This is a genomic window from Tistrella mobilis (assembly GCF_039634785.1).
In the GTDB taxonomy this organism is placed as follows: Bacteria; Pseudomonadota; Alphaproteobacteria; order Tistrellales; family Tistrellaceae; genus Tistrella; species Tistrella mobilis.
Map to the genome: position 1 here is coordinate 1 of NZ_JBBIAB010000022.1, position 57,671 is coordinate 57,671.

Consider the following 57,671-nt stretch of genomic DNA (forward strand, 5'->3'; position numbering starts at 1 on the left):
ACCTGCTGCGACAAGCACCGGGAAAGGACTCCCTACGCCTCCGACGCAAGGTCGCCGCTTGGGACGACGACTTCCTCGCAAGCCTTATCGCTGCTTAAAAAACTTTCACCCGATTCCCCTGGGTTCGCCACAAGCAGGGCCGGTCGTCGGGAGAAGGCTGGCGGAAATGACACGACCGCCGCCGGAAGGCCCGGCGGCGGTCGTGTCGCATCGTCGATGCCGGCGTTCGATCCTAGTGATCGAGGAAGCTGCGCAGCTTGCGCGACCGGCTCGGATGCTTGAGCTTGCGCAGCGCCTTCGCCTCGATCTGGCGGATGCGTTCGCGGGTCACCGAGAACTGCTGACCCACCTCTTCCAGGGTGTGGTCGGTGTTCATGCCGATGCCGAAGCGCATGCGCAGCACCCGCTCCTCGCGCGCCGTCAGGCTGGCGAGCACCCGGGTGGTGGTCTCCTTGAGGTTCGAATGGATCGCCGCATCGACCGGCAGGATCGCATTCTTGTCCTCGATGAAGTCGCCCAGATGGCTGTCTTCCTCGTCGCCGATCGGGGTTTCGAGGCTGATCGGCTCCTTGGCGATCTTCAGGACCTTGCGGACCTTCTCCAGCGGCATCTGCAGCTTCTCGGCCAGCTCTTCCGGCGTCGGCTCGCGGCCGATTTCGTGGAGCATCTGGCGCGAGGTGCGGACCAGCTTGTTGATCGTCTCGATCATGTGCACCGGGATGCGGATCGTCCGGGCCTGGTCGGCGATCGAGCGCGTGATCGCCTGCCGGATCCACCAGGTGGCATAGGTCGAGAACTTGTAGCCGCGGCGGTATTCGAATTTATCGACCGCCTTCATCAGGCCGATATTGCCCTCCTGGATCAGGTCCAGGAACTGCAGGCCGCGGTTGGTGTACTTCTTCGCGATCGAGATCACCAGACGGAGGTTGGCCTCGACCATCTCCTTCTTGGCCTGGCTCGCCTCGCGCTCGCCGCGCTGAACGTTGCTGACGATGCGCTTGAACTCGTTGATCGGCAGGCCGACTTCGCGGGCCAGCCGCGAGATACCCTCGCGGATATCGGCCGCTTCCTCGCCATGACGCTCCAGGAAGGTCTTCCAGGCCTTGCCGTTCTGCGCGCCCACAACCTCGAACCAGTTCGGCGCCAGTTCCTGGCCGCTATAGAGCCGCAGGAAGTCCTCGCGCTTCACCCGGCAGCCGACCGCCAGGCGCATCAGCTGGCCTTCCAGCGACATCAGGCTGCGGTTGAGGAGGTAGAGTTCCTCGACCAGCAGGTCGATGCGCGGCTGGGCGAAGTTCAGGCCGCGGACCATCTCGATCACGTCGGACTTGGCCGCCTCGAAGCGGGAGCGGGCCTGGGTGGTCTGCTCCTCGCCCTTCAGCGCCGCCTCGAGCCGCTTGGCCTGGAGCTTTTCAAGCTTCGCCCAGGCCTCGACGATCTTGTCGAAGGATTCGAGGATCACCGGCGTCAACTCGGCTTCCATCACCGAGATCGACACGCTGGCGCCATCGCCCTCCTCGTCCTCCTCCTCTTCGGAGTCGGCCGCGCGGGCGGTTTCGTCTTCCTCGTCGTCCTCGCCGTCGGTTGCCTTGCGGGCCTCGCCATCGGGACGCGCCGCCACCGCCGCCGGAGCGGCAGTCGCACCATTGCCGTTGACCACGGGCTTGGCCGGCTCGACTGCCGGACGGTCACCCGCCAGCATCGCCGCTTCGGCCTCGGCTTCCTCGTCGGTCATCGGCGGCTGGTCGCCGCCATAGCTGGCCTCGAGGTCGATGATGTCGCGCAGCATCGCCTCGCCGGCCGCCAGGGCATCGCGCCAGCGCACGATCGCCCGGAAGGTCAGCGGGCTCTCGCAGATCGCGCCGATCATGGTGTTGCGACCGGCCTCGATCCGCTTGGCCAGCAGGATCTCGCCCTCGCGGGACAGCAGTTCGATCGACCCCATCTCGCGCAGATACATCCGCACGGGGTCGTCGGTCCGGCCCAGCTCCTCTTCCTCGACCGAAGTCGCGTGGGACCCGCCGAACTCTTCTTCTTCGTCGTCGCCGCTCTGGTTCTCGCCCAGTTCCTCGCCTTCCTCGTCGTTCTCGACGACGTTGATGCCCATCTCTGAGAGCATGGCCATCACGTCTTCGATCTGCTCCGACGAGAGCTGATCCTGGGGCAACGCCTTGTTCAGTTCGTCATAGGAGATGTAGCCGCGCTCCTTGGCGCGGGCCACCATCTTCTTGACGGTGATCTCGAGCGAATCGACCAGCGGTCCATCCGGCGTGTCTTCACGCCCTTCGCCGGCTTCGACAGCCGTGGTCGCTTTTTTCGCCATTATTCGTCGTTCCCCCGCTCAGAAACGCACGCTGCGCCTTGATTCCGATGCTTGCCCATGAGGTCGATGCCCCGTCCTTCAACGGCCGTGAGGCGCCGCTCCCGCGATGATGACAGCATCACCGCGGCAACGACGCCCCGCGTCATCGCCGAACCCGCCCCGACCCTCAAAGGTCGAAACCGTCGCTCTGATCGAAGGCCGCCAGTCCGCGCTCGTTGTCGTCAACGAGCTTCTTGAGCGCGACGAACCGCTGCAAAGCTTCTTCCGTCATGCTCTCGACAAGCTCCTGCTCTGCGGCCTTCAATTCGTCGACCAGCTGCGCATGCCGGTGTACAGCCAGCACATTGCGCCATCCGGCCAGAACCCTGTCGAATGCAGCTCCGGGCCCCGCGAACGGCACACGGCCGGCATTCTCCGCCGCCGTCAACCGGTCCACCAGGTCCGAGAACCCTCGCAGTCTCAAATGGTCCTGCAGCGTTTCACTGTCAAGACCAGACTCCGATGCGTGCGTATCTACGATCGCAGCCCGCAAGATGTCAAGCTCAGGGGTGGCGACCGGCAGGGCCGCCACCTCGTCCTCCGCCACCTCAAGCAGTTGAGGATGAAGAAGAACCGCCGCCAGAAGCGCCGCTTCGCGCCGTGCCGACTGGCCCTCGTTTCCCTGGCCGAGCGCCGGGGCGGCGATGGGCGTCGGGTCGTCGTTCAGCTGGCCGGGCCTGGGCTTGCCGCCGCGACGCTCTCCCTGCGGCCGCTGAAAGCCCGGCCGGCCGGGTGCCGCCGGCCCGCCGCCGCGCCTGGCGCGACGCAGCTGCCAGACCCGGTCGCGGAAGTCGCGGCGATACAGGTCGCGGATCAGCGGGTCGCGGATCGTATCGGCCTGGGCCATCAGATCGGCTTCGAGCGCGGCCAGCCGCTCGGGCGTGTCGGTGGCATGGCCTTCCAGCGCCGCCTGCCAGAGCAGGTCGATCATCGGCTGCGGGACGGCCACGGCCCGATCGAACGCCCCCACCCCTTCGGCCCGGATCAGGCTGTCGGGATCATGGCCGCCGGGCAGGCGCACGAAGCGCAGGCTGTGGCCGGGCTTCAGCAGCGGCAGGGCGCGCTCGGCCGCGCGGCGCGCGGCACGGATGCCGGCGGCGTCGCCGTCCAGGCACAGCACCGGCTCGGGCGCCATGCGCCACAGCTCTTCGATCTGATGTTCGGTCAGCGCGGTGCCGAGCGGCGCCACCGCATGGGGCCGGCCGGCCTGAACCAGGGCGGCCACGTCCAGATAGCCTTCGACCACCAGCACCGTGCCGGCCTTGCGCGCGGCCTCTCGGGCGACCGGCCAGCCATAGAGCACGCGGCCCTTCTCGAACAGCGGCGTGTCGGGGCTGTTCAGGTATTTGGGCTCGCCATCGCCCAGAACCCGGCCGCCGAAGGCGATGATCCGGCCACGCCGGTCGGCGATGGGGATGATCAGCCGGCCGCGGAAATAGTCGAAGGCGGAGCGGTCCTCGCGCCGGCGCGCCAGCCCCGATTCGACCAGCCGGTCCAGCGCGATGCCGCGCTGCTCGAAGGTGCGGATCAGCACGTCGCGCCGGTCGGGCGCATAGCCGAAGCGGAACCGGCCCCAGCTCTCGGGCCCGAAGCCGCGGCGGACCAGATAGTCGCGGGCCGGCGCCGCCTCGTCGGTGCCGAGCCGGCTTTCGAACCAGCGGCAGGCCTCTTCGACGACGTCGACCAGCCCCTCGCGGCGCTCGGCCTTGCGCTTCGCATCCGGATCCTCGGCGGGGACGGTCAGCCCCACCTCCCCCGCCAGCCGCTCCACGGTCTCGCGGAAGTCGAACCCGCCGAGCTTCATCTCGAAATCGATGGCGTCGCCCTTGGCGCCGCAGCCGAAGCAGTAATAGAAGCCCTTGTCGTCGCTGACCGTGAAACTCGGCGTCTTCTCGTTGTGGAACGGGCAAAGGCCGGTGTGCTCGCGGCCGCGGCGGATCAGCTTGACCCGGCGGCCGACCACGTCCGACAGGCGGATGCGGGCACGCAGTTCCTCGATGAAGCCGGGGGGCAGCGCCATGGGGTGCGGGTCAGCCGGGCTGGCAGTTGCGCAGCAGGCGCTTGGCCGCAGAGCTGGCGCAGCCCAGGTCCATTTCGGGCCCGTAGGCGGATTTCAGGGCATCGACCGTGCGCCCCAGATCCTTCAGCCCCTTGGCGCAGCAGGCGGCGATCGTGGCGCGCACCGCCGCCTCGATCTCGTCCTCCGACATCTGCGGCGGCAGGAAGCGGCGGATCACCCGCTGCTCCAGCTGCTCCTGCTCGACCAGTTCGATGCGGCCCGACTGCTCATACGCGCCGATGCTCTCGTCGCGCTGACGCAGCATGGTGCGGAGCATGTCGTGGATCTCGGCATCGTCGATCGCATCCCGCCCCCTCACATGGGCGGCCGCGTCACGGTCCTTGATCGCCGTCCGGATCAGGCGAAGCACGGCCAGCTCTTCGCTGTCGCCCTGCTGTTCGGCCTGGGCAAGCGCGTCCTTGAGGCGCTCACGAAGCATGGAAGTCGATCCCTCGAAAAGACGGAAACCGGCGACCCCGTCGCGCCGCGGCCGCCGGGAACCCGGCCCCGGATGCCGCAGATCATGACAGAGACGGCGGCATCGTGGCGGTGCGGGGCAGTTAACGGGGGCACGGACGATGTGACAAGCTTTCATATTGCGTGTCAGCCCCCCGGGTTTCAATGGCCGGCACGCGGACGCCCCCCTTGCGAAATCAGCGGAGCCCGCGGCTTGACCGGGGGGAGGGGTTTGCGTATGGTCCGTCCGGTCGATCCGGCGCCCACCCGCCGGGCGTCTACGCACGCGCCCTCTTCGCTGCCGCAACCGCCTTGCCTGCCTGCCAGGTCGTTTACAGGTTGCGCCCGTGACCCCCTCCGACGCCCCGCCTTGTGCCGCAGTCCCGCGGCCGGGACGCCGGCCGGCCGGGTCCGCGAGCCGGGCCAGCGTCCCCGGATGGACCACGCATTCGCTATCATCGGCCGCCTTGGGGCTTCCCGGGCGGCCGCGTCGCATCATCCTGGGGGCTCGCTATCATGCAAGAGGCGTCGAACTCGCCCGCCCTGGCGGCTACGGCCGCCCTCGTTCTGGCCGACGGCACGGTCTTCTGGGGCCTGGGCGTCGGCGCACGAGGCATCGCCGAGGGCGAGCTGTGCTTCAACACCTCGATCACCGGCTATCAGGAGATCCTGACCGATCCCTCTTATGCCGGTCAGATCATCACCTTCACCTTCCCGCATATCGGCAATGTCGGCACCAATGACGAGGACCTGGAAACCACGACGCCGGCGGCGCGCGGTTTCGTCCTGAAGGCGCTGCCGACCGAGCCGTCGAATTTCCGCTCCACCCGCCGCCTGCAGGACTGGACGGCGGCCCACGGGCTGATCGGCATCGCCGGCGTCGACACCCGCCGCGTCACCCGCCTGCTGCGCGACAAGGGTCCGCAGAATGCGGTGATCTGGCATGGCGAGGCCGGCTCGGCGGATCTGGACGCGCTGAAGGCGCAGGCGAAGGCCGCCCCCAGCCTGGAAGGTCTCGATCTCGCGATCACGGTGACCTGCGCCCAGACCTATGCCTGGGACGAGACCCCGTGGGAATTGGGCCAGGGCTTCGGCCGGCAGGAAAGCCCGCGCTTCAAGGTGGTCGCGGTCGATTACGGCGCCAAGCGCAACATCCTGCGCTGCCTGGCCGGTACCGGTGCCGAGGTGGTGGTGGTGCCCGCGACCGCAACCGCGGACGAGATCCTGGCGCACGAGCCCGACGGCATCTTCCTGTCCAACGGCCCCGGCGATCCGGCGGCGACCGGCGAATATGCCGTGCCCCAGATCCGCCGGCTGATCGAGACCGGCAAGCCGACCTTCGGCATCTGCCTGGGCCATCAGCTGCTGGCGCTGGCGGTCGGCGCCTCGACCGAAAAGATGGACCGCGGCCATCGCGGCGCCAACCAGCCGGTCAAGGACCTGACCACGGGCAAGGTTGAAATCACCTCGCAGAACCATGGCTTCCGCGTCGTCGCCTCGTCGCTGCCGGCCAATGCCGAAGTGACCCATGTCTCGCTGTTCGACGACACGCTGGAGGGCTTCCGCCTGACCGATCGCCCGGTCTTTGCGGTGCAGTACCACCCCGAAGCCTCGCCGGGACCGAAGGACAGCCACTACCTCTTCGACCGTTTCGCGCGCCTCATCGAGAAGACCAAGACCGATGCCTAAGCGTACCGATATCAAGTCGATCCTGGTGATCGGCGCAGGCCCCATCGTCATCGGTCAGGCCTGCGAATTCGACTATTCGGGCACCCAGGCCTGCAAGGCGCTGCGCGAAGAGGGCTATCGGATCATCCTGGTCAACTCCAACCCGGCCACGATCATGACCGATCCGGGCCTGGCGGATGCGACCTATGTCGAGCCGATCACGCCCGAACTGGTCGCCAAGGTGATCGAGGCCGAGCGCCCCGACGCCCTGCTGCCGACCATGGGTGGCCAGACCGCGCTCAACACTGCGCTCGCGCTGTCGCGCGACGGCACGCTGAAGAAGTTCGGCGTCGAGCTGATCGGCGCCAACGAGGCGGCGATCGAGAAGGCCGAAGACCGCCAGCTGTTCCGCGAGGCGATGGACCGCATCGGTCTGTCCAGCCCGCGCAGCCGCGTGGTCCGCAACATGGAATCCGCCCGCGAGGCGATGGAATTCGTCGGCCTGCCGACGATCATCCGCCCCTCCTATACGCTGGGCGGCACCGGCGGCGGCATCGCCTATAACCGGCAGGAATTCGAAGAGATCGTGGCCAGCGGCCTCGATGCCTCGCCGGTGAACGAGGTGCTGGTCGAGGAATCGGTGCTCGGCTGGAAGGAATACGAGATGGAGGTGGTCCGCGACCGCGCGGACAACTGCATCATCGTCTGCTCGATCGAGAACATCGATCCGATGGGCGTGCACACCGGCGACAGCATCACCGTCGCCCCGGCACTCACGCTCACCGACAAGGAATACCAGATCATGCGTGACGCCTCGCTCGCGGTTCTCCGCGAGATCGGCGTCGACACCGGCGGGTCGAACGTGCAGTTCGCGATCGACCCCGAGACCGGCCGCATGGTCGTGATCGAGATGAACCCGCGCGTGTCGCGCTCGTCGGCGCTCGCCTCGAAGGCGACCGGCTTCCCGATCGCCAAGGTCGCGGCCAAGCTCGCCGTCGGCTACACGCTCGACGAGGTTCAGAACGACATCACCGGCGTCACGCCGGCCTCGTTCGAGCCGACCATCGACTATGTCGTGACCAAGATCCCGCGCTTCGCCTTCGAGAAGTTCCCGGGCACCGCGCGCACGCTGTCCACCTCGATGAAGGCGGTGGGCGAGGTCATGGCCATGGGCCGCTGCTTCGAGGAATCGCTGCAGAAGGCGCTCCGCTCGATGGAGACGGGCCTGACCGGCCTCGACGAGATCGAGGTCGCAGGCGGCGCCGGCACCAGCGAGGTCGATGCGCTCCGCTCGGCGCTGGCCCTGCCGACCCCGGATCGTCTGCTGGTCATCGCCCAGGCGCTCCGCGCCGGGCTGACCCCGGAAGAGATCCACGAGGCCTCGGATTACGATCCCTGGTTCATCGAGCGTCTGGCCGGGCTGGTCGCGGCCGAGAAGCAGGTGATCGAGGACGGGCTGCCGGCGGATGCGGCCGGCTGGCGGCGGCTGAAGTCGCTGGGCTTCTCGGATGCGCGGCTGGCGAAGCTCGCCGGTCTCGACGAAGAGATCGTCCGGGCCCGGCGCTGGAAGGCCGGCGTGCACCCGGTGTTCAAGCGGGTCGACACCTGCGCCGCCGAATTCGAGGCGCGCACCCCCTACATGTATTCGACCTACGAGCTGCCCGGCTTCGACGGCATCGTCGAATGCGAGGCGCAGCCCTCGGATCGCACCAAGATCATCGTGCTCGGCGGCGGTCCGAACCGGATCGGCCAGGGCATCGAGTTCGACTATTGCTGTGTCCATGCGGCCTATGCCCTCTCGGAAGCGGGCTACGAGACCATCATGGTCAACTGCAACCCCGAGACGGTCTCCACCGACTACGACACCTCTGACCGGCTTTATTTCGAGCCGCTGACGGTCGAGGACGTGCTGGAGCTGGTGCGGGTGGAAACCTCGCGCGGCACGCTCAAGGGCGTGATCGTCCAGTATGGCGGCCAGACCCCGCTGAAGCTGGCCGAGCCGCTGGAGAAGGCCCAGGTGCCGATCCTCGGCACCTCGCCGGATGCGATCGACCTGGCCGAGGACCGTCGCCGCTTCCAGAAGCTGCTGAACGACCTGGATCTGAAGCAGCCGGCCAACGACACCTGCCACAGCGAGGAAGAGGCGCTGGCCATCGCCCAGCGCATCGGCTTCCCGCTGGTCGCGCGCCCGTCCTATGTGCTGGGCGGCCGGGCGATGGAGATCGTCCACGATCTGGGCGGGCTGTCCTCGTATATGCGCCGGGCGGTGCGCGAGTTCGGCAACAAGCCGGTGCTGCTCGACCGCTTCCTGACCGATGCCATCGAGGTGGATGTCGACGCGCTCTGCGACGGCGAGACCGTGGTGGTCGCGGGCATCATGGAGCATATCGAAGAGGCCGGCGTCCATTCGGGCGACAGCGCCTGCACCCTGCCGCCCTATTCTCTCGATGACGAAATCATCGCCGAGATCCGCCGGCAGACCGAGGCGCTGGCCCTGAAGCTCGGCGTGGTCGGGCTCATGAACGTGCAGTTCGCGGTCAAGGACCGGGAGATCTACATCCTGGAGGTCAACCCGCGCGCCAGCCGCACCGTGCCCTTCGTCGCCAAGGCGGTCGGCCGGCCGATCGCCAAGATCGCCGCCCGGATCATGGCGGGCGAGAAGCTGGGGGCCTTCGATCTGGCCGAGCGCAAGGTCGACCATATCGCGGTCAAGGAAGCGGTCTTCCCGTTCGCCCGCTTCCCCGGCGTCGACATCCTGCTCGGGCCCGAGATGAAGTCGACCGGCGAGGTCATGGGCCTGGACACCGATTTCGGCCGCAGCTTCGCCAAGGCGCAGCTGGCGGCGGGCGTGCGCCTGCCGACCTCGGGCCGGGTCTTCGTCTCGGTGCGCGACGACGACAAGGACGCGATGGTAGAGATCGCCCGCGGCCTGAAGGCCCAGGGCTTCGAGATCGTCGCCACCCGCGGCACCGCCAGGGTGCTGGCCGATGCGGGCATCCAGGTCGAACTGGTCAAGAAGGCCCATGAGGGCCGGCCGAACATCATCGACCAGATCAAGGACCGCCGGATCGACATGGTGTTCAACACCACCGCCGGGTCTCAGGCGATTTCGGACAGCTACTCGCTGCGCCGCGAAACCCTGATGAACAAGGTGCCCTATTTCACCACCGTCGCCGGCTGCCGGGCGACCGTTCAGGCGATCGCGGCCATCCGGGCCGGCACGCTTGAAGTCCGGTCCCTGCAATCCTATTCTGCCTGAGAAGGCCGCAGAAAACGGCTGATCGACATGCGGGGCCGATGAAAATCGGCCCCGCATGTGTTCCTGTTGTCGTGCTGCAGGTGCACAGCGATCTCGTGCACAACCGACGTTCGGCTGCCGGAAAGCCCGGCCGCCGCGCGCTGAACTGCTGCGGCATGAATTCCTGTCAACCGCGGAACGGCATTCCCTCCGACGATCGCCTGACCGTTCGACGACCAACGTGGAAAGCGTCATACCCATGGAAAAAGTTCCCATGACGTTGGAAGGCTTCGACCGACTGACCGCCGAACTCAAGCATCTGAAGACGGTGGCCCGTCCCGAGGTGATCAACGCGATCGCCGAAGCCCGGGCGCATGGCGATCTGTCGGAGAACGCCGAGTACCACGCGGCGCGAGAGCGCCAGAGCTTCATCGAGGGCCGCATCGCCGAGCTGGAGGACAAGCTGTCCCGCTCGGAGGTGATCGACCCCACCAAGCTGTCGGGCGACCGGGTCAAGTTCGGCGCGACGGTCACCGTCGTCGACGAAGAGACCGAGGAAGAGACGAGCTACAAGATCGTCGGCGTGGACGAGGCCGACCTCAAGATCGGCCGCATCTCCGTCACCTCGCCGATGGCGCGGGCGCTGATCAACAAGGCGGTGGGCGAAACCGTCGAGGTCGCGACCCCCAAGGGCCGCCGCTCCTACGAGATTCTGGCGGTGAGCTTCAGCTGAAGCCGGCAACCCCGCCGCAGACATGAAGGGCCGGCCCTCCCGAGCGGAAGGGCCGGCCCCTTTCCTTTCAGCGGCTCGCCTCGCCCGTCACTCCCGCACCTGCCGCGCCACGAAGCGGGCGAGCGGGGGGCCGAGCAGGACGACCAGGAAGAAGCGCATGGTCTGCAGGGCCATGACGAAGCCGATATCGACGCCGCGGCTGGAGGCGGCGATGATCGCGACCGTATCCAGCCCGCCGGGGCTGGTGGCCAGATAGGCCGACAGAAGGTCGATGCCGGTCAGCTGCGTCAGCACCCAGGCAAGGCCCGCGCAGAAGCCGATCAGCACCGCGATCGAGACCAGGATGGTGGGCAGCGCCTTCAGCGCATGCATCAGCACCGCCCGGGTGAAGCCCAGGCCCACGCTCCAGGCCAGCACGGCGTAGCTGGCCGCCAGCAGCCATTGCGGCAGCTGAATGGTCATGAGGCCGGTGGCGCTGAGCACGGCGCCGCCGATCATCGGCAGCATCAGGCCTGCCGCCGGCACCGGGATCAGCCGGCCGGCCGCCACGCCGGCCGCGGCGAGTGCCAGCGTCTCGGCGAAGGCGAGCGGCTGGATCGGCGGGAACCAGACGATCGGGGCCGCCGCCCCCGCCTCCCCCGCCAGCAGGAAATGCGCAAGCAGGGCGGCGGCAAAGGCCACGAACAGCACGCGGGTATACTGCATGAAGGCGACGAGCCGGGCATCGGCGCCGAAGGCTTCGGCCATCACCACCATCGCCGAAGCGGCACCGGCCGAGGTGCCCCAGACGCCGGTCGTGCCCGGCAGGATATGGTTGCGCGCGATCACCCAGCCGAGCGCGCCGCTGAGCAGGATGGTGGAGAGCACGATCCCAAGGAAGATCGGCCAGTCTTCGGCCACCGTCACCAGAATCTCGGGCCGCACCGAGCCTGCGATCATGCAGCCCAGCACCGACTGGGCCATCAGGAAGGTGATCCGCGGCATCTTCAGCCCGACCCCGCCCAGCGCCAGCAGAATGCCTGAGACCATCGGTCCCAGCAGCAGCGCCGCCGGCAGCTGGATCCAGATCAACCCCGCCGTCAGCGGCACCGAAACGATCGGCAGCAGCAGCCAGCGCAGCCAGAGGGGAAGGGTCGGCAACGACATCGGATCGGGGTTCTTCCGCAAACGAAAACGGCCGCTTTCACCCGAAAGCGGCCGTTCGGATCGTTTTGCACCGAACCATGATCGGCCCCGCGGCACAACCACCACCCCCGCCCCCAGGGGTCTGCGGTTTCCGCACGGCTCGGGATCAGTCGTCCTCGCCGGTGGGCTCTTCGGCCTCCAGCAGCTCGATCGGCACCCCCGGCTCATACTTCGAGGTCCGGATGGTGAGCGAGGTGCGGACGTGGCGCACCGGCGGCGCCGCGGTCAGCCGGGTGGTCAGAAACCGCTGATAGGCGTCCCAGTCCTTGGCGACGATCTTCAGCAGGAAATCGGTCTCACCCGCCAGCATGTAGCACTCGCGGACCTCGGGCCAGCTCTGGACCAGCGCCTCGAACTTCTTGAGGTCGAGATCGGCCTGGCTCTCCAGCCCGACCCGGGCGAAGACGGTGACCGAGAAGCCGAGATGTTCAGGATCGAGTTCCGCGCGATACCCGCGCACGAAGCCCGCCTCTTCGAGGGCCCGGACGCGCCGCAGGCAGGGCGGTGCCGAGATGCCCGCCCGACGGGCGAGTTCCACATTGGTGATGCGGCCGTCGGACTGGAGATCGGCAAGGATCTTCCGGTCGATGGTGTCGAGTTTTACCCGCGCCATAGTGTCGCTGACTCCCTTCCCCCGTCACGGGCCCGTGCGTGCGGGCGAACGTGATCGCTGGGCAGTCTATAGCAATATTACCCGGGCCCATAGCGGCAGTTTGCGGTTCTGTCGCGACCCATGGGCCATTCGATGGTCTTCATCTGGTGCCGGTTTCAGGCGAACCGCGGCCGGGGGTTGCCCCTCAGCACCCGAGGCGAAGCGGTTCCGTTCCGGCGCCGCGGACTTTATAGTCCGCCGGAAGGGCTCTCAAGCACGAAACGATCTTTCAGGACCGACCTTCCGTAATGTCATACCGCAGGCAGCCATGACCGATCCGCGCAACACGGGACAGCCGCAGCCGCAGCCACACGTCTGCGTGCTGACCGACGACCGCGCCGGTAACAATGCGCAAGCCCTCGGCGTCGCCGAGGCGCTGGGCTGGCCGATCACCGAGATCCGGCTGTCCTATACCCGGCTGGTCCGCCTGCCCAATCTGATCCGCGGCACCACGACGCTCGGTCTTTCCACATCCGCCGCTGCGGCCCTCGACGCCGTGGCGGCGCCCGACATCGCCATCGCGGCCGGGCGCCGGGCGACGCCGGCGCTCCGCCGGCTGAAGCGGCGCTTCCCGCAGATGATCGCCGTCCAGATCATGTGGCCGGGCGAGCCCAGCCGCGGGCTGGACCTGATCGCCGTGCCGGCCCATGACCGCATCGCCCGCGAAAGCGACCGCCACCCGCGGCTGCTGGTGACCCTGGGCGCGCCCAACCGCGTCACCCCTGCCCGCCTTGCCGAGGCGGCCGGCAGCTGGGAGCCCCGCTTCGCCGCCGCCGGCATGGGGGCGGGCACAGCGCCGCGGATCGGCCTGCTGGTCGGCGGCACCACCAAGCGCATGCCCTTCGGCCCCGAAGATGCCCGCCATCTGGCCCGGCTGGTCGCCGATCTGGCCGCCCGCCACGATGCCCGGATCCTGGCGACCAACAGCCGCCGCAGTGGCGCCGAGGTGACAGCGGCGCTGAGCGACGTGTTCCAGGCCACACGGCCGGGCGCTTTCTGGCTCCATGATGTGGCAATGGGCGGCGACAATCCCTATTTCGGCATACTGGGTGTGGCGGATCTGATCGTGGTCACCGGCGACAGCATGTCGATGGCCTCGGAAGCCGCCAGCACCGGCCGGCCGGTCGCGATCCTGCCCATAACGGGGGAGGCATCGAAAGAGGCACGGCTGCACCGGGCGCTCTACGCCCTGGGTGCGGCCCGCCCGCTCGATGCCGACTTCGTCGCCCGGGGTGAGATTGCCTGGCGCTACCCGCCGCTGGACGATGCCCAGGCGGTGGCGGCGCAGATCCGGCGGTTGGTGCTGGCAAATCCGGCCGTTTCCCGCTAGCTTCCCCGCCCCTCCCTGCTGCCGCCGGGTAGCGGGGGTCAGGGTTCAGGCCGTCCGCCGCCCGTCACATGTCCTGCTCTGGAAAGGCCGCCACGTCATGAGTGCCACCCATCGCACCAAGGTCCTCATTCTGGGATCCGGTCCCGCCGGCCTGACCGCCGCGATCTATGCCTCGCGCGCCATGCTGGAGCCGATCCTGGTCCATGGGCTTCAGCCGGGCGGCCAGATGACGATCACCACCGATGTCGAGAATTTCCCGGGCTTCCCCGACGTGATCCAGGGTCCCTGGCTGATGGAGCAGATGCAGAAGCAGGCCGAACATGTCGGCACCCGCTTCCATCACGACATCATCACCGATATCGACCTGAAGACCCGCCCCTTCGTCGCCACCGGCGACAGCGGCGACCGCTATGTCGCCGATGCGGTGATCATCTCCACCGGCGCCCAGGCGAAATGGCTGGGCCTGCCCGACGAGGAACTCCTGAAGGGCTTCGGGCTGTCGGCCTGTGCGACCTGCGACGGGTTCTTCTACCGCAACCGCACGGTCGCCGTGGTCGGCGGCGGCAACACCGCGGTCGAAGAGGCGCTCTACCTCACCAATCATGCCGACAAGGTCTATCTGATCCACCGGCGCGATGCGCTCCGGGCCGAGAAGATGCTGCAGGAGCGGCTGTTCGCCAACCCGAAGATCGAGATGATCTGGAATGCCGTGGTCGACGGCTATCTGGCCGGCGGCGAGCCCCGCGGGGTGACCGGCGTGCGGCTGAAGGACACCGCCGACGGCAGCCTGCGGGACCTCACTGTCGACGGCGTGTTCATCGCGATCGGCCATGCCCCCGCCACCGCCCTGTTCCAGGGCCAGCTGGAGCTGGACGAGGAAGGCTATCTGATCACCCGTCCCGACAGCACCCGCACCAGCATTCCGGGCGTGTTCGCGGCCGGCGACGTGCAGGACAAGGTGTTCCGGCAGGCCGTCACCGCCGCCGGAACCGGCTGCATGGCGGCGCTGGAAGCCGAGCGTTTCCTGGCCGGAACCACCCATGCACCGGCCGATGCCGTCGCGGAATGAGCACATGCGGCCGCACCGAAAACGGCGCGGCCGCGCTCAGGACCTTTGAAGACCGGCGCATCGCGCCGTAAGATCGTCGAAACACCAGCAGCGGACCGGGTGACGGCAGGGAGCCAGACGTCGCCACCCGGCAGCATCAGCGGAGCCGCGCGAGCCTGACATGGACTGGGACCGGGTCAAGATCTTCCACACCGTCGCCGAGGCCGGCAGCTTCACGCATGCAAGCGAGTTGCTGAACCTCAGCCAGTCGGCGATCAGCCGACAGATCAGTGCGCTGGAGGAGAGCCTGGGCGTTCCCCTGTTCCACCGCCACGCCCGCGGCCTGATCCTCACCGAACAGGGTGAGCTGCTGCGCAACACCGCCCGCGACGTCTTCGCGAAACTGTCCATGGCCGAGGCCATGCTGACCGAAAGCCGCGAACGGCCGAAGGGACCGCTGAAGGTGACGACCACGGTCGCCTTCGGCTCGGTCTGGCTGACGCCCAGGATCCACGGCTTCCTCAGCCTGCATCCGGACGTCACCATCACCCTGCTGCTGGACGACAGCGAGCTGGATCTGGGCATGCGCGAGGCCGACATCGCCATCCGCATGTCGCCGCCCCGCCAGCCGGATCTGGTCAAACGCAAGCTGATGACCATCCGGCACGGCATCTATGCCTCGCCCGATTACGTCAACCGCCAGGGCATGCCCAAGACCCCGGCGGAGCTGGACGACCACAAGCTGATCGTCTTCGGCGAGGACACGGCCGCCCCCATCTCCAACGCCAACTGGATCCTGGATGCGGGCGCCACCCCCGGCAAGGCCCGGCGGCCGATCCTGAAGGTGAACAACATCTACGGCATCATGCGCGCGGTGGAGAGCGGCCTCGGCGTCGCCTCGATCCCCGATTACATGGTGCGCGAGAACGGCAATGTGGTGCAGGTCCTGCCCGAGCTGGAAGGTCCGCAATCCGAGGTCTACTTCGTCTATCACGAAGAGCTGCGCCATTCGAAGCGCATCGCCGTCTTCCGCGACTTCCTGATCCGCGAGATCGAACAGAGCCTGCGCTGACGGGCCACGACGTCGACGAGCTTCCCGCCGACGGGTGACGACCGGGCCGCAAGGCAGACCGAGGGGCGGCAGGGGGTCAGAGGTCCTCTGCCGCCTCTTCCGTTGAATCGTCATTGGTTGCGACGCGGTTGCGGCCCGAGCGCTTGGCGGCGTAAAGCGCCTTGTCGGCCCTGGAAAGCACCCGGTCGATGTCGTCGCCGGGGGCCGAGAAGCGGGCCAGGCCGAAGCTGGCGGTCAGCCGGATCTCGTCGCCCTTCCAGGGCATGCGGATGGCGGCGGTCGTGGCCCGCAGGCGCTCCGCCACCTCGTCAAGCTCTGCCGCGCCGATCCCCGGCAGCAGCACGGCGAATTCTTCGCCGCCCAGCCGGCCGACCAGATCATCCTCGCGCAGCGTTTCGGACATCCGGCCCACGAACAGGCGCAGGGCCTCGTCGCCGGCCGCATGGCCGAAGCGGTCGTTGATCGTCTTGAAACGGTCCAGATCGGCCATGATCACGCCCGAGGAGCGCCCCTCATGGCGCCACTGGTCGGCAAGATGGGCCGCCACATCCATGAAATGGCGGCGGGTGGCGGCGCCGGTCAACTCGTCGACCGCAGCCAGCGCTTCCAGCCGGTGGGCCAGGGCCTCACGCGTGCGGACCTCGGCTTCCAGCCGCTGGTTCAGCCGGCGCAGTTCTTCCTGCATGCGATCCGAAAGACGGACCAGGCGGCGCTGTTCCCGATAGCCCTGGCGATAGGCGCGCATCAGCGTCCGCACGCCATCGGAGACTTCCTCCAGCTTGCGGAGCATCTCCTCGCTCTGGGCGATCATCGCCTCTTCCTGGTCGAAGAGCGAGAAATCCCCCGTCGTCGCCGGCTCGGGCAGGGTCTTCACCCTGGTCACCTTGGGCCTGGTCATCTCACGTCATCCCGATCAGTCGCCACCATCTCCGTCCGCGCACATGACGAAGTCGATGTGCTCCAGGTCGGATGCGAAATCCTCCCCGAATTCCTCCATCGTCTCATCATCCGGAGCAAAGTGCCAGTTCACAGTGACCGTGCGTCCATCTGCCGCCGATTCTTCCAACATCTGGAAAATGTTCATCAAAGCTTTCGCACTCGATGAGTTGAAGTAGATCAGCGAGATGTCCACCGTGACGCTGGGTCCGTCTTCGGCCAGGAAACTGCGCAGCGCATACAGGATCGGCCCGTAGAAGGCGGCGGCGTCCTCAGGGTAGGACTCGCCCGCCATCGAGAACCGGCCGGCGACCGGATCGAAACGCACCGCCGGCGACCGGTCGGTGGCAGCGATCTCGATGGCGAGGGGGGAGTCGGAAGCGGTCATATGAACACCTTGAGGCCATAGAAGGTGGTCTGAGCGTCGATTTCGAAGAAATCATACTCGATGGGGGCACTGGCACGACGGGCGATCTCGATCAGCCCGAGCGTCGCGCCCTTGCTGTCGACATCGGGGTCTTCTTTCAGCTTCTGGCGGTAGAGCGCCTTCAGTTCATCGGGCGACAGGGCCGCGATCTCGGCCAGCCGCTGGCGCAGGCGCGGTGCCCGCGCCGCGTCGATCACATTGGCGCAGATCACGAAGAACCGGCCGTCTTCCTTGCCCACCGTCACGATGCCCGAGCGTGCGGCATCGTCGTCGGGGCCATGGGCATCATCGGAATAGCGGATGATGTTCTGGACCTGCTCGACGAAAACCGAGAACACCCGGCGGGTCAGATTGCGGTCGGTGGCGTCCTGCTCCAGCTTGCGGCGCAGCGCTTCCCCCAATGAGAACAGAATGCCTTCGGACATGATGCCGCTATAGATCAGCATCAGCTTGTTGGCCTGTATCTGGGTGCGGAAATCGTAAAGGTCTCGGGCCAGCACCTCTCGGCTCCTCGGACATATGCCGCATCGCATGCGACGTCGGCGCGTTACGGTTCGTCGGGGGTTGGGGTCGGGGTTGGAGTTGGGGTCGGGTGGCCTGCGGTCGTGCTGCCATCGGCCAGAGGCCCGGGCAGGCGCGGCCGGAAGGCCACCAGGGTCATGTCGTCGCGCCGGGCCTCGGCCCCGCGCCAGTCGTCGAGCGCCGCCGTCAGCGCCCGCAGCCGGTCCGCCAGCGGCAGATCGGCATGGCTCGCCAGCAGGGCCGCCATCCGGCGCCGGCCGAACAGCCGCCGCGACGGCCCGCCGACATGGTCGGTCACGCCGTCGGTCCACAGATGGAAGCTCTCCCCCGGCCGGACCTGATGAAGATGGACCGGAATGCGCCCAGGCGGCGGCAGGGTCCGGTAGCCCAGGCTGCGACGCACCCCGGTGATCGACGAGACGCCGTCGGGGCCGACCACGGTCAGCGACAGCCCGGCGCCGGCGAAGGCAACCGTCCCGGCCGCCTCGTCATAGAGGCAGACCGCGGCATCGACCCCGTCATCCGAGGCATCATGCCCGCCCGGATCCGGCCGGTCCTGGCGCAGCCGCGCCCGCAGCCGCCAGTCCAGCTCCGCCAGGATCAGATCGGGTGCCGGCATGCTTGCCACGTCCAGGATCGCCTTCAGCTCCGAGGCGACCACCAGGGTCATGAAGGCGCCCGGCACGCCGTGACCGGTGCAATCCGCCAGCAGGATCAGGCATTTGCCGTCGCGGCGTTCCATCCAGCAATAATCGCCGCCCACCACATCCAGCGGCTCCCAGAGCAGGGCGATATCGGCCATTGCCGGCGCCAGCACCGCAGGGTCGGGCAGGATGCCCTCCTGGATCCGGCGGGCATAGCGGATGCTCTCCATCACCTGGCGGTTTGCGGTTTCCAGCTCGACATTCTTCTCGACCAGCGCCGCCTGGGCATCCTGCAGCGCCTCCAGCAGGCGGCGGGCATCGTCGCCGGCGCGCAGCCCCGCCACCATCCGGTTGAAGGCGGCGGCCGCCTGGCCCAGCTCGTCGTCGGTCGGCTCGTCCAGCGTGGTCCAGCTCTTGTGTTCCACCTGGCGCATCGCCCGCAGCATCCGCCCCAGCGGCTGCACGACCAGCCGGCGCATGGCGAACTGCACCGTGATCGACAGGGCGCCGGTCAGCAGCAGCACGGCGAAGGCCGCCGTCGCCACCTGCAGGATCGCAATCCGGTTCAGCTCCCCGGTGGCGAAGGCCACCTCCAGCGTGCCGACCTTGATATGCCCCTGCGGCTCTATGATCGTGCGCGAAACGGTGATCGCGCCGCTGCCGGGCTCGGGCGGGGTGCCGGTCTCGAACAGCATCTCGTCATTGTCGTCCAGCACCCGGGCGTAGCGGAAACCCCGGTCGCTGACCAGCGCTTCGACCTGCGGCTCGAACACCGTGCGGTCCAGATACCAGAGCGGAGTGGCGATGGCGGCGGCGGTCAGATCGGTCAGCACCCCGGCGCGACGCTCCAGCGCCCGGCGCTGATCGGTCCAGGTGATCCAGGCGATGCTGCCCTGGATCAGCAGCACGATCAGCATCACCACCGGCAGGGTACGGCGGAACAGCTTGGCGGCCAGCGAGCGCTTCGGCGCGCCGGCGGCCTGTGGCCGGCCCACCGCCGCCCGCCCCATTGCCGCCCGGGACAACGTTTCGCGTTTTTCCGTCATGCCCGCCTCCGGCGCATTGCCCGCCGTTCCCCCATCAGTCTTCCCTGAACGTCGCCGGGTCCAGCCCATAGGCGTGCCAGAGCGGCGCCAGCCGGCCGGCACGGTCCAGCCGGGCCAGAAGCCCCCGGATCGCGGCGGCATCCGGATCCAGCCCCGGCCGGGTCAGCACCCGCAGATCGTAAAGCTGATCGACCTGATCCGACACCAGCAACCGCGCCAGATCATTGGGCCGATCGGCAAGATAGCGGCTGAGGAAGGATTGCGTCACCACCCCCGCCTCCACCCGTCCCAGCAGCACCAGTTCGATGACCGCGGCATTGTCGTTCACCAGCACCAGGTCGAAGCGGCGGCGCATCTCGTCGGGGTCGCCGGCGAAATCCGCGAAGGCGTAGTGATAGCCCAGGATGGCGGCGATTTTCGTCGCCTTGACGCCGGCGAACCAGGATTTGTCGCGCCCGGCGTAAAGCTGGGCGATGAACACCTCGCGATCGGTCGCGATCGTGTCGGAGACGTCGAGCGGAATGTCCCGCCGGCTCCAGCCCCAGCCGGCCATTTCGAAGAACATCACGTCGAAACGGCCGCGGGCGAAATCGTCATAGCGCCTGAGCGGCGTGGTCGGCACCAGCTCGAAGCGCCACGTGTCCTGGATCTGGTTCAGCAGGGCGATCAGCTCCACCGTCAGCCCCTGCGGCCCCGTTCCGCCCTCGCCGAACGAGACATAGGGCGCGAACTGATAGCCGCCGACCCTGACGATCTTCGGCTCCGCCCCCGCTGCCATTGCCGCCTGAGCCAGGACGCCGGCCACGGTGATCACGGCTGCCGCCAGCATCATCATCAGCCGATGCAACGCAGTTGACCCCCCGCAATCCCGTTCCTAAAGGCAATCGGTGACATGACGGGATACGGCAAGAGTGGCCCGTTCACGACGGTGGAGATTATCAACAATGCACGCCAATGCCTACAGCATGCGGCGGTGCCGCCTGCCGTTTCACGGCCGGATTGCATCATGTTTCCGCAGCACGGCGCGAGACGTTGGTTCGTGATGCGTAAAGCAGTGGTGACCTGCTGCTTTTCATCCGTCTGTCACAATGCTTACGCGCAAAAAGAAAGCCATGCACAACGTGCATGGCTGAACTGACGTCGTGCCTCTGGCACTTCGACCTCAGGCGTCCTATATGCACTGCAACATCGTCGAGGTTAGCCTCCGATGCCACGGAAGCCGGCGGCTCCCCCGCTTGTTTCCGCGTCCGGGTCTCCCCCCGGATGTCAGGTCTCCCTGACCTTTTTTGCGTCTCCCAGACGTGAAGCCTCCCTGTCAGACTTCAGCCGGGCCTTCGGGCCCGGCTTTTTTTTGCCGCCGGGCCTCTTTTTGCGCTCGGGCCTGCAAATACGAAAGCCCGGGCGGGGATGTCTGGCCGGCCCCGCCCGGGCTTTTCGCTTCAATCCGTCAGTCTTTGCTGACGGTCGGTCTTTGCTGAGCTTGTCCGTTGTTATGCATCGCGCGTCTCGTCGCGAGGCCCGGTTCGTGCCGGGCCGGCAGCTCTTGCGGCTGCTGCTGTGGTTGTCCGGCGCCATCTTCGGGCGTCCGGATAAAGATGGGCGTTTCCTCCTGCGCCACATCGGACCGGCGCGGCATCTGCCGCAGCGGAAGCGCGAAGGACGGAAGCGGCCGACGGGCCTGCGCAACGGTTCCGCAAGGGGCCTCCCCTCCCCTCGGGACTGCAGCACCCCAAGGATGCTGCAGCGATGCGGGCGCTCACCATGCCCGGAGGGTCGCTCCGGGGCCGGGCCTGGATCCGGGGCGTGTCTCGGCGCCCCGGCGTGTCGTGTGCGCTGCCAGGCCTGGCAGGATGATCGCAGATCCGCAGTCGCTTCGCTGCGCGGCCGACATCGGCCGTTCCGTCCATCAGACCGTCGGCGAACCTCCCCAGCTCCGCCTTCAGCCTGTCGCGACCGTCTTGTCGTCCGGTCCGACGATGTGCGCCAATATGACGCAGCCCGCCGTTCTGCGCAAGTCCGTTCTGCGTTTGCTGCATAGCGGAATGGCACGAAGCCCGGCGGACTGTCTTCTGTCGTTGAAACTTTGGCGCTGCGGGATGGCCCTGCCCGGCTTCAGCGGAACAGGCGGTCGCCGTCGCGGATATCGGTATAGAGCCCGGCGATCTGGTCGCCATAGCCGTTCCACTTCAGCGTCGGGATCTCTTCGCCGGTGTCGATCACCTGTTCGCGCGCCTGGCTCCAGCGCGGATGCGACACCTCGGGGTTCACATTGGCCCAGAAGCCGTATTCCTGGTCCTGCAACTGCTCCCAGAAGCTGACCGGGCGCTCGTCGGTGAAGGTGAAGCGCACGATCGACTTGATCGACTTGAAGCCGTATTTCCAGGGCACCACCAGCCTGAGCGGCGCGCCGTGCTGGCGGGGCAGCGGCTTGCCGTAGATGCCGGTGGCGATGAAGGCCAGTTCGTTTGTCGCCTCGGCCATGGTCAGCCCCTCAACATAGGGCCAGGGCAGCCAGATCGAGCGCTGGCCATGGGCCATCTCGCGATCCTCGAAGGTCTCCATGCGCAGATATTTCGCCCCGGCCTGGGGCTGCGCCAGCCTGACCAGATCGGCGAGCGGAAAGCCGCTCCAGGGTACGACCATCGACCAGGCCTCGACGCAGCGGAAGCGGTAGATCCGCTCTTCCAGCGCCATGCGGCGGATCAGCGCGTCGGCATCCAGCGTCTGCGGCGCATCGACCATACCGTCGATCGTCACCGTCCAGGGCTGGACCTTCAGCTTCTGGGCATCGGGCCAGATCCGCTTATGGGTGCCGAATTCGTAGAAATTATTGTAGGACGAGGCGGTCTTTTCCACCGTCACGGGCCGGCCCGGATCGGCATAGGCCGGGTTGGTCTTCACGGGGTAAAGATCGCTCCAGGGCGTATCGGGGGTGGGGTCTCCCGGCTGATAGGCGAAGGCGCGGCCGGGCATCAGCAGGCCGCCCCCCAGACCGCCCGCAACCGCCCCCGCCATGCCCAGCCCCAGCCCTTTGAGCACCGCGCGGCGGTCGCGCCAGACGGCTTCGGGGGTGACGGCACGCTCGGGCAGCTCCCAGCTGCGGCGGCGGATGATGCGCATGGGTCCGGCTCCTGACCTGCGGAAAACACGGGCGACGTTGAGGGAGATACGCGCCTTTCCGGATAATGGATGCCGCGGCCGCTTGCGCAAAGACCTCACGGTCCCGCTCACGCAGGCGTGATCACCCCGATAAAAACGAACCCCCCGGCCGCAGCACGCGACCGGGGGGCGTCGTCAGAACCGGATCCCTGCGGAAGCTGCGGGATCAGGCCAGTTCGTTGCAGGCGCGCGCGATGCGGCCGCAGGCCTCTTCCAGCACCTCGTCGGCGGTGGCGTAAGAGATGCGGAAATAGGGGTCCAGGCCGAAGGCCGCGCCGTGCACGACGGCGATGCCGACATGTTCCAGCAGATAGGTCGCGAAATCTTCCGACGAGCCGATCACCTGGCCCGACGGGGTCTTCTTGCCCAGCACGCCCTCGCAGGACGGATAGACGTAGAAGGCGCCTTCCGGCACCGGGCAGACCAGGCCCGGCGCCTGGTTCAGCAGGCGGACGACCAGGTCGCGGCGGACCTGGAAGCGGGCCGCACGCTCGGCGATGAAGTCCTGCGGGCCGTTCAGCGCCTCGACGGCGGCCGCCTGGCTGACGGAGGACGGGTTCGAGGTCGACTGCGACTGGATCGCCGTCATCGCCTTGATGATGTTGGCCGGGCCGCCGGCATAGCCGATGCGCCAGCCGGTCATCGAATAGGCCTTGGACACGCCGTTGACCGTCAGCGTGCGGTCATACAGCTCGGGCGCCACCTGGGCGATGGTCGCGAACTCGAAACCGTCATACAGGATGTGCTCGTACATGTCGTCGGTCAGCACCAGCACATGCGGATGACGGACTAGCACATCGGCCAGGGCCCGCAGCTCGGCAGCGCTGTAGGCGGCGCCGCTCGGGTTGCTGGGCGAGTTCAGGATCAGCCACTTGGTGCGGGGGGTGATCGCCGCTTCCAGCTGTGCGGGCTGGATCTTGAACCCGGTCTCGCGGCCGGCCTCGACGAAGACCGGCACGCCCTCGGCCAGCAGCGCCATATCGGGATACGAAACCCAGTACGGCGCCGGGATGATCACCTCGTCGCCCGGGTTCAGCGTCGCCATGAAGGCGTTGTACAGCACCTGCTTGCCGCCGGTGCCGACCACGATCTGGTTCGCCGCGTAATCCAGCCCGTTCTCGCGCTTGAACTTGTTGCGCACCGCCTCGACCAGCGCACGGGTGCCCTGCACCGGCGTGTACTTGGTCTGCCCGTCGCGGATCGCCTTGATCGCGGCGTCCTTGATGTTGTCGGGCGTGTCGAAATCGGGTTCGCCCGCGCCCAGGCCGATGATGTCGCGCCCGGCTTCCTTGAGCTGGGCGGCCTTGGCGGTGACGGCAAGCGTCGGCGACGGCTTGATTCGGGACAGGCGGTCGGCGATCACGGACATTGGATCGGCTCTTCGGCTGGGGACTGGAGGGATGAGCGACATGCCGACCGGTCGCGAGACGACGCTCGGGCGCGCGGCAGAGGTCGTGCGGCAACGTACTCCCGCCCCCCGGGGCTTTCAACGGAAAAGCCCTCATGCAAAAGGGGCTCCGGCCTGCTGACATCTCCTGTCAGGAGGCGGTGCGATCCGCTGCACTCGATCGCTGAAAATCCTGCCGAAGATCCTATATATGGCAGTGGTCCCGCCGCCCGTGCGACGACCCCGCGTCCTGACCGTCTGGAGACCCGATCGCCCATGCCCGTCCTGATGCCCGGCCGCACCTTCGACGACCGCGAGGTCCCGGATCCGATGCCGACCCGTCCGACGGGGCGGGCAGATTTCAACCTGGTCAGCGCTTTCGAGCCGGCCGGCGACCAGCCGACCGCGATCGCCGAACTGCTCGACGGCATCCGCGGCCAAGAACGCGATCAGGTGCTGCTGGGCGTCACCGGCTCGGGCAAGACCTTCACCATGGCCCAGGTGATCGCCGCCGAAGGCCGCCCGGCCCTGATCCTGGCGCCCAACAAGACGCTGGCCGCCCAGCTCTATGGCGAGATGAAGCAGTTCTTCCCCGAGAACGCGGTGGAGTATTTCGTCTCGTATTACGACTATTATCAGCCCGAAGCCTATGTGCCGCGCTCCGACACCTATATCGAGAAGGAAGCCTCGATCAACGAGCAGATCGACCGGATGCGCCATTCGGCCACCCGCGCCCTGCTGGAGCGGCGCGATGTGGTGATCGTGGCCTCGGTGTCGTGCATCTACGGTATCGGCGCGGTCGAAACCTATGCCCGGATGACGCTGGACATCAGGAAGGGCGAGACCATCGACCGGACGGTTCTGCTGAAGAAGCTGGTCGAGCTGCAATATCGCCGCAACGATGCCGGCTTTCAGCGCGGCGCCTTCCGGGTGCGCGGCGATGTGGTCGAAATCTTCCCCGCCCATCTGGAAGACCGCGCCTGGCGGCTGAGCCTGTTCGGCGACGAGGTCGAGGCGATCGTCGAATTCGACCCGCTGACCGGCGAGAAGACCGGCAGCTTCCCCAAGGTGCGCATCTACCCCAACAGCCATTACGTGACGCCCAAGCCGACGCTGGCCCAGGCGGTCAAGCACATCAAGGAAGAGCTGAAGGCGAGGCTTGCCCAGTTCGAGGCCGAGGGCAAGCTGCTGGAGGCCCAGCGCCTGGAACAGCGCACCACCTTCGACATGGAAATGATCGAGGCGACCGGTTCCTGCGCCGGCATCGAGAACTATTCCCGCTATCTGTCGGGCCGGGCCCCCGGCGAGCCGCCGCCGACCCTGTTCGAATACCTGCCGGAGGATGCCATCCTCTTCGTCGACGAGAGCCATGTGACCGTGCCGCAGGTGGGCGGCATGTTCCGTGGCGACTTTCAGCGCAAATCGGTGCTGTCGGATTACGGCTTCCGCCTGCCGTCCTGCGCCGACAACCGGCCGCTGAAATTCGAGGAATGGGACGCGATGCGGCCGCAATCGGTCTTCGTATCGGCGACCCCCGGCCCCTGGGAGCTGGAGCGCACCGGCGGCACCTTCGTGGAACAGGTCATCCGTCCCACCGGGCTGATCGATCCGCCGGTGATCGTGCGGCCCTGCACCCGCCAGGTGGACGATCTTCTGGCCGAGGCGCGCGATACCATCGCGAAGGGCTACCGGGTGCTGGTCACCACGCTGACCAAGCGCATGGCCGAGGATCTGACCGAATACATGCACGAAGCCGGGCTGAAGGTCCGCTATCTGCATTCCGACGTCGAGACGCTGGAGCGGATCGAGATCATCCGCGACCTGCGCAAGGGCGTGTTCGACATCCTGATCGGCATCAACCTGCTGCGCGAGGGGCTGGACATCCCGGAATGCGCGCTGGTCGCCATTCTGGATGCCGACAAGGAAGGCTTCCTGCGCTCCAAGACCTCTCTGGTCCAGACCATCGGTCGCGCGGCACGCAATGTCGACGGCCGGGTGCTCTGCTATGCCGACCACATGACCGACAGCCTGTCCTACGCCATCGCCGAGACCGACCGCCGCCGCGCCAAGCAGATGGCCTATAACCAGGAACACGGCATCACGCCCGAAAGCGTGCGCAAGACCATCGGCGATGCGCTGGGCAGCGTCTACGAGGCCGACTATCTGGAGGTGGAGGTCGAAGAGGCCGATCAGGGCCATCTGGTCGGCCATAATCTCCGCGCCTATAAGGAAGATCTGGAGAAGCGGATGCGCGCCGCCGCCGCCGATCTGGAATTCGAGGAGGCGGCCCGGCTGCGCGACGAGCTGAAGCGCCTGGATGCCGCCGAACTGGGCCTGGCCGAGGGGGCCGGCCCGGCGCTCGCCCCGCCGAAGGGGCGCGGCGGCCGTCTGGACTCGCGGGCGGCCCGGGTCGCGGGCGGCGCCAAGACCGGCGGCCGGCGCGGCGCGCTCAAATCCGGCAAACCCACCGGGCGCAAGCGCGGCTGACGGCGGACGGGCCGCCATGGCGTGGGTTTTGCCACAGCCGGTGCCCCGAAAATCGATCCGCCCCCTGGAACCGCGCGTAGGAGAAGCGGCAGCCCCGTCGTATCATCGCCGTTGCGCAGCACCGGGCATCCGGCCCGGGCGGCGCGACGGGACCGTATTCGGGGCATGACGGCGCCGGACGGACACGCCGAAGGGCGGCCACGGATGCCGAGTGGGGGAACCAGGACGTGCGGATCATCGGGCAGATCATCCTGATCGCGGGCCTTGCCGCGGCCGGCGCCGGCGCGTGGTACGGCTGGGACCGCCTGGCCGGAGGCGAGGCCGGCAAGGCCTCGGCGACGGTGACGCCGGCGACCGTGCGGCCGGTGACGGTCGAACTCGCCGCCGTGACGCCCCGTCAGCTCGCCCGCGTGGTCGAAGCGGTCGGCACCGCCCGCGCCATGGATGCGGTGACGGTCGCCACCAAGATTTCCGGCCGGATCGCGGAACTGAACTTCACCCCCGGCACCACGGTTGAAGCCGGCCGCGTGCTGGCCGCGCTCGACGATGCCGCGGCGCGTGCCAATGTCGCCCAGCTGGAAGCGGCAGTCCACGAGGCCCAGACCCAGCTGGAGCGCACCCGTCAGCTGCGCCAGCGCAATGCCGTCTCCGCCGCGGAATTCGACACCCGCACCACCTCGCTGGCGGGCGCCCGCGCCCAGCTCGCGGCCGCAAGGGCAGAGCTTGCCGATCACAAGGTGGTGGCCCCCTTCTCGGGCCGGGTGGGTCTGCGTCAGGTCAGCATCGGTGCGGTGGTCGGCCCCGATACCGCGATCACCACGCTCGACGACATCGACCCGATCAAGCTGTCCTTCGCGGTGCCCGAAACCGCCCTCGCCCAGCTCAGCGCCGGCCAGACCGTGGCCGCCCGCAGCGCCGCCTATCCCGACGACGCCTTCACCGGCCGGGTGCAGTTCATCGATACGCGCATCGATGTGGCGACCCGTGCCGTCACGGTGGAAGCCGCGGTCGACAACCCCGACGGGCGGCTGAAGCCGGGCATGTTCATGGCCGTGACCCTCACCCTCGACCCCGGCCCCGACGTGCCGACCATCCCCGAGGCCGCGATGATCCGCGAAGGCAGGCTCGCCTATGTCTATGTCGCCGGCACCGACGGCGTCGCCCGGCGGCGGATCATCGAACCCGGCCGCCGTCAGGACGGGCTGATCGAGGTGCTGAAGGGGCTGGAGCCGGGCGAACCGGTGGTGGTGGCCGGCCATCAGCGCCTGCGCGACGGCGCACCGATCACCGTTGCAACCGGAACCGGCACCCCGCCGGCCACCGCCGGCTGATGCCCTCCCCGCTGTCGATCCGGGTGCCGTCATGATCCTGTCGGACGTCTCCATCAAGCGCCCGGTCTTCGCGACCGTCCTGTCGCTGCTGCTCGTGGTTCTGGGCCTGTCCGCCGCCATCCGCCTGGCGGTGCGCGAATACCCGGATGTCGACACGCCGGAAGTGTCGATCTCCACCGCCTATCGCGGCGCGCCGGCCTCTCTGGTCGAAACCCAGATCACCGAAATCGTCGAGGGCGCGGTCAGCGGCATCGAGGGCATCCGCAGCATGCGCTCGGTCAGCCGCGACGGCCGGTCCTATGTCTCGATCGAATTCAATGTCGACCGCGACCTGGAAGCCGCGACGAACGACGTGCGCGACAAGGTCGCCCAGGTGATGGACGACCTGCCCGAGACCGCCGATCAGCCGATCATCTCCAAGGCCGATGCCGATGCCCGGGCGATGCTGTGGGTGACGCTGACCTCGGATGCGCGGGATTCGCTGGCCCTCACCGACTATGCCGACCGCTATATCGTCGACCGGCTGTCGGTGGTGCCGGGCGTCGCCTCGGTCTATATCGGCGGCGAGCGGCGCTATGCGATGCGGATCTGGATCGACCGGCAGGCGCTGGCGGCGCGCGGGCTGACCGTCACCGACATCACCGCCGCGCTCAACCGCGAGAATCTGGAACTCCCGGCCGGCAGCATCGAGACCACCAATCGCGAGGTCACGATCCGCACCGACACCCGCTTCGCCGGCGAGGATGATTTCCGCCGCCTGATCCTGGCCGGCGGCACCGATGGCAGCCCGATCCGGCTGGGCGATGTCGCCCGGGTGGAGGTCGGCGCCGAAGACTACAAGAACGAGATCCGCTCCAACGGCATGTCGGGCATCGGCATCGGCGTGATCCGCCAGTCGAAGGCCAATACGCTCGACGTCGCCAATGGCGTGCGGGCCGAGATCGAGCAGATCCGCACCAGCCTGCCCCCGGACATCCGGGTCGCCTATTCCTATGACGAGAGCCTGTTCATCTCGGAAGCGATCTACGAGGTGATGCATGCGCTGGTGATCGCGCTGCTGCTGGTGGTCGGCATCATCTTCATCTTCCTGCGCTCGATCGCGGCAACGCTGGTGCCGGCTGTGGCGATCCCGGTCTCGGTGATCGCCTCGCTCACCGTGCTGGGCGCGCTCGGCTTTTCGATCAACGTGCTGACCCTGCTGGCGCTGGTGCTGGCGATCGGGCTGGTGGTCGACGACGCGATCGTGGTGCTGGAGAACATCCATCGCCGCATCGAGGAAGGCGAACCGCCGCTGCTCGCCTCGCTGCGCGGCTCGCGCCAGATCGCCTTCGCGGTGATCGCGACCACGCTGGTTCTGATCGCGGTCTTCGTGCCGATCTCGTTCATGGAGGGGCGCACCGGCCGGCTGTTCGGCGAATTCGGCATCGCCATGGCGGCCTCGGTCGCCTTCTCGATGCTGGTCGCGCTGACCCTGACGCCCATGATGTGCAGCAAGCTGCTGCGCGCACCGGGCAAGGCCAATGCCGCCGAGCGGCTGAGCCAGCGCTTCTTCGACGGCATGAACCGGGTCTATGACCGCATCCTGGGCTGGGCGATGGCGGCGAAGCTGGTGGTGATCGCGATCGCGATCGGCATTTCGGTGGTCGCCGGCATCCTCTACGACGTCATCCCCCGCGAATTCGCGCCCACCGAAGACCGTGGCAGCTTCATCGTGGTCGTCCAGGCCCCCAAGGGGGCGAGCTACGACTACACCAGCCGCAATGTCGAAAAGGTGGAAGAGATCCTGCGGCCGCTGGTCGATCGCGGTGTCGCCTCGATCGTCTTCACCATCGTCTCCCCCGGCTCCAACCGCCCCTCGCCGGTGGATCGCGCCTTCGTGATCGTGCGCCTGGCGCCCTGGTCGGAGCGCGATGTCCGCCAGGCCGATCTGGTGCGCGAGGTGTTGCCCAAACTCTCGGCGGTGCCGGGCGTGCGGGCGGTGCCGGTCAACCCGCCGGGGCTGGGCCAGCGCGGGTTTTCGGATCCGCTGGAAGTGGTGGTCGCCGGGCTCGACCGCGAGGACGTGAAGGCCTGGAGCGACATCATGCTCCGCCGGCTGCAGGACAATCCGCAGCTGACCAACGTCAACAGCGACTATGAAGAGACCAAGCCCCAGCTCGACGTCTCGGTCGACCGCGAGCGGGCGGCCGCCCTCGGCATCACGGCCCAAGAGATCGGCGGGACGCTGGAGGTGATGTTCGGCAGCCGGACCGTCACCCGCTTCGAGGATCGCGGCGAACAGTACGACGTGGTCCTCCAGGCCGCCGATGCCGATCGTGCCGCGGCGCGCGACCTCTCCAACGTCTTCGTGCGCGCCGGCACCGACGGCTCGCTGGTGCCGCTGTCCAATCTGGTGCGCATGGAAGAGGTGGCGGTGCCGCCCGAACTGCGCCGCGTCGACCGCCTGCCCGCCATCACCATCGAAGCCGGCCTCGCCGAAGGCTATGGTCTCGGCAATGCGATCGAAGAGGTCCGCCGGATCGCCGCCGAGGAACTGCCGACGGCTGCCCGCGTCACTTTCGATGGCCAGTCGCGCGAATATGTCGATGCCGGCGCCGGCGTAATGATCGTCTTCGCGCTCGCCATTCTGATCGTGTTCCTGGTGCTGGCGGCCCAGTTCGAAAGCTGGATCCACCCGGTGATCATCCTGCTGGCGGTGCCGGTGGGGCTGACGGGGGGCCTGGCCGGCGTCTGGCTGTCGGGCGGCAGCTTCAACATCTACAGCCAGATCGGCATGGTGATGCTGGTCGGGCTGATGGCCAAGAACGGCATCCTGATCGTCGAATTCGCCAACCAGCTCCGCGACGAAGAGGGCCTGTCGCCGGCCGCCGCCGCCCGGAAATCGGCCGTGCTGCGCCTGCGCCCGATCCTGATGACGACGATCGCGACCGTGCTGGGCGCGGTGCCGCTGGCCATGGGCCATGGCGCCGGTGTGGAAAGCCGCAGCGCACTGGCGGTGGTGGTGATCGGCGGCATGTCGCTCGCCACCATGATGACCCTGTTCCTGGTGCCGGTGCTCTATGCGATGCTGGCGGGCTTCACCCGCCCGGCGGGCTCGATCGCAAAGCGCCTGACCGAGCTTGACCGCAACCACCCTTCGGCCCATGTCGGTGCCGAGGGCCATGGCGGTGAAGATGGCACCGCCGCCCGCGAAACCGGGCCAGGCCGCCCGTTGCCCGGCCCCGGGGAATGATCCCGGGGGCGGCATCATCGGGGGCCGGGCGTCGTTTCGGTCCCCGACACCAACCACGGACCCCGACATGACCACCAGCCCGACATCACGTCCCGCAGACGGGGCCCGCCCCCTGCCCGCCCTGCCGCGCGCCGCCCTCGTCACCGGCGGGGCCAGGCGGATCGGCCGGCGCATCGCGCTGGACCTCGCCGCCGACGGCTATGCGGTCGCGGTGCATTACAACGGCTCGGCCGGGGCGGCCGAGGCGGTGTCGGCCGAGATCCGGAACGGCGGCGGCCGGGCGGTGGCGCTGAAGGCCGATCTGGCGGTGGAGGACGAGGTCGCCACGCTGATGCCGCGCGCCGTCGATGCGCTGGGGCCGATCGGGGTGCTGGTCAACAATGCCTCGACCTTCGAATACGACGCCGTCACCACGGCCACTCGCGAAAGCTGGGATTTTCATATGGAGGTCAACCTGCGGGCGCCGTTCGTGCTGTCGCAGGGCTTCGTGCAGCAGCTGCCGGCCGCGGCCGGTGGCGCGATCATCAACCTGATCGACCAGCGGGTCTGGAATCTGACGCCCCATTTCATGACCTACACGGTCAGCAAGGCCGGGCTGTGGACGCTGACCCGCACCCTGGCGATGGCGCTGGCCCCGCGGATCCGGGTGAACGCGATCGGCCCCGGCCCGACGCTCGCCAGCATTCACCAGGATGATGCCGGCTTCCGCGAGCAGTGCGAGAAGATGCCGCTCCGGCGCGGCACCTCGCCCGAGGAGATTTCCGAGGCGGTGCGCTTCCTGATCGGTGCCCAGGCGATGACCGGGCAGATGCTGGCACTGGATGGCGGCCAGCATCTGGGCTGGGCCCAACCGCCCCATGCACATGATGCGGCACTGGACTGAAGCTCGACGCGACGCGCCGGGCGGTGTAGGACTCCTGCCGCCCGGGCCGGTCTTCCGGTACCGCCTGCGATCTGATGCCGCCCCCATCCGGGAGAGCCCCTTGACCGATCCGATCCAATTGCGTGCCGTCCCCCAGCCGGACCACCGGCCGTCGCGACGCCGCCTGTTCATCCGCGATCTGGTGATCGCCTGCGATATCGGCGTCCATGCGCATGAACATGGGCAGCCGCAGCGGGTGGCGTTCAACATCGACCTCACGCTGCGCGACGACGGCCCGCCGCCGGCGGATGATCTGTCCTGCGTGCTGTCCTATGAGGATCTGGTGGTCGGCATCCGGGCGCTTGCCGGCAGCGGACACGTCAATCTGGTCGAGACCCTCGCCGAACGCGTGGCTGCCCTGTGTTTTTCGGACGATCGCGTGCTGGTGGCGCGAATCCGGATCGAGAAGCTCGACGTGTTCCACGATGCCGCCGGCGTCGGTGTGGAAATCGAGCGTATGCGCGCCTGAGCGCTGCAGAAACGAGCTTGCGCAAGCGGATGTTTCCTCATGCCGAATCGTTCGGCGTGACTGCGATCGTATGCCAATCCACCCCCTGAACGAGCCGGGAACGCCATGCAGCCGGCGCAACACCAGCTTTTTTTTGCACAGGGGCCCCACAATAAAGCGCTTGACAGCGAATCGGCGGGCTAAGCCCTTGATGGTACGTGGCCAGCAGCCCATTTTGACAAAAAGAACGGAAAATCAAAGGCTTAACATTTGCCTGTTTTTTGGGCAAAGCGATGGAAAACCAAGCGGACGGCCCCGTCGCACCGGCCCTCAACACGATATACACATGGTTATCCACAGTTTCCGTGGATATGTTGACGATCAGATGACGCTTGTGAGACGGACATGACCGAGCGGCCCGAAGATATCCACCGCCCCGCTGCCGCAGAGACGGCCCAATCCGCCCCTGCCGCGACCCCGTCGGCGGAGAGCGGGGCCGAGGACATCGTCTGGGAAGGCGATGCGGCCGCACTCGACACGCCGGCCCTCACCCGCCTTCTGACCCGCCGCACTGCAGCACCCGAAGATGCGGCGATGCCCGCCGCCGACGGCGACGCCGAAGACGATGCGGAGGATGGCGACGAGACCGGGGATGCGGAGGACGACGACGCTGCCGGGACCGCGTCGGGGGATGCCCCGACGGCGGATGCGCCATGGGAGGACGCGCCATCGGAGGATGCGTCACCGGGCCGGCCCCAGCGCAGCCGCCGGCCGCGCCACGAACAGGGTGATCCGGGCTGGGTGCGTCTGGAACCGGGCGAGGCGGAGGATGACGGCGCCGACGGCGACGACGCTGCCGAAGACGACCCGGACGACGGACCGGCCGCGCCGGCAGACGCCCCGGCGCCGACGGCCGCGGCCCCTGAGGCCACGGACGGGCCGGCGCCGACCGCCCGCCCCCTCTCCCGCCACCCGCAGCTGCGGACGGGCCGTGGGGCCATCCTGGCGGCGCTGAAGACCATGCCCGACAGCCCCGGGGTCTATCGGATGCTCGACGGCCATGGCGACGTGCTCTATGTCGGCAAGGCCAAGCATCTGAAGCGGCGGGTGGCGAGCTATACCCGGATCAACCAGCTGCAGCCGCGCCTGATGCGGATGGTGGCCGAGACCCGGACCATGGAGATCGTCACCACCGCCTCGGAGGCCGAGGCGCTGCTGCTGGAAGCCAATCTGATCAAGCGCCTGCGCCCGCGCTTCAACGTGCTGCTGCGCGACGACAAGAGCTTCCCCTACATCCTGATCACCGGCGATCACGACTTCCCGCAGATCCTGAAGCATCGGGGCGCCCGCAACCGCAAGGGCGAGTATTTCGGCCCCTTCGCCAGCGCCGGCGCGGTCAACGAAACCCTGGCGGTGCTGGAAAAGGCTTTCCTGCTGCGCAACTGCTCGGATTCGGTGTTCGAAAGCCGCAGCCGGCCCTGCCTGCAATACCAGATCAAGCGCTGCAGCGCGCCGTGCTGCGCCTATGTCGACCGCGAGAGCTATGGCCGGCTGGTGGCCGAGGCCCGTGACTTCCTGCGCGGGCGTTCGGCCGGCGTCCGCCAGGCGATGCAGGACCGCATGGCCGAGGCGGCGAACGATCTGGATTTCGAAACCGCCGCAGTCTATCGCGACCGGATCAAGGCGCTTGCCCGCGTCACCGCCACCCAGGGAATCAATTTCCAGGGGCTGGAGGATGTCGACGTGGTGGCGATCGCCGAAGAGGGCGGCCAGAGCTGCATTCAGGTGTTCTTCTTCCGCGGCGGCCAGAACTATGGCAACCGGGCCTATTTCCCGGCCAACGAGGCCGGCAGCACGGCGGCCGAGGTGCTCTCGGCCTTCCTCGGCCAGTTCTATGCCGACAAGCTGCCGCCGCGAGAGGTGGTGCTGGACCGCGAGCCCGACGAGGCCGATCTGGTCGCCCAGGCGCTGTCGGTGCGGGCCGGCCACAAGGTGCGGCTGACCGTGCCCCGGCGCGGCGACAAGCTCCAGGCGGTCACCCATGCCGCCACCAATGCCCGCGAGGCGCTGGGCCGCAAGCTGGCCGAGACCTCCAGCCAGAAGCGGCTGCTGGAAGGCACGCGCACCGTCTTCGGCCTGGAGCGGGCGCCGCAGCGGATCGAGGTTTACGACAACGCCCATATCTCGGGCACGCATGCCGTCTGCGGCATGATCGTGGCGGGCCCCGAGGGCTTCGACCGCCGGTCCTATCGCAGCTTCACCATCCGCGACATCGACCCGGCCAAGGCCGGCGGCGACGATTATGCGATGATGCGCGAGGTGATGCGCCGCCGCTTCGGCCGGCTTGCCCGCGAGCTGGACGAGGCCGGCGGCGAGACCGACCGCGTCGCCGGCTGGCCCGATCTGGTGCTGCTCGACGGTGGCGAGGGCCAGTTGCAGACCGGCACCGAAGAACTGGAGGCGGCGGGGCTGACCGGCCGGATCATGGTCGCCGCCATCGCCAAGGGCCCCGACCGCGATGCCGGGCGCGAACGCTTTTTCCTGCCCGGCCGCGCGCCCTTCCGCCTGCCCGAACGCGACCCGGTGCTGTATTTCCTGCAACGTCTGCGCGACGAGGCGCACCGTTTCGCCGGCGGTCAGCATCGCGCGAAGCGCAGCCGCGCCATCGGCACCTCGGCGCTGGACGAGATCCCGGGGATCGGGCCGAAGCGCAAGAAGGCGCTGCTGCACCATTTCGGCTCGGCCAAGGCGGTGGAGGCGGCGAGCCTGACCGACATCGCCCGGGTCGAGGGCATCTCCACCGCCGTCGCCCGCCAGATCTACGGCTTCTTCCATCCCGAAGGCTGATCGCGCCCGCCGGAGGCTGACGGCGACGCCCGCCTTCCTGTAGACTGACCCGCGGCCCCAATCGCAACGGATCCCATGCGCCAGAGCCTGCCCAACATTCTCACCCTGTCGCGGATTGTGGTGATCCCGTTCTTCATCGCCGGCTTCGCGCTCGATGCGCCGGCGGGTGCCTGGGTCACCTTCGGCCTGTTCGCCGCCGCTTCCGTCACCGACTGGTTCGACGGCTGGCTGGCGCGGCGCTGGGGTGTGGTCTCGGCGGTGGGCCGGTTTCTGGATCCCATCGCCGACAAGCTGCTGGTCACCGCCGCCCTGCTGATGCTGGTTGCCGACGGCCGCGCCCATCCCCTGCCCGCGCTGATCATCCTCTGCCGCGAGATCCTGATTTCCGGGCTGCGGGAGCATCTGGCCGGCGATCGGATCGCGGTGCCGGTTTCGAAACTCGCCAAGTGGAAGACCACGGTGCAGATGATCGCCATCGCCATCCTGCTGCTGCTGCCGGCGCTGGGTGGCTGGGCCTGGTGGGCGGGCGAGACCCTGCTCTGGCTTGCGGCCGTGCTGACGGTGGTGACCGGCTGGAGCTACATGCAGGGCGGCATGCGCCATCTTCTCGCCGCCGACCGACGCTGACGGAGACACCCCCCATGCCCCTGCAGATCCTCTATTTCGCCTGGATGCGCGCCCGGATCGGCCGCGGTGAGGACGAGATCGCCTGGACGCCGGCGCTGTCGACCGTGGGCGCCCTGCTGGACTACCTGGCGGGGGTAAGCCCCGCCCATGCCCAGGCGCTCGCCGACCGGTCGGCGGTGCGGGTGGCGGTGAACCAGGATTATGCCGGCCCCGATGCCGCGGTCCGGGACGGTGACGAGATCGCGATCTTCCCGCCGGTGACCGGCGGATCGGGGGCGGAGGCCAGCGCCTGCGCAATCGACATCCGGGTCCAGACGGCGGATTTCGATGTCGGTGCCGAATATGCCGCCGCGGCGACCGGTACGGCGACCGGCGGGGTCGCCCTGTTCGTGGGCCAGGTGCGCGGCCGCGATGGCGCCGACGAGGTGGCGGCCATGACCCTGGAGCACTATCCCGGGATGACCGAGCGCGAGATCGACCGCATCGCGCGGGAGGCCGCGGAACGCTGGCCGCTTCAGGCAATCCGCATCATCCACCGCGTCGGCCGGCTGATGCCGGGGGATCGGATCGTGCTGGTGATCGCGGCTTCCGCCCATCGGGCGGCGGCCTTCGATGCCTGCGCCTTCCTGATCGACTGGTTGAAGACCCGGGCGCCGTTCTGGAAACTGGAAGAAACACCCGACGGGGAACGATGGGTGGCTGCGAAGTCGAGCGACGACGACGCCGCCCTCAGATGGCAGACGCCTTCGGACGGAAAACGGGGAGCTGCGTAGGGAACCGGCGGGGGCCGCGTGAAAGCTACAGGAACGGGGCAGGACGACGCCCGGTTCTTCCAACGGTTCGAACCGCCGCTCTCTCACGCTCCCCCCACCATCCATGGTGGCTCCCAAGGAGACCCGATCCCATGACCCGCAACAGCTTCCGCAGGACTGCCTTCGCCGCCGGCTTCGCCACCCTTCTGGCACTGCCTGGCCTTGCCATTGCGGCCCCGGGCGACGGCCCCGACGGTCAGGGCATGACGCTGGAACAGATGCAGGCGCGCACCGCCGAACGCTTCCAGAAGCTCGACACCAACCAGGACGGCCGCGTCAGCCGCGACGAGATGAAGGCCGGGCGCGCGATGATGCACGACGGCAAGGCCGGCGACGGCATGCCCGGCTGGGGCCACAAGGGGCCGCGCGGCGACCATATGGCGCGCATGGCCGACACCAATGGCGACGGCATCATCTCGCGCGATGAATTCATGGCCGGCGCCGACAAGATGTTCTCGCGGCTGGACGCCGATGGCGACGGCCAGATCACCAAGGCTGAACGCGACAGTGCCCGCGAACGGATGCGCGACTATATGCGCAACAACGGCCCGGCCGCCGACAAGCCGGCCGATGCCCCGAAGACCGGCGGGTGATCATGGTCGCATCCTCGTCGGATACCGGGGCCGCCGGGCGGCCGCATGACGAGGACGACCTCCTGCTGGCCCGCGTGGCCGCAGGCGATGCCGCCGCTTTCGGGCGGCTGGTGGACCGCCATGGCGAGCGTGCGCTCGCCGTGGCGACCCGCATGCTCGGCAGCCGTGCCGACGCCGAAGACGCCGTTCAGGATGTCTTCACCCGCCTCTGGGCGGGGGCGGCGGCGCGGTGGCGGCCGGGTGGTGCGCGCTTCGGCACCTGGCTCTGGCGGGCGGTGGCCAATCGCTGCCTGGACCAGCTGCGCCGGCCGCGCATGGGCGAACTCACCGACGCAATCGACCCGCCCGACCCGTCCCCCGGCGCGCTGGAGCGCCTGGAACGGGACCGGGTGCTCCGCCAGGTGACCGATGCGATCGAGACCCTGCCCGAACGGCAACGCATGGCGATCGCCCTGGTCTACGATGCCGGGTTGAGCGGCGCCGAGGCGGCCGAGGCGATGGGGGTCAGCGCCGGGGCGATGGAACAGCTTCTGGTCAGGGCCCGGCGCAGCCTGCGCACCGGGCTCCGGCCACTGATGGACGAAGAAGACGAGGGAGGCGCGTGATGGATATCGACAGCTTCCGGGCGTTGCTGGACGCCCATGGCGGCGATCCGGCGCGCTGGCCCGAAACCGCCCGCGACGATGCCCTGGTGCTGCTGGCGACCGAGCCGGCCGCCCGCGCGGTGCTGGACGAGGCCCGCCGGCTGGACAGCCTGATCCGCGCCGCCGCACCGGGCAGCGCGGGGGGCGGTGCCGGGCGGGATGCGGCGGCCCGCGATACCGCCTTTCTCGACCGGCTGAAGGCGATTCCGGCCGCCCGGCCGCAGATCACCGTGATCGAAGGCGGCCGGGGCATGCCCAGCCCCCAGATGCCCGCCGCCCAGCCGCTGCCATCGAGGATTGCGAGGCCTCTTGAAACCACGCGGCCGGCCAGGACGCGCGCGCGCCAGGGCAGCGGGCACAGCCCCGCCTTCGTCGCCCGGCTGGGTGGTGCCGTCGCCGCGGCCGCCCTGGTGATGGGGCTGCTGATCGGCGGCAATGGCTGGGTCGCGCCCCCGGCGCTGGCGCTGGACGGCGCCGAGGTCGATCTTGCCGCCGTGCTCTATGGCGAACAGGGCAGCCTGGAGGAAGCCCCATGACGCTGACCGGACGCCGGGCCCGCTGGGTGGTGGGCGGGCTGATCGCCAGCCTGGCGCTGAACCTGTTCGTGGCCGGCATCTTCCTGTCGGGCGTGCTGATGCGGCCCGGCGGGCACGACCGCGGCATCCACCGCCTGCTCCACGACCTGCCCGAGCCGCAGCGCGATGCGGTGAAGACGGCCTTCGAGGCCCGCCGGCCCGAGCTTCGGCAGCGGCTGATGGCGCTCAAGGATGCCCGCGGCGAGCTGAAGGCCGTGATCCGCGCCACCCCGATGGCGAGCCCCGAGGCCCTGGAAGAGGCCCTTGCCCGCGTCGCCGCCCGCGACCGCGAGATGCAGGATCTCACCTCCGATCTGATGGTCGAGGGCTGGCGCCGCGCCGCAGCCGCGCCGCGCTGATCCCCATCCGGCCCCCCTACAACGCAACGCGCCCGCTCCGGTTCCCCGGGGCGGGCGCGTTTCGTCGTTTCAGGCGCGGTTCTGGCGGGCGGCACCATCAGGCAGGGCCAGACAGGACGGCGCGGGATGGGACCGGCGACCGATCACTCCGCCGCGGCGGCGGCCCGGGCGGCACGGCCCTCGACGCGCACCAGGTCGGAATAGGCGTGCAGCAGGGTCGAGCAGGCCTCGGCCGGCTTGAAGCTGTAATCGCCGATCTGCCGGACCGGGGTGACTTCAGCGGCCGAACCGGTCAGGAAGCACTCGTCGAACTCGGCCATCTCTTCCGGGCGGATATGGCGCTCGACGATGGTATAGCCCGCCTCGCGCGCCAGACCCATCACCGTGCGGCGGGTGATGCCGTCCAGGAAGCAGTCCGGGGTCGGGGTGTGCAGTTCCTTGCCGCGGCCGAAGAAGATGTTCGCACCGGTCGCCTCGGCGACATAGCCGCGATAATCCAGCATCAGCGCATCGTCGAAGCCACGACCATCCGCCTCGCGGCGGCTCATGGTGCAGATCATGTAAAGGCCGGCGGCCTTGCTCTCGGTCGGCGCGGTGTCGGGCGCCGGACGCTTCCAGCGCGAGATCTCCAGCCGGATGCCCTTCAGCTTCTCTTCGGGCGAGAAGTAGGACGGCCATTCCCAGCAGGCGATGGCCATGTGGACCTTCGAGCCGCGGGTATAGACGCCCATCTGCTCGCTGCCGAGCCAGGCCACCGGGCGGACATAGGCGTCGGAGAGGCCGTTGGCCGCCAGAAGTTCCGCAGTTGCGGTATTCACTTCGGCCGGCGTATACGGCAGCTCGAAGCCGAGCAGTTGTGCCGAACGGGCAAGCCGCTCAGAATGCTCGTTGAGCTTGAAAACCACACCGTCATACGCCCTCTGGCCTTCGAACACGCAGCTCGCATAGTGAAGGCCGTGGTTGAGCACGTGGATGCGTGCCTCGCGCCACGGAGTGAGCTTGCCGTCGAACCAGACCCAGCCGTCGCGGTCGTCGAAGGGGATGAGTGCCATTGTCGCGCGCCTTGGCTAATTTGCGAACAAAAACTGGATGGGATGAGTAACATTCCGTTCCAACTATGTCAACATGGCTGCCGTAATGTCCAATCCGAACGCAAATCCGAATCCGCTCTTCCTCCGCGAGGAGGAGCTGAACCAGGGCATCGAACTGCTGTTCTATGGCTATCGCGACTTCACCGCCGAGCCGGACCGCATCCTGGAAAAGCACGGCCTGGGCCGTGCGCATCACCGGGCGATCTATTTCGTGGGTCGCAATCCCGGGACGACTATTACAGAATTGTTGCGCATCCTGCGCATCACCAAACAGTCCCTGAGCCGTGTTCTGAAGCAGCTGATCGATCAGGGGCTGATCGATCAGCAATCGGGGCTCCGCGATCGTCGGCAGAGACTTCTGTATCTGACCGAGACCGGCAAGGCTCTGGAACGCGAACTCTCGGGAAATCAGCGCAAGCGCATGGCCCGTGCCTATCGTGAGGCCGGCGCCGAAGCGGTCGAAGGGTTTCGCAAGGTGATGCTGGGCGTGATGGACGATCCCGAGCGCGACGGGTTCAACCGGCCATGAGCGATCACGACAGCCGGGGCGGGCCGCCAGAGGCCTGCGGCGCCGGATCGGCTGCCATGCAGCCGGCGCAGGGCGCGACCTCACCTCCCGACCCCGACGCCCCCCATATCCTGGTGGTCGACGACGACCGCCGGCTGTGCGGGCTCATCGCCCGGTTGCTGCGGGAAAGCGGCTTCATGGTCTCCACCGCCCATGACGCCGCCGAGGCCCGCGCCAAGCTCGCCATGCTGACCGTCGATCTGCTGGTGCTGGACGTGATGATGCCGGGCGAAAGCGGGCTGGACCTCACCCAGGCGCTGCGCCGCGACGGCGATCTGCCGATCCTGCTGCTGACCGCCATGGACGGGGCGGAAGATCGCATTGCAGGGCTGGAGACCGGGGCCGACGACTATCTGACCAAGCCGTTCGAGCCGCGCGAGCTGCTGGCCCGGGTGAAATCGATCCTCCGCCGATCGGTGCCGCGGGCGGCGGCGGCCGCACCGGCATTCGCCGGCGGCCTTCAGGGGGTGACGCTGCGTTTCGGCCCCTGGAGCTTCGATCTCGGCCGCCAGGAACTGCGCCGCCATGGGGAGATCGTGCATCTGACCCAGGGTGAGGCCACGCTGCTGGGCGTGCTGGCGGCCGCCCCCAACCACCCGATCAGCCGCGACGAACTGGCCGACCGGGCCCAGATCCGCGGCGGCGATCGGGCGGTGGACGTGCAGATCGTGCGGCTGCGCCGCAAGATCGAAGACGACCCGCGCAATCCGCGCCATATCCACACCCTGCGCGGCGCCGGCTATGCGCTGCGCACCGATGGCTGATCCGCCCCCCGGAGATCCTGCGTGACCCCTGTCGACCGCATCCTGAGGACCATCCTGCCCCGCTCTCTCTACGGGCGGTCCTTTCTGATGATCGTGGCGCCGCTGGTGGTGCTGCTCGGCCTGTCGACCTATCTGTTCTACAATCGCCACTGGGACAACGTCACCCGGCATATGACGCTGGCGGTCGCGGGCGACATCGCGCTGACGGTAGAGGTGCTGCGCAACTATCCCGAGGGCGAGGAACGCGATCGCCTGCTGCGTCTGATCCAGGTCTATACCGATATCCGCTTCGATTTCCGGCCGGGGGAAATCCTGCCCAATACCGGCCGGCGGACGGTGAATACCCTGCTGGAGCGGATGATGACCTCGGCGCTCGACAGCCGGGTCTACCGGCCCTTCGTGCTGGATGCGGTTTCGGACGAGAACTGGGTGATCATCGACGTGCAGCTGCAGGACGGGGTGCTGGGGGTGAAAGTCCCCCGCAAGCGCGTGACCAGCGCCACGACCTACATCTTCATCATGTGGCTGATCGGCATTTCGCTGACCCTGATGATCGTGGCCATGATCTTCCTGCGCAACCAGATGCGATCCCTGCGCCGGCTCGCCTCGGCGGCCGACAATCTGGGCAAGGGCCGCGACGATCTGGCAGGGTTCAAACCCTCGGGCGCGACCGAGGTGCGGCAGGTGGCCCATGCCTTCATCCGCATGCGTGACCGCATTCACCGGCAGGTGAACCAGCGCACCGAGATGCTGGCCGGGGTCAGTCACGACCTGCGCACCCCGCTCACCCGCATGAAGCTGCAGCTGGCCCTGATGCCGCCCTCGCCCGATGTCGCGGAGCTTGAGGCGGATGTCGAAGAGATGACCCGCATGGTCGAGGGCTATCTGGCCTTCGCCCGCGGCGAGGGCGCCGAAGAGCCGGCGGTGCTGGCCGATCTGGCCCAGCTGGTGCAGCAGGTGGTGTTCCGCGCCCGCGGCCTGTCGGACGCGCGGATCGACCTGAAGGGCGCCGATCACGCCATGGTCCTGGTCCGCACCCAGGCCTTCCGCCGCTGCCTGGGCAATGTGATCGACAATGCCATCCGCCATGCCGACCGGGTGGAAGTCACCATCCTGCCCGGGCGCCAGTCGATCCAGGTGCTGATCGATGATGACGGCCCGGGCATTCCGGCCGATCTGCGTGTCGAGGCCTTCCGCCCCTTCCGGCGGCTGGACGACGTGGAGCCCACGGCCGAGGCCGGAACCGGCCTCGCCTCGGGCATCACCGGTGTCGGGCTCGGCCTCGCCATCGCCCGCGACGTGATGCGCGGTCATGGCGGCGATATCCGGCTGGAAGACAGCCCCCTCGGCGGGCTCAGGGTCGTGCTCGACCTGCCGGTCTGATCCTCACTTGCGGACCCAGGTTTCGGTGCCCTTGGACCCCTTGTCCTTATAGCGCCACCAGCGGGTGACGATCGACCCGTCGGGCCGGATGGTGCCGATCGAAATGCTGTTCTTGCCCTCGGCCATCGATGCGAACGAGAAGGTGTCGCCGGTGACCTGGCCGACGCCGGTATAGGCGCCGCCGTCATAGACGATCTCATAGGCGCCCGACGGGGCCTTGGTCACGACCACCTCGCCGGCGCCGTCATAGGCGCTGCCGTCGGTGTCGGTGCCGGTATAGGTGTAGCGGCCGGCGATGGAGCTTTCGGCCCGGGCCGCGGAATACGGGCCGGATGCGGCAAGGGACAGGGCGACCATCATGCCCAAGGCGAGGCTGCGAAGCATGGAAGACCTCGGATGCTGACAAGACCGGCTCTGCGGCCGGCCCGGGACAGTATCCGCGCGGCCCCGGGCGGCTGACGCAGGCCGGCCGCTGGCCGGTAAACCGCGGTTTATGGGTGGTGATGCTCAGCCATATGCCGCGGTCTCGTCCTCGTGCACCACCCGATCACGGCCGCTTTCCTTGGCGGTGTAGAGGCTGCGATCGGCCCGCAGCAGCGCGTCCTCGAAATCATGGCCGGCACGGATCGCGGCGATGCCGATGCTCACCGTCACCGCCGTGCGCTCCAGCCCCGGGATCACCCGGCCGCAATTGGCGACCCCGCGGCGTACCCGCTCGGCGATCTCGTCGGCCCGCCGCCCTTCCGCACCGTGCAGCAGGACCGCGAATTCCTCGCCCCCCAGCCGGGCGGCGATGCCGGCCTCGCCCACCACCGTCCGGATGATCGCCCCCAGCTCCTTCAGCACGGCATCGCCGGTGGCATGGCCGAAATCGTCGTTTACGGCCTTGAAGTGGTCGACATCGATGAACAGGATCGCCCCCTGATCGCGGGCGGCGACCTGTTCCGCCACCAGCCGCCGGGCCTCGGCGAAGAAGGTCCGCCGGTTGAACAGGCCGGTCAGGTCGTCGATCTTCGACAACCGGTCCAGTTCCAGCGCCATCTCGCGCAGTTTGACATTCTGGCCGATGAAGAAGAAACCAAGGGGATAGCCGACGATCAGTACGATGATCGTGGTCAGCACGATGTCCAGCGGCAGGCGATCGAACTCAAAATACCAGTAGAAGAAGGCCGTCAGCAGATCCGCCCCGGCCACCGCGACGCAGATCATCAGCGTCACCTGCCGGAAGACCGACATCGAACTCAGCTTATGGGTCCAGGACCCGGCCTTGATCTGCATGCGCTGCCCCTTCCTCTGCGTCCAGGACATACACCGGACGCGGCATCAGGAAAAGCGCAGAACCGTGACGATGCGACAGGTTCAACTCAGGCGGGCGCCGTCCGGCACGTCATGATCCGGGGCGATCAGGCTGATCCGCCCTTCGGCATCGGCGAAGCCCAGCACCAGCACCTCCGACAGGAAGCGGCCGATCTGCCGGGGCGGGAAGTTCACCACCGCGGCGACCTTGCGGCCGACCAGCGTTTCGGGCGTGTAGAGATGGGTGATCTGGGCCGAACTCCGCTTCTCGCCGATCCCGGGTCCGAAATCGATCCACAGCTTGATCGCCGGCTTGCGGGCCTCGGGATAGGGCTCGGCGCGCAGCACGGTTCCGGCACGGATGTCGACCTTCAGAAAATCGTCGAAGCCGATCTGAGAGGCAGGGCTGGCATCGGTCATGGGGCGGGGCACCTCGGCGGACATCGAAGATGTCGCCATCCTGCCCCGGAACGGCCGAAGGGCGCCACCCCCTTGCGGGAGCGGCGCCCTTCGAAACCTGTCGGTGACCAGACCGGACGGCGATGCGCCCGGCGCCGGATCACTTCACGACGGCGAGGGTCTTCACCTCGTCGACGCTCTCGATGAAGCGCTTGTTGAGGACGTCGAACGCCTCACCCTGCGACTTCGTCGCCAGCTCGGTCAGCTCGCGGGCGTTGGCAACGGCCTTCTCGACCGCGGCCTTCACGACCTCGGCCTGCTTCTCGGCCTTCGCCTCGACGGTGCCCGCGTTCATGACTTCCTGGGTGGCCTTCCAGGCGTCCTCGAACGAGGCGCGGGCAACTTCGGCCTGGCGCTTGGCCAAGGCCTGGAAGCCCTCGGCGATCAGCTTGTTCGCCTGGGCAACCGCTTCGTAGTTGCGGCGGGCGGTGCTCATCATCGCCTCGACGTCGACGGCCGGAACCGCCGGCATCTTGAACTCGCCGAACATCTTGGTGTAGTCGAGGGGATTGATCTTCTCGGCCATTTCAAAACCTCCGTTCGCCTTTGCGACCGATGGCATGGCTTGGCATCAGGTCGCTCGCGGCGCAGCGTCGGGGTTTATGCTGCGCTGCAAAATCCTCAGCCATATATGCGGCATCGGACCCGGAAGGTCAAGGGCGGTTTTTGCATTGCACAAAAATGGCGGCGCGATGACGGGCGCAGGCGACCCCGCTTTGCGGTTGCGTGGAAATCGCCGGGGTCGTCATCCCGCAGCGGGGGTGTCGGCGGCCGGAGAGGCCCCCGCGGACGGCTCGGATCCGGGGCGGAACCCACGCCGCCCGCCGGCCATCCGGCCGGCCATGCGTGACCAGCGCCCGGCCCGGTCGAGCAGGCGGTCCAGCGTCTTCATGGTCTTCGCCCGGTCCTCGCTGTCGTCCTTCAGCCAGGCGCGCAGCGTGGCGAGATAGATCGCCGCCAGCCCCTGACGTCGGGCCAGCCCGGCGATGCCGCGGGATTCGAGCCCGGCCGCGGCGGCCAGCCATCCCATGCTGCGTTGCAGGCGCATCCCCTGCCCGCAGATCAGATCCAGCGCGGGAATGCCGCGGTCGGACCGGTCGGCCAGGCGCTGCATCACCGCCCGGTGCGGCTCCAGCGCATCCAGCCGGGCCATGATCAGCGCCATCAGCCGGTCCTTCACCGGCTGGGCGGCGAAGTCTTCGGGTTCATCCTCGGCCTCGGTCAGCATGGCGCGGTCGATACGGCGCGAGAAGGCATCCAGAATTTCGGAGACGGAGCCGACATGCCCCGACAGTTCGGACAGCGACATCCCCGCCTCTTCGGCGATGCCGGACAGCGTCAGCCCGTCCCAGCCGTCGATGGCGGCACGGGCGAGGGCTGCGTCGATGATCCGGGCCTCGGCGTCCTTGACCTTGGGCATGGGGCGTCCTCCTGGGTTGATGGACGAGGGCGGAACTGCCTCTGTTCAAACATAGTTGATGCGGCGGTCCATACCAGATCGAAAGCCTGTGAGAAATTCGGACCATTCCGGTGCGGATTGGCGTTCCCACCGGACACGGGATATGGAATCCTGTACATTCACGATGTTGCGAAGGCCATGAGAGTCTGGAGGGACGTCATGATCGACCGGCTGACCAGGAATGTCCGTGCCGCGGGTCGCAGCCAGGATCGCGGCGACACCCGCTATTTCTCGGCCGTCCAGCGCCAGCCCCTGCTGACCCGCGAGGAAGAGGCCGATCTGGCCATGCGGGTGAAGGCCGGTGACCGCGAAGCTGCCGATATTCTGGTCCGCAGCCATCTGCGCCTGGTGATCAAGGTCGCCTCGCGCTACCGCAATTACGGCCTGCCGATGAACGAGCTGGTTCAGGAAGGCTCCATCGGGCTGATGCAGGCGGTGGAGCGGTTCGATCCCGAACGCGGGGTCCGGCTCGCCACCTATGCCATGTGGTGGATCAAGGCCGCGATCCAGGACTATATCCTGCGATCCTGGTCGATGGTGCGCATCGGCACCACCGCCGCCCAGAAGGCGCTGTTCTTCAACCTCCGCAAGCTGAAGGCCCGCCTGCGGCGCAGCGACGAAACCCGCGCCTCGGAAAGCCTGGACCCGACCGATGTCGGCCAGATCGCCACCACGCTGGGCGTGCGCGACCGCGACGTGCGGATGATGGAGATGCGGCTCTCGGGCGGCGACCAGTCGCTGAACGCGCCGATGTCGGCCGACAGCGGCGATGAATGGCTGGATCAGCTGGCCGACGACAAGCCCGACCAGGAAGAGCAGCTGGTCGAACGCGATCTGGCCTCGTTCCGCAAGCGCATCGTCCGCGGCGCGCTGGGGGCGCTGAATGCCCGCGAACGGCTGATCATCACCCGCCGTCATCTGGCCGAGGCCTCGGCGACGCTGGATGCGCTGGGCTCGGAACTCGGCATCTCGAAAGAGCGGGTGCGCCAGATCGAAAGCCGGGCGATGCGCAAGCTGGCCGATCTGGTGGAGCCGCAGCTGCGCAAGGCCCTGGGTCGCTCCGGCAGCCCGGCCTGATACGGCCGATCCGACACGGCATCGCAAGAGGGGGCAGCCGCCCCCTCTTCTGCTTTGCGTCCCGGTTACCTCAGCTTTCCGTTCCGGTTACCTCAGGGCCGCAGCGATATTGCCGCCGTCGACCGTGGTGACTGAGCCGGTGGTCTTCTGCGCCAGCGCCAGATCCACGAAAGCCTGGGCGACATCGGCCGCGGTCACCTCGCGCCCCAGCAGATTGCCGCCCATGTAATCCGCCTCGCTGAGGCCGCGAGCCTTCGAGCGCGCGGCCACCATCTCGTCGGTCAGCAGCCCCGACCGCACCCGATCGGCATTCACCGCATTGGCGCGGATGCCGTCGCGGCCGTGGTCGAGCGCATATTGCCGCGACAGGAACAGCGTCGCCGCCTTGGGCAGGCCATAGGGGCCGAAATCCGGGCCCGGATTGACCGCCTGTTTCGAGGCATTGAACAGCAGCTGGCCGCCGAAGCCCTGGGCTTTCATCACCTTCACCGCCGCCTGGGCGGCGCGCTGATGGCCGTAGAAATTCAGCTCGAAGCTCTGGCGCAGCACCGCCTCGTCCACTTCGCCGATCCGGCCCTGCCAGGCGGCGCCGGCATTGCTGACCAGGATGTCGAGCCCGCCGAAGCGCGCCACCACCGCCTCGATCGCGGCAGTCACCGAGGCCGGGTCAGTCACGTCGCAGGCGATGCCGATACCGCCCAGCGGCCTGGCCACCCCGGCTGCCGCTTCGGGGTTCAGATCCAGCACCGCCACCTCGGCACCGGCGGCGGCAAAGGCCCGGGCGGTGGCCGCACCGATCCCCCCTGCCCCGCCGGTGACGGCGACGATCCGGCGCTGCAGCGGCTTCTCGCCGCCCTTGCCCAGCTTCGCCTGTTCCAGCGACCAGTATTCCACATCGAAGAGATCGGCTTCGGAAATGCTCTCGAAGCGGCCGATGCCCTCGGCACCGGTGATCACCTCGATCGCGGCCTCGTAGACATCGGCCGCAATCCGCGCCTCCTTCGACGACTTGCCGAGCGCGAAGATGCCGAGCCCCTTCACCGCCACGATCCGCGGCATGGGGTCGAGCTCGGTCTTGATGCCGCCGAGCCGCGCATTGTTGCGGGCGAAATAGGCATGATAGGCCTCGACATAGCGGCCGAGCGCCGCCTCTGCCGCCGCCCTGAAGCCCGCGAGGTCGTCCGCCCCGGGGGGAGGCAGGATCAGCGGGGCCGGCTTGGTGCGGATCACATGATCCGGCGTCGCGACCCCTGAATTGGCGATGCGGTCCAGATCGACGGCGTTGACGAAGGCCATCACCGCCGGTCCGGCGCGATGTTCCAGAACGAACGGCTTGCGCCCGCCCTCGGCGGCAGGGTCGGCCAGCGCCGTCAGGCCGCGCAGCACCGGCGCCACCGCGGCGACCGGCGCCAGCCCCGCCGGAACGGCCGCCTGGACCAGCGTCCGCCGGCCGCGGGCCAGCCGTTCTTCGGCCATCGACACGAAATCGATCATCAGCTCATAGGCGGTGCGGCCGTCGTCGTCGAAGCTGAAGATGCCGTGCTTCAGCAGCACCATGCCCTTGACGCCCGGCGTCTCGCGCACGATCCGCGCCGCGGTCCTGGCCAGCAGAAAGCCCGGCATGATGTAGGGGATATAGGCGACCCGGTCGCCATACAGCTCGCGGACGATCGCCTCGCCATCCGGCTGATCGGTCAGCGACAGCACCGCATTGGCATGGGTGTGGTCGATGAATTTCTGCGGCAGGAAGGCATGGAGCAGGGTCTCGACCGAGGGGTTGGGGGCGGTCGAGTCCAGCAGGTTCAGCCGCTGGACATTGACCATCTCTTCGTCGGTCAGCGCCTCCAGCCGCTCCAGCCGGCGCAGCGGCTCCAGCCGCACCGCCGGCAGGCCCGCGGGTTCGATCACCCCCATATCCCAGCCGCTGCCCTTCACGCACAGCACGTCCAGCGGATCGCCCAGGATGTCGGTCATCCGGGTCTTGACCGAGGTGTTGCCGCCGCCATGCAGCACCAGTCGCGGATCGGAGCCGAGCAGCCGGGTGGTATAGACCCTGAGCGCCAGATCCTCGTTCACACCCTGATCGACATAGCGGGCGACCATGGCGGCCGCATCGGCATCGGACCAGCGGTTCTGCATCGTCTTCACCTCAGCTTCAATTCGCAGGCAGGCCGGATCGGGTACGCGGTCACTCGGCCGCGGCACGCTCGGGATAAAGGCCGCGCAGCCCCTCGGCCGAAGCGGCACAGACGCCGCGTTCGGTGATCAGCCCGGTGACCAGCCGGCCCGGGGTCACGTCGAAGGCCGGGTTGGCGGCGGGGCTGTCCTCGATCACCGTCACATCGGCGATGCCGCCATCGGGCAGCCGCCCGCGCACCACCGTCACCTCGGTCGCCGACCGTTCCTCGATCGGGATGTCGCGCACGCCGTCGGCGATCCGCCAGTCGATGGTCGGATAGGGCAGCGCCACATAGAACGGCACCCCGTTGTCATGGGCGGCCAGCGCCTTCAGATAGGTGCCGATCTTATTGCAGACATCGCCGTTGGCGGCGACCCGGTCGGTGCCGACGATGCACATGTCGACCCGGCCGTGCTGCATCAGATGCCCGCCGGCATTGTCGGCGATCACGGTATGGGGCACGCCGGCCCAGCGCATCTCCCAGGCGGTCAGATAGGCGCCCTGGCTGCGCGGCCGGGTCTCGTCCACCCAGACATGCACAGGGATCCCGCGGGCATGGGCCAGGAAGATGCCGGCCAGCGCCGTGCCCCAACCCACCGTCGCCAGGAAGCCGGCATTGCAATGGGTCAGGATCTCCACCGGCCGGCTGCGGCCGATCGCCTCGTAACGCGCCTCGATCAGCCGGAAGGCGTTCTCGCCGATCGCCCGGTTGATCGCCACATCTTCGTCAGAAATCTCCCGCGCGCGGGCATAGGCGGCATCGGCCCGCGCCGCTTCCGGCAGCGGCGTCACCCGTTCGCGCAGATCATCCAGCGCCCAGCGCAGGTTGATCGCGGTCGGCCGGGTCGCGAACAGCCGGTCATAGGCGGTGGCGATCATGGCATCCGACGGGTCTTCCGCCAGCGCCAGCGCCATGCCGTAGGCGCCCACCGCACCGATCAGCGGCGCGCCGCGGACCAGCATGTCGCGGATGGCGGTTTCGGCATCGGTCAGGCTGGTCAGCCGGACGTCCACGGTCTCGAAGGGCAGCCGGGTCTGGTCCAGGATGCCGACGGTCCGCCCGTCGGCTTCCAGCCAGACGGTGCGGTGGGTGAAACGGCTCTCGTCCATGGGGCGGGGCTCCGGATCTCTGTGGGCGGATCAGGCGCCGAGCACGCGGCCGGCGACGGCGTCGAGCCGGGCGAGCAGCTCGGGATCGCGCTTCTCGGGCGCGGTGATCAGGGCATGATCGAGCGCCGTGTGGCAGCCGGCGTGGCAGGGCTCGCGGCGGTCGGCCAGCGCGGGCGCCACCTCTTTCACCAGGGCGCGGGCATGATCGGCATTGCCCAGCAGCACCTTCACCACCTGCTCCACCGTCACCTTGTCGTGCTCGGGATGCCAGCAGTCGAAATCGGTCACCATGGCGACGGTCGCGTAGCACAGCTCCGCCTCGCGGGCGAGCTTGGCTTCGGGCATGTTGGTCATGCCGATGACGCTCGCCCCCCAGCTGCGATAGAGCTTCGATTCCGCAAGCGTCGAGAATTGCGGGCCTTCCATGGCGATATACGTGCCGCCGCGGCGGATATCGAGACCGAGCCGCTGGCCCGCCGCCTCCACCGCATCGCCCAGACGCCGGCAGACCGGATGGGCCATGGAGACATGGGCGACGCAGCCTTTGGTGAAGAAGCTCTTCTCACGCGCGAAGGTGCGGTCGATGAAATCGTCGACGATGACGAAGGTGCCGGGCGGCAGATCCTCTTTCAGCGAGCCGACCGCCGAGACCGACAGGATCTCGGTCACGCCCGCCCGCTTCATCGCATCGACATTCGCACGGTAGTTGAGGTCGGACGGCGCATGGACATGGCCGCGGCCATGGCGCGGCAGGAAGACCAGCTGCACATCGCCCAGGCGGCCGAACATCAACTCGTCCGAGGGGGCCCCGAAGGGCGAGGAGATCCGCCGCCAGCCGATATCGGTTAGGCCCGGAATGTCGTAGACGCCGCTGCCGCCGATGATGCCGATCACCGGGCGGCCGTCGCTGCCCAATCCGATGCCTGCGCCCGCTGCACTGGTCGATGCCATGCCCGTCACCCCTCGTCTGGTTCGTCTCGTCATCCGGCCCCGGATCCATCCGCGGGCCCTGCTCTTCCCGGCTGCTCGCATTCTGCGTGGTTCGGCAGGAATTTTCTACCCTGCGTTAAGAACCCGCCATCAGGTTCCCGCGACACGGCGCCCTTTCCTGCACATCCGGAGCGGCACACCCTGGCCGAGCCGTGGCCTGAATGCAACAATCCGAAAAGCGACAGGGGCCCGAAACGCAACGGGGACCTGAAACGCAACGGGGGCCGCCCCTCCGCAAAAGGGCGACCCCCGTTTCGATCCGGTCGGATCAGTCAGGCTGCATCAATGGATGCGGGCCCAGATCCGCCGCTTGGCAACGTAGAACACGATGGTCAGCGCAATCAGGAACAGGATCACCTTGATACCGGTCTGCTTGCGCTCTTCCATCTTCGGCTCGGCAAGCCAGGTCAGGAAGGTCGCGACGTCGTGGGTCATCTGCTCCACGGTCGCCGGCGTGCCGTCGCCATAGGGCACCATGTCGGCCGCCAGCGGCGGCGGCATGCCGATCTGATGGCCCGGGAAGTAGGCGTTGTAATACATGCCGGGCCGCACTTCCATGCCCGCCGGCGGCTCGGTATAGCCGGTCAGCAGCGCATAGATGTAGTGCTCGCCACCCAGACGGGCCTTCGCCATCAGCGACAGGTCCGGCGGATAGGCGCCGCCATTGGAGGCGCGGGCCTGCTTCTCGTTGGCATAGGGGCTGGGCCAGCGATCCGAGGCGACGGCCGGGCGCATGAACATGTCGCCATTGTCGTCCGGGCCGTCCTGGACCTGCTTCTTCGCCGCAATCGCCTTGATCTCGTCCTCGTTGTAGCCGAGGTCGGCAAGGTTGCGGAATGCCAGATACTTGGCCGAGTGGCAGGCCGAGCAGACCTGTTCGAAGACCTGGAAGCCGCGCTGCGCCGCCGCGCGGTCATAGGTACCGAACGGGCCCTCGTGGCTGAACGAGACCTCGGGCAGTTCGACCGCTTCGGCAGCGATCGCGGTGGCCTGGACGCCCATCAGGGCGCCGAGGCCGGCCAGGGTGCTGATCAGGAGCTTACGCATCACGCCTTCTCCATCGCGCGGTCACCGAGCACGGCAGAGGCGATGCTCTCGGGCAGCGGCCGTGGCCGCTCGAACCAGCCGAGCAGCGGCAGCAGCACCACGAAATGCAGGAAGTACCAGGCGGTGGCAATGCGGCCGATGACCACGGCCATGCCTTCCGCCGGCTGCGCACCGGCCCAGCCGAGCGCCAGGACGTCGACCACCAGCAGCAGGTAGAAGACCTTGAACACCGGGCGGAACTTGGCACTGCGCACCCGCGAGGTGTCCAGCCAGGGCAGCAGGAACAGCACGAAGATTGCGGCGAACATCAGCAGCACGCCGCCGAGCTTGCTCGGGACCGAGCGCAGGATCGCGTAGAACGGCAGGAAGTACCATTCGGGCACGATATGCGCCGGCGTGACCAGCGGGTTGGCCGGGATGTAGTTATCCGGCTCGCCGAAGAAGTTCGGTGCGAAGAACAGGAAGACGGCAAAGAAGGTCAGGAACACGCCCAGCCCGAACAGATCCTTGATCGTGTAATACGGGTGGAAGGGAATGACGTCCTTCTTGGTCTTCTTGTCGATGCCCAGCGGGTTATTGGAGCCGTGCGTGTGCAGCGCCGCCAGATGCAGAACCACCACGCCGACGATCACGAAGGGCAGCAGGTAATGCAGGCTGAAGAAGCGGTTCAGCGTGGGGTTGTCGACCGAGAAGCCGCCCCAGAGCCAGGTCACGATGCTCTCACCCACCAATGGTATGGCCGAGAACAGGTTGGTGATCACGGTGGCGCCCCAGAAGCTCATCTGACCCCAGGGGAGCACATAGCCCATGAAAGCGGTCGCCATCATGAGCAGCAGGATGATCACGCCCAGCCACCACAGGATCTCACGCGGGGCCTTGTACGAGCCGTAATACAGACCGCGGAAGATGTGGATGTAGACGATGATGAAGAACATCGACGCGCCGTTGGCATGCGCATAGCGCAGCAGCCAGCCGAAATTCACGTCGCGCATGATGCGCTCGACGCTGTCGAAGGCGAGTGACGTGTGCGCGGTATAGGCCATGGCCAGCACGATGCCGGTCACGATCTGCAGGACCAGCGCGATGCCCGCCAGCGAACCGAAGTTCCACCAGTAATTCAGATTCCGCGGCGCCGGGTACTCGATCAAGTGTTCCCGCGCGAAGGAGATGATCGGCAAACGGTGGTCGATCCAGTTCGACACACGGCTGCCGGTCGAGGGACTGCTCATCGCCTAACCCCAACCCTGTTCTTGGTTTTACCCGATGCGGATGGTGTTGTCGTCCAGGAACGCATATTCCGGAACGGCGAGGTTCGCGGGTGCCGGACCCTTGCGGATGCGGCCCGACGTGTCGTAATGCGAACCATGGCACGGGCAGAACCAGCCGTCGTAATCGCCCTGGTAGCCCAGCGGGACGCAGCCCAGATGGGTGCAGACGCCGACGACCACCAGCCATTCCGGCTTTTCGACGCGATCCGCATCGGGCTGCGGATCGGGCAGGTCGGCCACATTGACCGCCCGGGCCTCCTCGATCTCCTTCTCGGTCCGGTGACGGATGAACACCGGCTTGCCGCGCCAGGTGATGGTCACCGACTGACCGGCCTCGATCTGGGAGATGTTCACTTCAGTGGACGACAACGCCAGAACGTCCGCCGCCGGATTCATGCTGTCGATCAGCGGCCATGCCAGAGCCGCGGCACCCACCGCAGCGCCGCCGCCCGCCAGCAGCATCAGGAAGTCGCGGCGCGTGGCATCGTCACCATGGTCGTGGTGGCCGTCGCCGGATGGCACCGTGTTCGCCATTTCGCAAACCTTTCGTCGCTCTCACACCTTATCGGGCGTAAAGCCTCGGTCTCGCCTGCGGTCGCACGGGATCCGGCCGAACACCGCTCACTCCGTCCCCGCCGTTTCCCCGTTCCCGGGGATCCGCCGATATACACGGATACTGTCCGCGGCACCCGGACTGGTGGATGCGTCAGGTTGTCGCACCACCATAGGGTGGCCTTGCGAAGCCCCGACGTCGTTCCTTTTCCTCCCGTCGATCACGGCCACTCGTCCAACGCCCGAAGCGAGGCACCACCTCTTGCCCGAACGGGTCGGATTACTGCCGTGTCGCAAAGGGGTATACCGAAAAAACGCCCTCTTTGCAAAGGATGCCCCCCTGGGCATGTTACAGACGCCTACGCGATCCGTCGCCCGTCATCGGTGTCCCGCCCAGATATTTTTCCGCCGACCGCGGCAAGAGAGACACGTCTCCTTCACCCGGAGCCCGCCATGCGCCTCGCCCTGTACGAACCGGACATCCCCGGAAATGCCGGAACCTGCATAAGGCTGTGCGCGTGCCTGGGCATCGGCATCGACATCATCGAGCCCTGCGGTTTCATTCTGTCGGATGCGCGTATGAAGCGGGCGGGGATGGATTATGCCCTGCGTGCGACGATCCGTCGCCATGCCGACTGGGCCGGTTTCGTCGCGGCACGCAGCGCCGAGGCCCCGGAAGGCCGCCTGGTGCTGGCCACCACCCGCGGCGCGGTGCCGCATACCGATTTCGCCTTCCGGCCCGACGACGTGCTGCTGATGGGCAGCGAAACCGCCGGCGTGCCCGATGCCGTGCACGACGCGGTCGATGCCCGGGTGCGGATCGCGATGGTGCCCGGCATGCGATCGCTGAATGTCGCCGTGGCCGCATCCATGATATTGGGAGAGGCACTGCGCCAGACCGGCGGCTTTCCCGCGGCGCTCACCTCTTCCGAGCCGGGCTCTTCGCAGTCCCCCGCCCTCCAGCCAGTCCTCCCCGAGGAGACCAGCCGATGAGTTTCGACGCCCGCGCCGTGCTCGACGCCCGCGCCCGCACCAGCCCGCCCGAGGATCCGGAGGTCGCGGCCGAACGCCGCCAGGCCGCATCGGGCTGGTTCCGCGAGCTGCGCGACCGGCTCTGCGCGGCGTTCGAGGCGATCGAGGATGATTATGCCGGGCCGATGAACCCGGATCTCGCCCCCGGCCGGTTCGAGCGCACGGCATGGGAACGGCCGGGCGGCGGTGGCGGCGAGATGTCCGTCATGCGCGGCCGGGTGTTCGAAAAGGTCGGCGTGAACATCTCGGTCGTCCATGGCGGCTTCTCGCCGGAATTCGCGAAGCAGATCCCCGGCGCCGACCGAGACCCGGCCCCCGGCGGTGCCGATGGCGCCGGCGCGCAGTTCTGGGCTGCGGGGGTGTCGCTGGTGGCGCATATGTGGTCGCCGCATGTGCCGGCCGCCCATATGAACACCCGCCATATCCGCACCACGCTCGGCTGGTTCGGCGGCGGCGGCGACCTGACCCCGATCACCCCGCACGCCCCCGACACGGCGCGCTTCCACGGGGCGTTCAAGGCCGCCTGCGACGCCCATGACGCCGATTACTATCCGCGCTTCAAGGCCTGGTGCGACGACTATTTCTTCCTGCCCCATCGCGGCGAGACCCGTGGCGTGGGCGGCATTTTCTACGACTATCTGGACAGCGGCGACTGGGCGCGCGACTTCGCCTTCACCCGCGATGTCGGGCTCGCCTTCCTGGATGCCTATCCTGCGATCATCCGGGCCCATATGAACCGGTCCTGGACCGAGGCCGAGCGCGACTATCAGCTGATCCGCCGCGGCCGCTATGCCGAATTCAACCTGCTCTACGACCGGGGCACCCAGTTCGGCCTGAAGACCGGCGGCAACACCGAGGCGATCCTGATGTCCATGCCGCCGCATGCGAAGTGGCCCTGAGCCGCGGGGCCGTCTGCTCAGCTTTCAGCCCCGCGCCTGACCGCCCAGACCGCCAGCACGACCAGTGCGGCGGCGCCCGCCACCATGGGCAGGCCGTGCATCGACAGCATTTCGGTGGCGAGGCCGGCGGCGGCCGGGCCGGCGAAACCGCCCAGCGTGTAGCAGAAGGCGATCGCGGTCATGGCCGCACTCATCCGCATCTCGTCGACCCGCGCGCCCGCCTCGATCACCGCCAGCGTGTTCAGCCCGCCGACCGCGCCCCCCCACAGGAAGGCGATCAGCCAGGGCAGGATCGCGTCATCGGCCAGCGGCAGCAGGATCGCCCCCAGGATGACGGCGGTCGCCGCCAGCGCCTGGGCCCGGTCGAAGCCCAGCCGGTCGGCGATGGCGCCGAGCGGGATCTGCAGGATGGTGCCGCCGGCGCCGAAGGCGGTGGCGAAGAGCGGGGCCGCCACCGCCCCCATGCCGGCCGCCGCGGCGTAAAGCGGCAGGAAGGCGATGGAGGCGGTCTCGGCCACGCCGCAGGCGAAGGCTGCGGTCAAGGCCACCGGCAGCAGCCGCACCAGCCCCCAGCCCGATCGCCGGCCGGCGCCGTCGCGGACGGGCGCAACGCCCGGCCGGCCGTCGAAGCCCAGCCGTTTCAGCACCACCAGCGGCGGGATCGCCGCCGCCATCACCGCGGCCGCCGCCAGGAAAGGCAGGCTGCCCTGATGGCCCGTCAGCGCCACCAGCCCGGGGCCGAGCGCGATGCCCAGGCCCATCAGGGTTTCATGGGTGCCGATGGCACGACCGCGGATCGCCTCTGGCGCGATGCGCACGATCCAGGTGTCGCAGGCGATCCAGCGCAGGATCAGCCCGATACCGGCAAGCGCGTTCAACCCCGCCAGGGCGATCGGATCTTCCACCACCGCCATGCCGCCGAGCGCCGCGATCCCCACGATCAGCGCCAGGGCCACCGTTCCCGCCAGCCCCAGCCGGGCGATGATCGCCGGCACGAAGCGCGAGACCAGCAGGATCATCGCCCAGGGGGCCGCCGCCACCAGGCCGATGGTGCCGGCATCGACGCCGCGCCCGTCGAGCATCAGCGCCAGCAACGGAGCGGTCGCCCCGATCTGGACGATCTGGGCAAGCCCTGACAGCAGGTTGACCGCCACAAGCCCGACCATGACCCGGGGCTGCTTGCGATCGTCGTCGCGGGACACGGCCGCCGGCCGGTCGGAATTGGTCGAGGAGGCGGTCATCGGGAAGAGACCTCGGAGGGCGCGGTTCGGGAGGAAACGATCCTGCAGCTGAAACGATTATCACGGCATCGTCGTCAACTTATAATTATGATTTTCAGGTGCGTTCTATTATAGATAGATGAATTCGCACCCCGGATCCACGACCGAAATGGTTCGTCCCATGATCCCCTTATCCCCCGCCGACGACGCCGCCCCGGAAACATCCGCCGGGACGGATACGCGAGACGACGCCCTCGACACGCTGCGCGACTGGATGGTCAGCGGCCTCGGCTGTGTCGCCGGCCGCCGCGAGTTCCTCCGCAACCGCTATTACATCGCCCCGGTCGCGACCCCCGACGACGTGCGCCGCGCCTTCACGGGTTTCGTGGAAGCCCTGGAGGCGCGCCGCACGGTCGCCGGGCTGTTCGTGGCCACCCGCCCCGATGGCGGCATGCTGCCGCCGGAACCGGTCGCCA

Annotated in this window: 51 protein-coding genes (1 of these 51 running past the window's edge); 26 read left to right on the forward strand and 25 right to left on the reverse strand. The window is 68.1% G+C overall.

All coding sequences use genetic code 11. The features are described from left to right. Positions 1–232: 232 nt before the first annotated feature. The 3 genes from rpoD to WI697_RS22655 all read right to left on the reverse strand — a co-directional run bounded on the left by rpoD (position 233) and on the right by WI697_RS22655 (position 4,860). Entirely contained in the window at positions 233–2,323 is a 2,091-nt protein-coding gene (gene rpoD / locus WI697_RS22645) for an RNA polymerase sigma factor RpoD (protein WP_062762162.1), read from the reverse strand. 166 nt (positions 2,324–2,489) lie between these two features. Next, positions 2,490–4,382 (reverse strand): DNA primase, encoded by a 1,893-nt coding sequence (gene dnaG / locus WI697_RS22650; protein WP_345960015.1) that lies wholly within the window; start codon positions 4,380–4,382, stop codon positions 2,490–2,492. Between the two features lie 10 nt (positions 4,383–4,392). Beyond that, positions 4,393–4,860, reverse strand: coding sequence for a GatB/YqeY domain-containing protein (locus WI697_RS22655; protein WP_062762165.1), 468 nt, complete (start codon positions 4,858–4,860; stop codon positions 4,393–4,395). 533 nt (positions 4,861–5,393) lie between these two features. Between WI697_RS22655 and carA the strand changes: the two genes are divergently transcribed. The 3 genes from carA (at position 5,394) to greA (ending at position 10,516) form a co-directional block, all read left to right on the forward strand. Then, positions 5,394–6,566: a glutamine-hydrolyzing carbamoyl-phosphate synthase small subunit gene (gene carA / locus WI697_RS22660; RefSeq protein ID WP_014747708.1), complete on the forward strand. Its 1,173-nt coding sequence runs from the start codon at positions 5,394–5,396 to the stop codon at positions 6,564–6,566. Further along, a complete protein-coding gene (gene carB, locus WI697_RS22665; RefSeq protein WP_345960016.1) occupies positions 6,559–9,804 on the forward strand; it encodes a carbamoyl-phosphate synthase large subunit in 3,246 nt (1,081 codons plus the stop codon). Before carA ends, carB begins: the two co-directional genes overlap by 8 nt. 238 nt (positions 9,805–10,042) lie before the next feature. Beyond that, positions 10,043–10,516, forward strand: coding sequence for a transcription elongation factor GreA (gene greA, locus WI697_RS22670; protein WP_296720840.1), 474 nt, complete (start codon positions 10,043–10,045; stop codon positions 10,514–10,516). Between the two features lie 87 nt (positions 10,517–10,603). On the opposite strand, the gene WI697_RS22675 is transcribed toward greA, so the two are convergent. Together WI697_RS22675 and WI697_RS22680 are read right to left on the reverse strand one after the other, a co-directional pair. After that, complete coding sequence (locus WI697_RS22675; RefSeq protein WP_345960017.1) at positions 10,604–11,662, reverse strand: AbrB family transcriptional regulator; 1,059 nt, start codon at positions 11,660–11,662, stop codon at positions 10,604–10,606. A 145-nt stretch (positions 11,663–11,807) separates the two neighbouring features. After that, positions 11,808–12,314, reverse strand: a complete 507-nt coding sequence (locus WI697_RS22680) for an Lrp/AsnC family transcriptional regulator (RefSeq protein WP_014747713.1) — start codon at positions 12,312–12,314, stop codon at positions 11,808–11,810. A 307-nt stretch (positions 12,315–12,621) separates the two neighbouring features. Here WI697_RS22680 and WI697_RS22685 point away from each other — a divergent pair, with 307 nt between their 5' ends. From WI697_RS22685 to WI697_RS22695, 3 genes are all read left to right on the forward strand, one after another. Continuing rightward, positions 12,622–13,683 (forward strand): mitochondrial fission ELM1 family protein, encoded by a 1,062-nt coding sequence (locus WI697_RS22685; protein WP_345960018.1) that lies wholly within the window; start codon positions 12,622–12,624, stop codon positions 13,681–13,683. Between the two features lie 97 nt (positions 13,684–13,780). Next, positions 13,781–14,752, forward strand: coding sequence for a thioredoxin-disulfide reductase (gene trxB, locus WI697_RS22690; protein ID WP_296720856.1), 972 nt, complete (start codon positions 13,781–13,783; stop codon positions 14,750–14,752). Positions 14,753–14,912: 160 nt separating this feature from the next. Beyond that, positions 14,913–15,803, forward strand: a complete 891-nt coding sequence (locus WI697_RS22695; RefSeq protein ID WP_014747716.1) for a LysR family transcriptional regulator — start codon at positions 14,913–14,915, stop codon at positions 15,801–15,803. A 76-nt stretch (positions 15,804–15,879) separates the two neighbouring features. On the opposite strand, the gene WI697_RS22700 is transcribed toward WI697_RS22695, so the two are convergent. From WI697_RS22700 to WI697_RS22720, 5 genes are read right to left on the reverse strand one after another with little or no spacing between them, the layout of a single operon-like run. Continuing rightward, on the reverse strand, positions 15,880–16,701 hold the full coding sequence (locus WI697_RS22700) for a GGDEF domain-containing protein (protein ID WP_062766281.1): 822 nt from the start codon (positions 16,699–16,701) through the stop codon (positions 15,880–15,882). A gap of 15 nt (positions 16,702–16,716) precedes the next feature. Further along, a complete protein-coding gene (locus WI697_RS22705; RefSeq protein ID WP_062766278.1) occupies positions 16,717–17,127 on the reverse strand; it encodes a DUF1987 domain-containing protein in 411 nt (136 codons plus the stop codon). Further along, positions 17,124–17,666: a SiaB family protein kinase gene (locus WI697_RS22710; protein ID WP_014747719.1), complete on the reverse strand. Its 543-nt coding sequence runs from the start codon at positions 17,664–17,666 to the stop codon at positions 17,124–17,126. The genes WI697_RS22705 and WI697_RS22710 overlap by 4 nt, the downstream gene beginning before the upstream one ends. Before the next feature lie 47 nt (positions 17,667–17,713). Further along, entirely contained in the window at positions 17,714–19,378 is a 1,665-nt protein-coding gene (locus tag WI697_RS22715) for a PP2C family protein-serine/threonine phosphatase (protein ID WP_345960019.1), read from the reverse strand. Positions 19,379–19,412: 34 nt separating this feature from the next. Next, the gene (locus WI697_RS22720) at positions 19,413–20,225 is read right to left on the reverse strand and encodes a substrate-binding periplasmic protein (RefSeq protein WP_345960020.1); all 813 of its coding nucleotides are present in this window, start codon (positions 20,223–20,225) and stop codon (positions 19,413–19,415) included. A 45-nt stretch (positions 20,226–20,270) separates the two neighbouring features. On the opposite strand from WI697_RS22720, the gene WI697_RS22725 reads away from it, so the two are divergent. After that, entirely contained in the window at positions 20,271–20,516 is a 246-nt protein-coding gene (locus WI697_RS22725; protein WP_156503263.1) for a hypothetical protein, read from the forward strand. A 974-nt stretch (positions 20,517–21,490) separates the two neighbouring features. Here WI697_RS22725 and msrP read toward each other — a convergent pair. Continuing rightward, positions 21,491–22,498 carry a protein-methionine-sulfoxide reductase catalytic subunit MsrP gene (gene msrP / locus WI697_RS22730; RefSeq protein WP_345960021.1) on the reverse strand — a complete coding sequence of 336 codons (1,008 nt, stop codon included), beginning with the start codon at positions 22,496–22,498 and terminating at the stop codon, positions 21,491–21,493. A gap of 205 nt (positions 22,499–22,703) precedes the next feature. Continuing rightward, a complete protein-coding gene (locus WI697_RS22735; RefSeq protein WP_296720879.1) occupies positions 22,704–23,906 on the reverse strand; it encodes a pyridoxal phosphate-dependent aminotransferase in 1,203 nt (400 codons plus the stop codon). A gap of 294 nt (positions 23,907–24,200) precedes the next feature. Here WI697_RS22735 and uvrB point away from each other — a divergent pair, with 294 nt between their 5' ends. From uvrB to WI697_RS22795, 12 genes are all read left to right on the forward strand, one after another. Beyond that, positions 24,201–26,411: an excinuclease ABC subunit UvrB gene (uvrB, locus tag WI697_RS22740; protein WP_323755131.1), complete on the forward strand. Its 2,211-nt coding sequence runs from the start codon at positions 24,201–24,203 to the stop codon at positions 26,409–26,411. Positions 26,412–26,638: 227 nt separating this feature from the next. After that, the gene (locus tag WI697_RS22745) at positions 26,639–27,742 is read left to right on the forward strand and encodes an efflux RND transporter periplasmic adaptor subunit (protein WP_345960022.1); all 1,104 of its coding nucleotides are present in this window, start codon (positions 26,639–26,641) and stop codon (positions 27,740–27,742) included. Between the two features lie 31 nt (positions 27,743–27,773). Further along, positions 27,774–30,974, forward strand: coding sequence for an efflux RND transporter permease subunit (locus WI697_RS22750; RefSeq protein ID WP_345960023.1), 3,201 nt, complete (start codon positions 27,774–27,776; stop codon positions 30,972–30,974). 67 nt (positions 30,975–31,041) lie between these two features. Beyond that, positions 31,042–31,857 carry an SDR family oxidoreductase gene (locus tag WI697_RS22755; RefSeq protein WP_345960024.1) on the forward strand — a complete coding sequence of 272 codons (816 nt, stop codon included), beginning with the start codon at positions 31,042–31,044 and terminating at the stop codon, positions 31,855–31,857. Between the two features lie 100 nt (positions 31,858–31,957). After that, entirely contained in the window at positions 31,958–32,365 is a 408-nt protein-coding gene (locus WI697_RS22760; protein WP_014747728.1) for a dihydroneopterin aldolase, read from the forward strand. 384 nt (positions 32,366–32,749) lie between these two features. Further along, entirely contained in the window at positions 32,750–35,191 is a 2,442-nt protein-coding gene (gene uvrC, locus WI697_RS22765) for an excinuclease ABC subunit UvrC (protein WP_345960025.1), read from the forward strand. Positions 35,192–35,266: 75 nt separating this feature from the next. Further along, positions 35,267–35,818, forward strand: coding sequence for a CDP-diacylglycerol--glycerol-3-phosphate 3-phosphatidyltransferase (gene pgsA / locus WI697_RS22770; RefSeq protein WP_345960026.1), 552 nt, complete (start codon positions 35,267–35,269; stop codon positions 35,816–35,818). 14 nt (positions 35,819–35,832) lie between these two features. Beyond that, on the forward strand, positions 35,833–36,591 hold the full coding sequence (gene moaE / locus WI697_RS22775) for a molybdopterin synthase catalytic subunit MoaE (protein ID WP_345960027.1): 759 nt from the start codon (positions 35,833–35,835) through the stop codon (positions 36,589–36,591). Positions 36,592–36,722: 131 nt separating this feature from the next. Continuing rightward, on the forward strand, positions 36,723–37,223 hold the full coding sequence (locus WI697_RS22780; protein ID WP_062761453.1) for an EF-hand domain-containing protein: 501 nt from the start codon (positions 36,723–36,725) through the stop codon (positions 37,221–37,223). A 2-nt stretch (positions 37,224–37,225) separates the two neighbouring features. Then, entirely contained in the window at positions 37,226–37,828 is a 603-nt protein-coding gene (locus WI697_RS22785; RefSeq protein ID WP_062761466.1) for a sigma-70 family RNA polymerase sigma factor, read from the forward strand. Further along, positions 37,828–38,403: a hypothetical protein gene (locus WI697_RS22790; protein WP_345960028.1), complete on the forward strand. Its 576-nt coding sequence runs from the start codon at positions 37,828–37,830 to the stop codon at positions 38,401–38,403. The genes WI697_RS22785 and WI697_RS22790 overlap by 1 nt, the downstream gene beginning before the upstream one ends. After that, positions 38,400–38,801: a periplasmic heavy metal sensor gene (locus WI697_RS22795; protein WP_345960029.1), complete on the forward strand. Its 402-nt coding sequence runs from the start codon at positions 38,400–38,402 to the stop codon at positions 38,799–38,801. Before WI697_RS22790 ends, WI697_RS22795 begins: the two co-directional genes overlap by 4 nt. A gap of 143 nt (positions 38,802–38,944) precedes the next feature. Here the strand turns inward: WI697_RS22795 and WI697_RS22800 are convergent, their stop codons facing one another. Continuing rightward, positions 38,945–39,853, reverse strand: a complete 909-nt coding sequence (locus WI697_RS22800; protein WP_345960030.1) for a branched-chain amino acid aminotransferase — start codon at positions 39,851–39,853, stop codon at positions 38,945–38,947. An 85-nt stretch (positions 39,854–39,938) separates the two neighbouring features. Between WI697_RS22800 and WI697_RS22805 the strand changes: the two genes are divergently transcribed. The 3 genes from WI697_RS22805 to WI697_RS22815 are packed head-to-tail and all read left to right on the forward strand — an operon-like array spanning position 39,939 to position 42,607. Next, on the forward strand, positions 39,939–40,421 hold the full coding sequence (locus WI697_RS22805; protein WP_014747739.1) for a MarR family winged helix-turn-helix transcriptional regulator: 483 nt from the start codon (positions 39,939–39,941) through the stop codon (positions 40,419–40,421). Between the two features lie 56 nt (positions 40,422–40,477). Beyond that, a complete protein-coding gene (locus WI697_RS22810; protein WP_345960044.1) occupies positions 40,478–41,224 on the forward strand; it encodes a response regulator transcription factor in 747 nt (248 codons plus the stop codon). A gap of 21 nt (positions 41,225–41,245) precedes the next feature. Continuing rightward, entirely contained in the window at positions 41,246–42,607 is a 1,362-nt protein-coding gene (locus WI697_RS22815) for an ATP-binding protein (protein ID WP_062761458.1), read from the forward strand. A 3-nt stretch (positions 42,608–42,610) separates the two neighbouring features. Here the strand turns inward: WI697_RS22815 and WI697_RS22820 are convergent, their stop codons facing one another. The 5 genes from WI697_RS22820 to WI697_RS22840 form a co-directional block, all read right to left on the reverse strand. Continuing rightward, the gene (locus WI697_RS22820) at positions 42,611–42,991 is read right to left on the reverse strand and encodes a hypothetical protein (RefSeq protein ID WP_062761459.1); all 381 of its coding nucleotides are present in this window, start codon (positions 42,989–42,991) and stop codon (positions 42,611–42,613) included. A gap of 123 nt (positions 42,992–43,114) precedes the next feature. Continuing rightward, positions 43,115–43,885 (reverse strand): GGDEF domain-containing protein, encoded by a 771-nt coding sequence (locus WI697_RS22825; RefSeq protein WP_062761460.1) that lies wholly within the window; start codon positions 43,883–43,885, stop codon positions 43,115–43,117. An 81-nt stretch (positions 43,886–43,966) separates the two neighbouring features. After that, positions 43,967–44,323, reverse strand: a complete 357-nt coding sequence (locus WI697_RS22830) for a tRNA-binding protein (protein WP_062761467.1) — start codon at positions 44,321–44,323, stop codon at positions 43,967–43,969. Between the two features lie 139 nt (positions 44,324–44,462). Then, entirely contained in the window at positions 44,463–44,888 is a 426-nt protein-coding gene (locus WI697_RS22835) for a phasin family protein (RefSeq protein ID WP_014747745.1), read from the reverse strand. 219 nt (positions 44,889–45,107) lie between these two features. Beyond that, complete coding sequence (locus WI697_RS22840) at positions 45,108–45,782, reverse strand: hypothetical protein (RefSeq protein WP_345960031.1); 675 nt, start codon at positions 45,780–45,782, stop codon at positions 45,108–45,110. Between the two features lie 198 nt (positions 45,783–45,980). On the opposite strand from WI697_RS22840, the gene WI697_RS22845 reads away from it, so the two are divergent. Further along, positions 45,981–46,898 (forward strand): RNA polymerase factor sigma-32, encoded by a 918-nt coding sequence (locus WI697_RS22845; RefSeq protein ID WP_062761462.1) that lies wholly within the window; start codon positions 45,981–45,983, stop codon positions 46,896–46,898. 87 nt (positions 46,899–46,985) lie between these two features. Here the strand turns inward: WI697_RS22845 and WI697_RS22850 are convergent, their stop codons facing one another. The 6 genes from WI697_RS22850 to petA all read right to left on the reverse strand — a co-directional run bounded on the left by WI697_RS22850 (position 46,986) and on the right by petA (position 54,026). Then, positions 46,986–49,037, reverse strand: a complete 2,052-nt coding sequence (locus tag WI697_RS22850; protein WP_345960045.1) for a bifunctional aldolase/short-chain dehydrogenase — start codon at positions 49,035–49,037, stop codon at positions 46,986–46,988. Positions 49,038–49,086: 49 nt separating this feature from the next. Further along, a complete protein-coding gene (gene mtnA, locus WI697_RS22855) occupies positions 49,087–50,187 on the reverse strand; it encodes an S-methyl-5-thioribose-1-phosphate isomerase (protein WP_296720921.1) in 1,101 nt (366 codons plus the stop codon). A 30-nt stretch (positions 50,188–50,217) separates the two neighbouring features. Beyond that, positions 50,218–51,138, reverse strand: a complete 921-nt coding sequence (locus WI697_RS22860) for an S-methyl-5'-thioadenosine phosphorylase (protein WP_014747750.1) — start codon at positions 51,136–51,138, stop codon at positions 50,218–50,220. A gap of 321 nt (positions 51,139–51,459) precedes the next feature. Continuing rightward, positions 51,460–52,224 (reverse strand): cytochrome c1, encoded by a 765-nt coding sequence (locus WI697_RS22865; RefSeq protein WP_345960032.1) that lies wholly within the window; start codon positions 52,222–52,224, stop codon positions 51,460–51,462. Beyond that, positions 52,224–53,453: a cytochrome b gene (locus tag WI697_RS22870; RefSeq protein WP_345960033.1), complete on the reverse strand. Its 1,230-nt coding sequence runs from the start codon at positions 53,451–53,453 to the stop codon at positions 52,224–52,226. The genes WI697_RS22865 and WI697_RS22870 overlap by 1 nt, the downstream gene beginning before the upstream one ends. A 27-nt stretch (positions 53,454–53,480) precedes the next feature. Next, positions 53,481–54,026, reverse strand: coding sequence for a ubiquinol-cytochrome c reductase iron-sulfur subunit (petA, locus tag WI697_RS22875; RefSeq protein ID WP_062764546.1), 546 nt, complete (start codon positions 54,024–54,026; stop codon positions 53,481–53,483). A gap of 471 nt (positions 54,027–54,497) precedes the next feature. Between petA and WI697_RS22880 the strand changes: the two genes are divergently transcribed. Beyond that, positions 54,498–55,037: a tRNA (cytidine(34)-2'-O)-methyltransferase gene (locus tag WI697_RS22880; RefSeq protein ID WP_062764549.1), complete on the forward strand. Its 540-nt coding sequence runs from the start codon at positions 54,498–54,500 to the stop codon at positions 55,035–55,037. After that, positions 55,034–55,975 (forward strand): oxygen-dependent coproporphyrinogen oxidase, encoded by a 942-nt coding sequence (gene hemF / locus WI697_RS22885; protein WP_014747755.1) that lies wholly within the window; start codon positions 55,034–55,036, stop codon positions 55,973–55,975. The genes WI697_RS22880 and hemF overlap by 4 nt, the downstream gene beginning before the upstream one ends. Before the next feature lie 17 nt (positions 55,976–55,992). Here the strand turns inward: hemF and WI697_RS22890 are convergent, their stop codons facing one another. Next, on the reverse strand, positions 55,993–57,216 hold the full coding sequence (locus WI697_RS22890; RefSeq protein ID WP_345960034.1) for an MFS transporter: 1,224 nt from the start codon (positions 57,214–57,216) through the stop codon (positions 55,993–55,995). Positions 57,217–57,376: 160 nt separating this feature from the next. Here WI697_RS22890 and WI697_RS22895 point away from each other — a divergent pair, with 160 nt between their 5' ends. Next, positions 57,377–57,671, forward strand: the 5' portion of a protein-coding gene (locus WI697_RS22895) for a hypothetical protein (protein WP_296720937.1). 653 nt of this gene lie beyond the right edge of the window; the window shows 295 of its 948 coding nt (coding positions 1–295); its start codon is at positions 57,377–57,379; its stop codon lies off the right edge, out of view.

Coding starts and splice junctions, on each gene's coding strand:
- carA (WP_014747708.1), top strand. CDS start 5,394: ATGCAAGAGGCGTCGAACTCGCCCGCCCTGGCGGCTACGGCCGCCCTC.
- uvrC (WP_345960025.1), top strand. CDS start 32,750: ATGACCGAGCGGCCCGAAGATATCCACCGCCCCGCTGCCGCAGAGACG.
- dnaG (WP_345960015.1), bottom strand. CDS start 4,382: ATGGCGCTGCCCCCCGGCTTCATCGAGGAACTGCGTGCCCGCATCCGC.
- WI697_RS22685 (WP_345960018.1), top strand. CDS start 12,622: ATGACCGATCCGCGCAACACGGGACAGCCGCAGCCGCAGCCACACGTC.
- WI697_RS22825 (WP_062761460.1), bottom strand. CDS start 43,885: ATGCAGATCAAGGCCGGGTCCTGGACCCATAAGCTGAGTTCGATGTCG.
- mtnA (WP_296720921.1), bottom strand. CDS start 50,187: ATGGACGAGAGCCGTTTCACCCACCGCACCGTCTGGCTGGAAGCCGAC.
- WI697_RS22700 (WP_062766281.1), bottom strand. CDS start 16,701: ATGACCAGGCCCAAGGTGACCAGGGTGAAGACCCTGCCCGAGCCGGCG.
- WI697_RS22870 (WP_345960033.1), bottom strand. CDS start 53,453: ATGAGCAGTCCCTCGACCGGCAGCCGTGTGTCGAACTGGATCGACCAC.
- hemF (WP_014747755.1), top strand. CDS start 55,034: ATGAGTTTCGACGCCCGCGCCGTGCTCGACGCCCGCGCCCGCACCAGC.
- rpoD (WP_062762162.1), bottom strand. CDS start 2,323: ATGGCGAAAAAAGCGACCACGGCTGTCGAAGCCGGCGAAGGGCGTGAA.
- WI697_RS22830 (WP_062761467.1), bottom strand. CDS start 44,323: ATGACCGATGCCAGCCCTGCCTCTCAGATCGGCTTCGACGATTTTCTG.
- WI697_RS22820 (WP_062761459.1), bottom strand. CDS start 42,991: ATGCTTCGCAGCCTCGCCTTGGGCATGATGGTCGCCCTGTCCCTTGCC.
- WI697_RS22755 (WP_345960024.1), top strand. CDS start 31,042: ATGACCACCAGCCCGACATCACGTCCCGCAGACGGGGCCCGCCCCCTG.
- WI697_RS22800 (WP_345960030.1), bottom strand. CDS start 39,853: ATGGCACTCATCCCCTTCGACGACCGCGACGGCTGGGTCTGGTTCGAC.
- carB (WP_345960016.1), top strand. CDS start 6,559: ATGCCTAAGCGTACCGATATCAAGTCGATCCTGGTGATCGGCGCAGGC.
- WI697_RS22675 (WP_345960017.1), bottom strand. CDS start 11,662: ATGTCGTTGCCGACCCTTCCCCTCTGGCTGCGCTGGCTGCTGCTGCCG.
- msrP (WP_345960021.1), bottom strand. CDS start 22,498: ATGCGCATCATCCGCCGCCGCAGCTGGGAGCTGCCCGAGCGTGCCGTC.
- WI697_RS22865 (WP_345960032.1), bottom strand. CDS start 52,224: ATGCGTAAGCTCCTGATCAGCACCCTGGCCGGCCTCGGCGCCCTGATG.
- WI697_RS22750 (WP_345960023.1), top strand. CDS start 27,774: ATGATCCTGTCGGACGTCTCCATCAAGCGCCCGGTCTTCGCGACCGTC.
- WI697_RS22845 (WP_062761462.1), top strand. CDS start 45,981: ATGATCGACCGGCTGACCAGGAATGTCCGTGCCGCGGGTCGCAGCCAG.
- WI697_RS22790 (WP_345960028.1), top strand. CDS start 37,828: ATGGATATCGACAGCTTCCGGGCGTTGCTGGACGCCCATGGCGGCGAT.
- WI697_RS22795 (WP_345960029.1), top strand. CDS start 38,400: ATGACGCTGACCGGACGCCGGGCCCGCTGGGTGGTGGGCGGGCTGATC.
- WI697_RS22785 (WP_062761466.1), top strand. CDS start 37,226: ATGGTCGCATCCTCGTCGGATACCGGGGCCGCCGGGCGGCCGCATGAC.
- WI697_RS22695 (WP_014747716.1), top strand. CDS start 14,913: ATGGACTGGGACCGGGTCAAGATCTTCCACACCGTCGCCGAGGCCGGC.
- petA (WP_062764546.1), bottom strand. CDS start 54,026: ATGGCGAACACGGTGCCATCCGGCGACGGCCACCACGACCATGGTGAC.
- WI697_RS22880 (WP_062764549.1), top strand. CDS start 54,498: ATGCGCCTCGCCCTGTACGAACCGGACATCCCCGGAAATGCCGGAACC.
- trxB (WP_296720856.1), top strand. CDS start 13,781: ATGAGTGCCACCCATCGCACCAAGGTCCTCATTCTGGGATCCGGTCCC.
- WI697_RS22680 (WP_014747713.1), bottom strand. CDS start 12,314: ATGGCGCGGGTAAAACTCGACACCATCGACCGGAAGATCCTTGCCGAT.
- uvrB (WP_323755131.1), top strand. CDS start 24,201: ATGCCCGTCCTGATGCCCGGCCGCACCTTCGACGACCGCGAGGTCCCG.
- WI697_RS22850 (WP_345960045.1), bottom strand. CDS start 49,037: ATGCAGAACCGCTGGTCCGATGCCGATGCGGCCGCCATGGTCGCCCGC.
- WI697_RS22860 (WP_014747750.1), bottom strand. CDS start 51,138: ATGGCATCGACCAGTGCAGCGGGCGCAGGCATCGGATTGGGCAGCGAC.
- pgsA (WP_345960026.1), top strand. CDS start 35,267: ATGCGCCAGAGCCTGCCCAACATTCTCACCCTGTCGCGGATTGTGGTG.
- WI697_RS22890 (WP_345960034.1), bottom strand. CDS start 57,216: ATGACCGCCTCCTCGACCAATTCCGACCGGCCGGCGGCCGTGTCCCGC.
- WI697_RS22835 (WP_014747745.1), bottom strand. CDS start 44,888: ATGGCCGAGAAGATCAATCCCCTCGACTACACCAAGATGTTCGGCGAG.
- WI697_RS22780 (WP_062761453.1), top strand. CDS start 36,723: ATGACCCGCAACAGCTTCCGCAGGACTGCCTTCGCCGCCGGCTTCGCC.
- WI697_RS22735 (WP_296720879.1), bottom strand. CDS start 23,906: ATGTCCGTGATCGCCGACCGCCTGTCCCGAATCAAGCCGTCGCCGACG.
- WI697_RS22655 (WP_062762165.1), bottom strand. CDS start 4,860: ATGCTTCGTGAGCGCCTCAAGGACGCGCTTGCCCAGGCCGAACAGCAG.
- WI697_RS22810 (WP_345960044.1), top strand. CDS start 40,478: ATGCAGCCGGCGCAGGGCGCGACCTCACCTCCCGACCCCGACGCCCCC.
- WI697_RS22805 (WP_014747739.1), top strand. CDS start 39,939: ATGTCCAATCCGAACGCAAATCCGAATCCGCTCTTCCTCCGCGAGGAG.
- greA (WP_296720840.1), top strand. CDS start 10,043: ATGGAAAAAGTTCCCATGACGTTGGAAGGCTTCGACCGACTGACCGCC.
- WI697_RS22715 (WP_345960019.1), bottom strand. CDS start 19,378: ATGACGGAAAAACGCGAAACGTTGTCCCGGGCGGCAATGGGGCGGGCG.
- WI697_RS22725 (WP_156503263.1), top strand. CDS start 20,271: ATGACGGGATACGGCAAGAGTGGCCCGTTCACGACGGTGGAGATTATC.
- moaE (WP_345960027.1), top strand. CDS start 35,833: ATGCCCCTGCAGATCCTCTATTTCGCCTGGATGCGCGCCCGGATCGGC.
- WI697_RS22705 (WP_062766278.1), bottom strand. CDS start 17,127: ATGACCGCTTCCGACTCCCCCCTCGCCATCGAGATCGCTGCCACCGAC.
- WI697_RS22840 (WP_345960031.1), bottom strand. CDS start 45,782: ATGCCCAAGGTCAAGGACGCCGAGGCCCGGATCATCGACGCAGCCCTC.